The 57671-nt window shown below is 69.5% G+C and carries 50 protein-coding genes and 1 tRNA gene (2 of these 51 running past the window's edge); 33 read left to right on the plus strand and 18 right to left on the minus strand.

Features of this window, described 5'->3' with window-relative positions:
* Nucleotides 1-420, plus strand: partial view of a 5-(carboxyamino)imidazole ribonucleotide mutase gene (gene purE / locus AB0K52_RS05765; protein ID WP_363526660.1) — the 3' portion only. It extends 93 nt beyond the left edge of the window; only the last 420 of its 513 coding nucleotides appear in the window; the start codon falls outside the window, past its left edge; its stop codon occupies nt 418-420.
* Nucleotides 421-468: 48 nt separating this feature from the next.
* Nucleotides 469-858, plus strand: a complete 390-nt coding sequence (locus tag AB0K52_RS05770) for a Rid family hydrolase (protein WP_363526663.1) — start codon at nt 469-471, stop codon at nt 856-858.
* 50 nt (nt 859-908) lie between these two features.
* Here AB0K52_RS05770 and AB0K52_RS05775 read toward each other — a convergent pair whose 3' ends face one another.
* From AB0K52_RS05775 to AB0K52_RS05785, 3 genes are read right to left on the minus strand one after another with little or no spacing between them, the layout of a single operon-like run.
* Nucleotides 909-1349: a nuclear transport factor 2 family protein gene (locus AB0K52_RS05775; protein ID WP_363526665.1), complete on the minus strand. Its 441-nt coding sequence runs from the start codon at nt 1347-1349 to the stop codon at nt 909-911.
* 43 nt (nt 1350-1392) lie between these two features.
* Nucleotides 1393-1914 carry an HPP family protein gene (locus AB0K52_RS05780; protein ID WP_363526668.1) on the minus strand — a complete coding sequence of 174 codons (522 nt, stop codon included), beginning with the start codon at nt 1912-1914 and terminating at the stop codon, nt 1393-1395.
* A 30-nt stretch (nt 1915-1944) separates the two neighbouring features.
* The gene (locus tag AB0K52_RS05785) at nt 1945-2487 is read right to left on the minus strand and encodes a carboxymuconolactone decarboxylase family protein (RefSeq protein WP_363526671.1); all 543 of its coding nucleotides are present in this window, start codon (nt 2485-2487) and stop codon (nt 1945-1947) included.
* A 110-nt stretch (nt 2488-2597) separates the two neighbouring features.
* On the opposite strand from AB0K52_RS05785, the gene AB0K52_RS05790 reads away from it, so the two are divergent.
* Genes AB0K52_RS05790 through AB0K52_RS05805 form a run of 4 tightly spaced genes read left to right on the plus strand, consistent with a single transcriptional unit; the run spans nt 2598 to nt 4156 of the window.
* On the plus strand, nt 2598-3119 hold the full coding sequence (locus AB0K52_RS05790) for a CGNR zinc finger domain-containing protein (protein ID WP_363526674.1): 522 nt from the start codon (nt 2598-2600) through the stop codon (nt 3117-3119).
* A 15-nt stretch (nt 3120-3134) separates the two neighbouring features.
* On the plus strand, nt 3135-3527 hold the full coding sequence (locus AB0K52_RS05795; RefSeq protein ID WP_363526677.1) for a hypothetical protein: 393 nt from the start codon (nt 3135-3137) through the stop codon (nt 3525-3527).
* Nucleotides 3528-3543: 16 nt separating this feature from the next.
* Nucleotides 3544-3825 carry a type II toxin-antitoxin system RelE/ParE family toxin gene (locus AB0K52_RS05800; RefSeq protein WP_363526680.1) on the plus strand — a complete coding sequence of 94 codons (282 nt, stop codon included), beginning with the start codon at nt 3544-3546 and terminating at the stop codon, nt 3823-3825.
* A gap of 34 nt (nt 3826-3859) precedes the next feature.
* A complete protein-coding gene (locus tag AB0K52_RS05805; protein WP_363526682.1) occupies nt 3860-4156 on the plus strand; it encodes a HigA family addiction module antitoxin in 297 nt (98 codons plus the stop codon).
* Here the strand turns inward: AB0K52_RS05805 and AB0K52_RS05810 are convergent.
* A complete protein-coding gene (locus AB0K52_RS05810; protein ID WP_363526685.1) occupies nt 4153-5316 on the minus strand; it encodes a class I SAM-dependent methyltransferase in 1164 nt (387 codons plus the stop codon). The two genes, AB0K52_RS05805 and AB0K52_RS05810, sit on opposite strands and share 4 nt — an antisense overlap.
* A 249-nt stretch (nt 5317-5565) precedes the next feature.
* On the opposite strand from AB0K52_RS05810, the gene groES reads away from it, so the two are divergent.
* Together groES and groL are read left to right on the plus strand one after the other, a co-directional pair.
* Nucleotides 5566-5865 carry a co-chaperone GroES gene (gene groES, locus AB0K52_RS05815; RefSeq protein ID WP_270118789.1) on the plus strand — a complete coding sequence of 100 codons (300 nt, stop codon included), beginning with the start codon at nt 5566-5568 and terminating at the stop codon, nt 5863-5865.
* A 54-nt stretch (nt 5866-5919) separates the two neighbouring features.
* Nucleotides 5920-7557: a chaperonin GroEL gene (gene groL / locus AB0K52_RS05820; RefSeq protein WP_363526688.1), complete on the plus strand. Its 1638-nt coding sequence runs from the start codon at nt 5920-5922 to the stop codon at nt 7555-7557.
* Nucleotides 7558-7859: 302 nt separating this feature from the next.
* Here groL and AB0K52_RS05825 read toward each other — a convergent pair whose 3' ends face one another.
* The gene (locus tag AB0K52_RS05825) at nt 7860-9593 is read right to left on the minus strand and encodes an ABC-ATPase domain-containing protein (protein ID WP_363526691.1); all 1734 of its coding nucleotides are present in this window, start codon (nt 9591-9593) and stop codon (nt 7860-7862) included.
* A gap of 190 nt (nt 9594-9783) precedes the next feature.
* Here AB0K52_RS05825 and AB0K52_RS05830 point away from each other — a divergent pair, with 190 nt between their 5' ends.
* Nucleotides 9784-10404, plus strand: a complete 621-nt coding sequence (locus tag AB0K52_RS05830) for a response regulator transcription factor (protein ID WP_081912923.1) — start codon at nt 9784-9786, stop codon at nt 10402-10404.
* Nucleotides 10405-11227: 823 nt separating this feature from the next.
* Here AB0K52_RS05830 and AB0K52_RS05835 read toward each other — a convergent pair.
* From AB0K52_RS05835 to AB0K52_RS05850, 4 genes are all read right to left on the minus strand, one after another.
* On the minus strand, nt 11228-12355 hold the full coding sequence (locus AB0K52_RS05835) for an amidase (protein ID WP_363526694.1): 1128 nt from the start codon (nt 12353-12355) through the stop codon (nt 11228-11230).
* Nucleotides 12356-12532: 177 nt separating this feature from the next.
* On the minus strand, nt 12533-12940 hold the full coding sequence (locus AB0K52_RS05840; RefSeq protein ID WP_363526697.1) for a hypothetical protein: 408 nt from the start codon (nt 12938-12940) through the stop codon (nt 12533-12535).
* 143 nt (nt 12941-13083) lie between these two features.
* Nucleotides 13084-13554 carry a carboxymuconolactone decarboxylase family protein gene (locus AB0K52_RS05845; protein ID WP_363526700.1) on the minus strand — a complete coding sequence of 157 codons (471 nt, stop codon included), beginning with the start codon at nt 13552-13554 and terminating at the stop codon, nt 13084-13086.
* Between the two features lie 72 nt (nt 13555-13626).
* Nucleotides 13627-14271 carry a dihydrofolate reductase family protein gene (locus AB0K52_RS05850; RefSeq protein ID WP_363526703.1) on the minus strand — a complete coding sequence of 215 codons (645 nt, stop codon included), beginning with the start codon at nt 14269-14271 and terminating at the stop codon, nt 13627-13629.
* Between the two features lie 225 nt (nt 14272-14496).
* Here AB0K52_RS05850 and AB0K52_RS05855 point away from each other — a divergent pair, with 225 nt between their 5' ends.
* Together AB0K52_RS05855 and AB0K52_RS05860 are read left to right on the plus strand one after the other, a co-directional pair.
* Nucleotides 14497-15561 (plus strand): patatin-like phospholipase family protein, encoded by a 1065-nt coding sequence (locus tag AB0K52_RS05855; RefSeq protein WP_363526706.1) that lies wholly within the window; start codon nt 14497-14499, stop codon nt 15559-15561.
* Entirely contained in the window at nt 15542-17878 is a 2337-nt protein-coding gene (locus AB0K52_RS05860; protein ID WP_363526709.1) for a hypothetical protein, read from the plus strand. The genes AB0K52_RS05855 and AB0K52_RS05860 overlap by 20 nt, the downstream gene beginning before the upstream one ends.
* Here AB0K52_RS05860 and AB0K52_RS05865 read toward each other — a convergent pair.
* Nucleotides 17875-18246, minus strand: a complete 372-nt coding sequence (locus AB0K52_RS05865; protein ID WP_208496780.1) for a DUF5319 family protein — start codon at nt 18244-18246, stop codon at nt 17875-17877. The genes AB0K52_RS05860 and AB0K52_RS05865 overlap by 4 nt on opposite strands.
* Nucleotides 18247-18406: 160 nt before the next feature.
* On the opposite strand from AB0K52_RS05865, the gene AB0K52_RS05870 reads away from it, so the two are divergent.
* The 4 genes from AB0K52_RS05870 to AB0K52_RS05885 all read left to right on the plus strand — a co-directional run bounded on the left by AB0K52_RS05870 (nt 18407) and on the right by AB0K52_RS05885 (nt 21944).
* On the plus strand, nt 18407-18598 hold the full coding sequence (locus tag AB0K52_RS05870; protein ID WP_363526712.1) for a hypothetical protein: 192 nt from the start codon (nt 18407-18409) through the stop codon (nt 18596-18598).
* A 229-nt stretch (nt 18599-18827) separates the two neighbouring features.
* Nucleotides 18828-20318 carry an IMP dehydrogenase gene (guaB, locus tag AB0K52_RS05875; protein WP_208496883.1) on the plus strand — a complete coding sequence of 497 codons (1491 nt, stop codon included), beginning with the start codon at nt 18828-18830 and terminating at the stop codon, nt 20316-20318.
* 24 nt (nt 20319-20342) lie between these two features.
* Complete coding sequence (locus AB0K52_RS05880) at nt 20343-21464, plus strand: GuaB3 family IMP dehydrogenase-related protein (RefSeq protein WP_208496778.1); 1122 nt, start codon at nt 20343-20345, stop codon at nt 21462-21464.
* A gap of 75 nt (nt 21465-21539) precedes the next feature.
* The gene (locus AB0K52_RS05885; protein ID WP_363526716.1) at nt 21540-21944 is read left to right on the plus strand and encodes a VOC family protein; all 405 of its coding nucleotides are present in this window, start codon (nt 21540-21542) and stop codon (nt 21942-21944) included.
* 55 nt (nt 21945-21999) lie between these two features.
* Here AB0K52_RS05885 and AB0K52_RS05890 read toward each other — a convergent pair whose 3' ends face one another.
* A complete protein-coding gene (locus tag AB0K52_RS05890; protein WP_363526719.1) occupies nt 22000-23229 on the minus strand; it encodes a DUF4143 domain-containing protein in 1230 nt (409 codons plus the stop codon).
* A gap of 350 nt (nt 23230-23579) precedes the next feature.
* Between AB0K52_RS05890 and AB0K52_RS05895 the strand changes: the two genes are divergently transcribed.
* Both AB0K52_RS05895 and AB0K52_RS05900 read left to right on the plus strand, forming a co-directional pair.
* Complete coding sequence (locus AB0K52_RS05895; protein ID WP_363526722.1) at nt 23580-26957, plus strand: adenylate/guanylate cyclase domain-containing protein; 3378 nt, start codon at nt 23580-23582, stop codon at nt 26955-26957.
* Between the two features lie 465 nt (nt 26958-27422).
* A complete protein-coding gene (locus tag AB0K52_RS05900; protein WP_363526725.1) occupies nt 27423-29285 on the plus strand; it encodes a serine/threonine-protein kinase in 1863 nt (620 codons plus the stop codon).
* Nucleotides 29286-29398: 113 nt separating this feature from the next.
* Here the strand turns inward: AB0K52_RS05900 and AB0K52_RS05905 are convergent, their stop codons facing one another.
* Nucleotides 29399-30394, minus strand: coding sequence for a ribonucleotide-diphosphate reductase subunit beta (locus tag AB0K52_RS05905; RefSeq protein WP_363526728.1), 996 nt, complete (start codon nt 30392-30394; stop codon nt 29399-29401).
* A 126-nt stretch (nt 30395-30520) separates the two neighbouring features.
* Complete coding sequence (locus AB0K52_RS05910) at nt 30521-32890, minus strand: ribonucleoside-diphosphate reductase subunit alpha (RefSeq protein ID WP_363526731.1); 2370 nt, start codon at nt 32888-32890, stop codon at nt 30521-30523.
* 362 nt (nt 32891-33252) lie between these two features.
* Between AB0K52_RS05910 and AB0K52_RS05915 the strand changes: the two genes are divergently transcribed.
* Together AB0K52_RS05915 and AB0K52_RS05920 are read left to right on the plus strand one after the other, a co-directional pair.
* A tRNA-Arg gene (locus AB0K52_RS05915) sits at nt 33253-33325 on the plus strand.
* Nucleotides 33326-33654: 329 nt separating this feature from the next.
* Nucleotides 33655-34632, plus strand: coding sequence for a glycoside hydrolase family 11 protein (locus AB0K52_RS05920; protein ID WP_363526734.1), 978 nt, complete (start codon nt 33655-33657; stop codon nt 34630-34632).
* 54 nt (nt 34633-34686) lie between these two features.
* On the opposite strand, the gene AB0K52_RS05925 is transcribed toward AB0K52_RS05920, so the two are convergent.
* Nucleotides 34687-35004, minus strand: a complete 318-nt coding sequence (locus AB0K52_RS05925) for a DUF3817 domain-containing protein (RefSeq protein WP_363526737.1) — start codon at nt 35002-35004, stop codon at nt 34687-34689.
* A 286-nt stretch (nt 35005-35290) separates the two neighbouring features.
* Between AB0K52_RS05925 and AB0K52_RS05930 the strand changes: the two genes are divergently transcribed.
* From AB0K52_RS05930 to AB0K52_RS05995, 14 genes are all read left to right on the plus strand, one after another.
* A complete protein-coding gene (locus AB0K52_RS05930; protein WP_363526740.1) occupies nt 35291-35947 on the plus strand; it encodes an LppX_LprAFG lipoprotein in 657 nt (218 codons plus the stop codon).
* Nucleotides 35934-37445 (plus strand): MFS transporter, encoded by a 1512-nt coding sequence (locus AB0K52_RS05935; protein ID WP_363526743.1) that lies wholly within the window; start codon nt 35934-35936, stop codon nt 37443-37445. The genes AB0K52_RS05930 and AB0K52_RS05935 overlap by 14 nt, the downstream gene beginning before the upstream one ends.
* A 10-nt stretch (nt 37446-37455) precedes the next feature.
* Nucleotides 37456-37746: a GNAT family N-acetyltransferase gene (locus AB0K52_RS05940; protein ID WP_363526746.1), complete on the plus strand. Its 291-nt coding sequence runs from the start codon at nt 37456-37458 to the stop codon at nt 37744-37746.
* A 154-nt stretch (nt 37747-37900) separates the two neighbouring features.
* Nucleotides 37901-38407 (plus strand): hypothetical protein, encoded by a 507-nt coding sequence (locus AB0K52_RS05945; RefSeq protein ID WP_363526749.1) that lies wholly within the window; start codon nt 37901-37903, stop codon nt 38405-38407.
* Between the two features lie 84 nt (nt 38408-38491).
* Nucleotides 38492-40546 (plus strand): AAA family ATPase, encoded by a 2055-nt coding sequence (locus AB0K52_RS05950; RefSeq protein ID WP_363526752.1) that lies wholly within the window; start codon nt 38492-38494, stop codon nt 40544-40546.
* Nucleotides 40547-40666: 120 nt separating this feature from the next.
* The gene (locus AB0K52_RS05955; RefSeq protein ID WP_363526755.1) at nt 40667-42355 is read left to right on the plus strand and encodes an ABC transporter family substrate-binding protein; all 1689 of its coding nucleotides are present in this window, start codon (nt 40667-40669) and stop codon (nt 42353-42355) included.
* A 246-nt stretch (nt 42356-42601) separates the two neighbouring features.
* The gene (locus AB0K52_RS05960) at nt 42602-44299 is read left to right on the plus strand and encodes an ABC transporter substrate-binding protein (RefSeq protein ID WP_363526758.1); all 1698 of its coding nucleotides are present in this window, start codon (nt 42602-42604) and stop codon (nt 44297-44299) included.
* 327 nt (nt 44300-44626) lie between these two features.
* A complete protein-coding gene (locus AB0K52_RS05965) occupies nt 44627-46327 on the plus strand; it encodes an ABC transporter substrate-binding protein (RefSeq protein ID WP_363526761.1) in 1701 nt (566 codons plus the stop codon).
* Between the two features lie 491 nt (nt 46328-46818).
* Entirely contained in the window at nt 46819-48552 is a 1734-nt protein-coding gene (locus AB0K52_RS05970) for an ABC transporter family substrate-binding protein (RefSeq protein ID WP_363526764.1), read from the plus strand.
* Nucleotides 48553-48738: 186 nt separating this feature from the next.
* Nucleotides 48739-49764, plus strand: coding sequence for an ABC transporter permease (locus AB0K52_RS05975; RefSeq protein ID WP_363526767.1), 1026 nt, complete (start codon nt 48739-48741; stop codon nt 49762-49764).
* Nucleotides 49757-50668, plus strand: a complete 912-nt coding sequence (locus AB0K52_RS05980; protein ID WP_363526770.1) for an ABC transporter permease — start codon at nt 49757-49759, stop codon at nt 50666-50668. Before AB0K52_RS05975 ends, AB0K52_RS05980 begins: the two co-directional genes overlap by 8 nt.
* Nucleotides 50669-50730: 62 nt before the next feature.
* Entirely contained in the window at nt 50731-51813 is a 1083-nt protein-coding gene (locus AB0K52_RS05985) for an ABC transporter ATP-binding protein (RefSeq protein WP_363527223.1), read from the plus strand.
* A 5-nt stretch (nt 51814-51818) separates the two neighbouring features.
* Nucleotides 51819-52853 carry an oligopeptide/dipeptide ABC transporter ATP-binding protein gene (locus AB0K52_RS05990; protein WP_363527226.1) on the plus strand — a complete coding sequence of 345 codons (1035 nt, stop codon included), beginning with the start codon at nt 51819-51821 and terminating at the stop codon, nt 52851-52853.
* Nucleotides 52854-52958: 105 nt separating this feature from the next.
* The gene (locus tag AB0K52_RS05995; RefSeq protein ID WP_363526773.1) at nt 52959-53474 is read left to right on the plus strand and encodes a hypothetical protein; all 516 of its coding nucleotides are present in this window, start codon (nt 52959-52961) and stop codon (nt 53472-53474) included.
* 30 nt (nt 53475-53504) lie between these two features.
* Here AB0K52_RS05995 and AB0K52_RS06000 read toward each other — a convergent pair whose 3' ends face one another.
* The 4 genes from AB0K52_RS06000 to AB0K52_RS06015 all read right to left on the minus strand — a co-directional run.
* Nucleotides 53505-53867 (minus strand): hypothetical protein, encoded by a 363-nt coding sequence (locus tag AB0K52_RS06000; protein ID WP_363526776.1) that lies wholly within the window; start codon nt 53865-53867, stop codon nt 53505-53507.
* 110 nt (nt 53868-53977) lie between these two features.
* Nucleotides 53978-55219 carry an arginine deiminase gene (locus AB0K52_RS06005; RefSeq protein ID WP_363526779.1) on the minus strand — a complete coding sequence of 414 codons (1242 nt, stop codon included), beginning with the start codon at nt 55217-55219 and terminating at the stop codon, nt 53978-53980.
* Nucleotides 55220-55245: 26 nt separating this feature from the next.
* Nucleotides 55246-56700, minus strand: a complete 1455-nt coding sequence (locus AB0K52_RS06010) for a basic amino acid/polyamine antiporter (RefSeq protein ID WP_363526782.1) — start codon at nt 56698-56700, stop codon at nt 55246-55248.
* Between the two features lie 548 nt (nt 56701-57248).
* Nucleotides 57249-57671, minus strand: partial view of a DUF222 domain-containing protein gene (locus AB0K52_RS06015; RefSeq protein WP_363526784.1) — the final stretch only. 1155 nt of this gene lie beyond the right edge of the window; the window shows 423 of its 1578 coding nt (coding positions 1156-1578); its start codon lies off the right edge, out of view; its stop codon occupies nt 57249-57251.

Here is a 57671-nt window from a genome sequence, read left to right on the forward strand (position 1 = left end):
GGCGTCCCCTTCGAGGTCCGGGTCGTCTCCGCCCACCGCACGCCCCACGGCATGCTCAGCTACGCCGACTCCGCCGCCTCCCGCGGCCTCCAGGTCATCATCGCCGGCGCCGGCGGCGCGGCCCACCTGCCCGGCATGGTCGCGTCCGCGACCCCGCTCCCGGTCATCGGCGTGCCCGTCCCGCTCAAATACCTCGACGGCATGGACTCGCTCATGTCCATCGTCCAGATGCCCGCCGGCATCCCCGTCGCCACCGTCTCCATCGCCGGGGCCAAGAACGCCGGCCTCCTCGCCCTGCGCATCCTCGGCGCGAGCGACGAGCCCCTGCGCGACAAGCTCGCCAACTACCAGGTCGACCTCGAGCGCATGGTCACCGAGAAGGACGCGAATCTCCGCTACCGGATCGCGCACCCCGAATAACCTCGAAATCCGTTTTCAGCCGGGCGGCAACGGCCATAGACTCACGGTGTGTCCGACACTGAACTGCACCCCACCGGGGGCTATGAGCACGTGACCGTGGTCGAGGCCGGGCGGCTGGCGATGCTCGCCGGCCAGTGCCCCGTCGACGCCGACCAGCAGGTGGTCGGCATCGGCGACCTCGACGCCCAGATCGACCAGACCGCCGCGAACTGCCTCGCCGCCCTCGCCTCGGTCGGCGCGGCCGTCGACGACGTGGTCCGCTCGGTCGTCTACGTCGTGAGCGCCGACAGCGCCGCGATCGGCGCCGCCTGGCACCGCTTCGCCGAGCAGACCGACCTCGGCCCCGCCTTCAAGGCCGCGAGCACCGTCGTCGGCGTGACCGCCCTGGGCTACCCGGGCCAACTCGTCGAAGTCGACCTCACCGCGCGCCTCCCATAGGAACGGCGAGAGCCGGGCACCGCTCGTGGCGGCGCCCGGCTCCCCCCTTGTCAGCGTTCGCTGTCAGGACGCGGCCCGAAGATCGTCCGGTCCGCCTCCTCGATCGCGACGTCGTTGATGCTCGCCTCCCGGCGCCGCATCAGGCCCTCGGCGGTGAACTCCCACAGCTCGTTGCCGTAGCTGCGCCACCACTGGCCCTCATCGTCGTGCCACTCGTACTGGAACTTCACCGCGATCCGGTCGTCGGTGAACGCCCACAGCTCCTTCCGCAGCGCGTACTCGTGCTCCCGCGCCCACTTCGCGGCCAGGAACCGCTTGATCTCCTCGCGGCCGGTCAAGAACTCGGAGCGGTTGCGCCACACGGAATCCGGTGTGTACGCCAGCGCCACGCGCTCAGGATCGCGGGTGTTCCAGCCGTCCTCGGCGGCCTGCACTTTCGCGGCGGCGGACTCGGCGGTGAACGGGGGCAGGGGAGGTCGGGTCGCAGTCATCGTTGGTTCCTTTCAGGATGGGACTCGCAGGCAGCGGTTCGGTTTACCACCACTTGGCCGGATACCGGTGCGCGGGAAGGACGGTGCCGAGCGCCCAGCCCACGAGGACGGTGGCGGCGCTGGCGAGCAGGATCGGGTCGAGCAGGAACCACCAGGACGGACCGGTCGCGCCGATGAGCGCCGCGGTGGCGGTCGCGGGCGGGTGCGGTGCTTTGAGGAGCATCATCGGCGCGGTCGCGAGCCCCGCGGCGACCGCGGCGGTCCAGATGGACGGCCCGAGCACCGCGACGGCGGCGAGCCCCATGACCCCGGCGCTCACCTGTCCGATCAGCATGGCGCGGGGCTGCACGAACGGCGCCTGCGGCGCGACCGCGATGATGCCCACGGCCGCCACCCACGGCAGCGCGAACAACGCGGCTCCGGTCCCGGCCTGGAGTGCGGCCAGGGCGAGCAGCCCGGCCAGTCCGGCGATCGTCGGCACGAGGACCTTCGCCCAAGCGGGCGTCGCGGTCTGAGCGTTCAGGGGTTGGGTTTTCAGGGGCGGGGTTTTCAGGGGCGCGGTCATGGGGGTTCTCCGTTGTCTTGCTAGGCGGGGCTAGTGGTCGTGCCGGACGACCGGCCAGTCGATGTCGGTGTCGGCGGTCTTGTTGAAGTAGTTGGTGAACACCTGGAGCGCGACGTTGGCGACCACTTCCGCGATCTCCTCGTCGCTGAGCCCGGCTTCGCGGGCGGTCTTCAGCTCGGCGTCCTCGACGCCGCCCTTGCCGCGGAGCACGGCCCGCGCGAACGCCAGGGCCGCAGCGGATTTCGGCTCCTCGGCCTCGCCGCGGCGGGCGGCGGCGATCTCGTCGGCGCCGAGCTTGGCGACGTTCTCGGCGAGGTAGGTGTGGGCCGAGAGGCAGTAGTCGCAGCCGTTCTCCTGCGCCACGAGGAGCGCCAGCCGCTCGCGCAGGTGGGCGGGCAGCACGCCGGCGGCGAGCGCGCCGGAGAAGCCGAGGTAGGCCTTGAGGACGGCGGGGCTGTTGGCCATCGCCTTGGTCATGTTCGGGGTGACGCCGAGGGCCTTCTGGACGCCGTTGAGGAGGGCGGCGGCTTCGCCGGTGGCGGTCTCGGCCTGGAGCAGGGGGAGGCGTGACATGGTCGTGATCCTTCGTGATTAACCGTCTAACTTGATTTAGCCGGTTGATGTCGAGAACACTAGCGCCGCAACTAACCGCCTACAAGAGTTTTATCGGTTATACTTGGGAGATGACCGTCACGCGCCCGCTCACGGGAGAACCCCTGCCGCTCGACCTCCTCGACACCACCTGGATGGAGGACGGCGCCCGCCGCGACATGTTCGACACCCCTGGGGCCCTGCAGGACTGGCTCGCCGACCGCGACTTCCCGACGGACGCCCCCGAAGCCGAAACGCGCACCCACCTCACCGAGGCGAGGGAGGCGATCCGGGCCGTGCTCGAGCACCGCGACGACGGCGAGCCGAGGCTGAACGCGGTCCTCGCCCAAGGGATGCGCCGCCTCCAACTGGTCGACGGCAAGCCCCAGACCTTGGACGTGGTGGACGACCCCGCCGCACTCCCGGGCTGGACCTGCGCCGTAGCGCTCCTTGACCTCCTCGAACGCAAACCCGACCGCATCCGCAAGTGCGCCAACCCGAACTGCATCCTCTGGTACCTCGACACCACCCGCAACGGCAGCCGCCGCTGGCACTCCATGGAGACCTGCGGAAACAGGGCAAAAGCCAAACGCTTCCAAGACCGCCACGCCTGAGAGAATGCTGCGCATATGAGCCGAATACCGGAGCCAACCCGACGACAGCGCCTGCGCGAACTGATCGACGACCACCGCCGGACTCACGGCGATTTCACGGCCGCGGAGCTCACCGAGGCCCGCCAAGCGCTCTACGGTGCTGGAGAAGCGACCGCCGTGAGTTCAAAGGTCGAGGGTGGCGGCGTCGGGTATCCGATAACGGTGACGGCAACGGCGCGGGTGAGTGGCTGGGAGCTGCGCATCGGGGACGTCGGTGTCACTCGAGTCGCAAGCGTTGGAGACGCGGAGGCGGCGGTGCGGGACTACCTCGAACTCGACGGGCTCGACCGCGATGCGCCGCTCGACATCACCTTCAAGTTCCGAGGTCGCCACGCTCCCGAGTGCGAACGCTCGACGTTATTAACGTGATGCGTTACTATTGGTTGTGCTTAGATCATTCGCCGACAAAGAAGCCGAGCGGATCTTTGAGAGGAAGCGATCGAGGAAGTATGACGATGCTACGCAGCGCGCCGCGCTCAAGAAGCTGCTGATTCTCGACGCGGCCGAGACCCTCGAGGACCTTCGGGTGCCGCCCGGCAACCGCCTTGAGAAGCTGAAAGGCGACCGCGAAGGGCAGCACAGCATCCGGGTCAACCAGCAGTGGCGTGTTTGCTTCCGCTGGACGGATGCAGGCCCGGAGGGGGTAGAGATCGTTGACTATCACTAGATTGAGGTTGAAGCGACACGGGAAGGGGAGGCCGATGGAAGCGTTGATGCCACCGATTCATCCGGGGGAGATCCTGGCTGAGGAGTTCCTGGAGCCCTTGGGTATCACGCCTTATCGGCTTGCGAAGGAGCTTGATGTACCCGCCCCGCGGATCGGCGAGATCCTGCATGGCAGGAGGCGCATCACCGCTGACACCGCCCTGCGGCTCGCGCGGTACTTCGGCACCTCGGATCGGTTCTGGATGAACCTCCAGAATCGCTACGACCTCGAGATCGAGCGCGATCGGCTCGGGAACGAGCTACGTCGGATCAAGCCGTTCGCCGCCGCTTAAACCTCTGCGCAGAGGATTGCCGCGTGAGACTCGCCAAGCCGCGTGAGGACTAGTGTCGCTTCGTTGGTTCCCTTGAGCTTCAATTGCTTCCGCAGGGCTGCCGGGTCGATGCCGGTGCCCCGCTGCTTGATCGTGAGGCGGCCGATACCGCGTTCCGCCAGTAGGGCCTTGAGCTTCTTGGGGTGGAGGGGCCAGACCTCCTCCACCTTCCAGGCCCTCGCGAACGGGGTCTCGATCAGGTTGTCGCCGTAGAGGTAGGCGATGGTCTCGTGGGCGGTGTTCGCTTCCAGTCGTTCCGCCAGTTCGGCGACCAACCCCGCCCGGATCACCGCCCCGTCCGGTTCGTACAGGTAGTCCGCGATCTCGCCGACCACTGCCCGCTCCTCGCCGCTGCCCGTCAGCTCGTGCCACTCGCCCGCCTTGCACACGCTGGCGCGCCTCGGCACCTCGGCCGCCTCGCCCAGCCACAGGCACGCCTCGACCACGTCCCGGTCCACCGAGACCCATTCCGCTTCGGCGCCTTCGGGAATCCACCCATGGCTGATTCCCGGGCCGAGTTTCAAAGCGGCGAATCGGGTCTTCGACATGTGCGCGAGCAGGGTATCGAGTGGCGGCGAGTAGTCCGCCGGGTTGAAGTTCCTCGTGCCGCCCGACCGGCGCGCCGGGTCCGCGAAGGCCGATTCGGCGAGCGGGGTCCGCAGCGCGTCCCCGACCGCGACCTCGAACCGCAGCCCCAGCGCCTCGGAGTTCGCTCTCGCGTACGCGGCCGTCTCCTCGCTCATGTCCACGGCCTCGACCCGCATGCCCGCCTCAGCGAACGCCAGGGCCTCCGTGCCGAGCCCGCAGCACAGGTCGGTCACCTCGCCCGCGTGCGCGGCGAACCGCGCCGCCCGCCGCTCCGCGACGACCCACCGCGTGGCCTGCTCGAGACCCGCCCGGGTGAAGAACAGCCGCTCGGCGCGCGCGCCGAACTTGGCCGCGGCGTGCCGGCGGAGGTCGGCGAGGGTAAGGGCGGCGGCGGCGAGGTCCGGTGCGACGCCGGCCTTGCGGAGCGCGAGCGGGGCGCGGTCGCCGTCGCGGACGAGGGCCTCGGCGGCGGTTCGCTGAAGCTCGGGGTCGGCCCGGAGGGCGGCGAGCAGGCTGGGTTCCACGGGTTTCATGATCCCTCACCGGCGGTGCCCGCGGGCGCGGGGCTATGACTTCGAAGACCCCGTGTTGACGCCCCCACCTGGGGGAACTATCTTGACCCTTAGCACTCGCAGACCGAGATTGCTAAGCGCTATGATCGGCTTGGCACTCTCGCCTCGAGAGTGCCAACAGCCACGGGCCGGTGCCTCGGCACCCGCGACGACGAGACCCGTGCCGTCGTGGCGACATCCGTATTGAACACGCAGGTTTGGAGAAACCAAGTGAGCAAGGCTGCCATCAAGCCGCTGGGCGACCGCATCGTGGTCCAGGCGAACGAGGCCGAGACCACCACCGCCTCCGGGCTGGTCATCCCCGACACCGCCAAGGAGAAGCCCCAGGAGGGCACCGTTCTGGCCGTGGGCCCGGGCGCCTTCGACGACAAGGGCAACCGCCTCCCGATCGACGTCAAGGTCGGCGACGTGGTCATCTACTCCAAGTACGGCGGCACCGAGGTCAAGTACAACGGCGAGGAGTACCTGGTCCTGTCCTCGCGCGACGTCCTCGCGGTCGTCGAGAACTAGCACGTTCCGGGCCCTTCACCTGAAGGGCCCGCTCGTGTCTTAGGAAGGGAAACCATGCCGAAGATTCTCAACTTCGCCGAGGACGCGCGGCACAACCTGCTGCACGGCATCGACCACCTCGCCGACACCGTCAAGGTCACGTTGGGCCCCAAGGGCCGCAACGTGGTCCTCCAGCGCTCCTTCGGCGCGCCGCTGATCACCAACGACGGCGTGACCATCGCCAAGGAGATCGAGCTCGCCGACCCGTACGCCAACCTCGGCGCGCAGCTGGTCAAGGAGGTCGCGACCAAGACGAACGACGTCGCGGGCGACGGCACCACCACCGCGACCGTGCTCGCTCAGAAGATGAGCCGCGCGGGCATCAAGGCGGTCACGGCCGGGGCGAACCCGATCGCGATCCGCCGGGGCATCGAGGCCGCCGCGAACGCCGTGTCCGAGGAGCTGCTGGCCCAGGCCATCCAGATCGACTCGCACGAGCACATCGCGCAGGTCGCGGCCGTCTCGGCGCAGGACCCGGAGATCGGCGAGCTCATCGCGAAGGCGATGGACGCGGTCGGCGCCGAGGGCGTCATCTCGGTCGAGGACGGCTCCAGCCTGGAGACCGTGCTCGAGGTCACCGAGGGCATGCAGTTCGACAAGGGCTTCATCTCGCCGAACTTCATCACCGACCAGGATTCGCGCCAGACGGTCTTCGAGGACCCCTACATCCTCATCACCAACGCCAAGGTCGGCTCCATCGAGGAGCTGCTGCCGGTGCTGGAGCGGGTCGTCGAGACCTCGAAGCCGCTGCTGATCATCGCCGAGGACGTCGAGGGCCAGGCCCTCGCGACCCTGACGGTGAACGCCCTGCGCGGCACCCTGCGCGTGTGCGCCGTCAAGGCCCCGGCCTTCGGCGACCGCCGCAAGGCCATCCTGGGCGACATCGCGGCCCTCACGGGCGCCGAGGTCATCTCCTCCGAGGTGGGCCTCGAGCTCAAGGCCGCCGACCTGTCGCACCTGGGCCGGGCCCGCCGCGTCACCGTTTCCAAGGACGCCACCACGATCGTGGACGGCGCCGGGGAGAAGGATGCCGTCGACGCCCGCATCGCGCAGATCAAGCAGCAGGCCTCCACGACCGAGTCGTCCTGGGACCGCGAGAAGCTCGAGGAGCGCCTCGCGAAGCTCTCGGGCGGCGTCGCCGTCATCCAGGTCGGCGCGGCCACCGAGGTCGAGCTGAAGGAGCGCAAGCACCGGATCGAGGACGCGGTCAACGCGACCAAGGCCGCGGTCGAGGAGGGCATCGTCGCCGGCGGCGGCGCGGCCCTGGTGCACGCGATCAGCGTGCTCGAGAAGATCGAGCTCGACGACGAGGAGGCCCGCGTCGGCCTCAAGATCGTCGAAGCGGCGCTGTCGGAGCCCTTGCGCCGCATCGCGGTCAACGCCGGCGAGTCCGGCGACGTGATCGTGAACGCGGTCGAGGGCAAGGGCTGGCGCGAAGGCTGGAACGCCGCCACCGGCGAGTACGAGGACCTGGTCTCGGCCGGCATCCTCGACCCGGTGAAGGTCACCCGCAACGCGCTGCTCAACGCCGGTTCGATCGTCGGCATGCTGCTGACGACCGAGGTGACGATCGTGGACAAGCCCGAGGAAGAGGCGGAGGAGGCCGGTCACGGCCACTCCCACTCCCACGGCGGGCACGGCCACTCGCACTAGCGCCCGGCCGGCTCCGACCGGCAACCGAGCGAACGCAAGGCCGCCGACATCGTCGGCGGCCTTGCCGCGTTTTCCGGCCCCCGGTTTAGCCGCTGGTCGAGCGGGGGGTCGGAACCGCAAGTGTCAACATCCCGACAGTTAGTCGCACTACTGTCGGGAAACCGATAGAGTTCAAGTGCCTTCGCGGCCTTTGGGGATCGGAGCCGCGAAGGCGCTTTTTTGTCTCGAAACAGAGGTTCAGCCGCCTGGAGCCAGGTGTTTCGCGCTCCTCCCGGTCGCCCGGGTCCACCAGGGCCGCAACCTCACTCGCTCTCGCGCACCCGCAGCTCCCGCATCCGGTTGAGCGTCGCCGCCACCTCGTGCCGGCGCGGCACCGCCAGGTCGATGTCCCTGATCCGCAGCAGCTCCTCCTCGCCGCCGGCGTCCAGGGCCTCGTCCAAGCGGTCGAGGACCTCCGCGACGGTCGCCTCGCCGTCGATCCAGCCGTGCCGCGCGGCCGCCTCGATCGCCAGCCCGATCCCGGTGGTCATCGCCGGGTCGGTGATCTGCTCCACCGATCGCACGTCCACATCGGACTCGCCGAACCGCAGCCCGTCCGTGCCCCCGGCCTTGATCTTCTGCTTCCCCCGCGACTCGGACGACACCGACCGCGGGTCGATCACGCGCGCCCGCGGCATCCGGAACCCCTCGGCCTCGACCCGGCGCCCGGTCGGCTTGGCCGCCAACGCCTTCGCCCGCTCGGTCACGTCCTCGGGCCGGTACGCGTCCATGAGGATCACCCGGTCGGCGACGTCCATGTAGTCGCCCGAACCGCCCATGACGAGGATCGTCGCCACCCCGTGGTCGTCGGCCATCGACCGCACCAGGTCCACCAGCGGCGTCAGCGGCTCGCGGTCCTTCGCCACGAGCTCCTGCATCCGCGCGTCGCGGATCATCAGGTTCGTCGCGGCCGTGTCCTCGTCGATCAGCAGCGCCTTCGCGCCCGCCTCCAGCGCCTCGACCACGGCGGCGGCCTGCGAGGTCGAACCGGACGCGTTCTCGGTCGTGAAATGCCGCGTGTCGTCGCCGCTCGGCAGGTGGTCGACGAACGCGTGCACGTCGACGCCCGTCACCGCGCGCCCGTCCTCGGCCCGGATCTTCACCGCCGACCGGTCCGCGACCACCAGGTCCCGGCCGTCCCCCGGGATGTGGTCCCACACCCCGGACTCCAGGGCCCGCAACAGGGTCGACTTCCCGTGGAAGCCGCCGCCGACGATCAGCGTGACTCCCGGCCCGATCCCCATGCCGCGCACCGCGCCCGCGTGCGGCAGCTCGAACTCCACCGCGAGCGAGTCCGGGCTCACGAACGGCACGCCCGACTCCAGCGGCCGCTGGTCCACGCCCGAACGACGCGCGAGCATCGACCCGTCCGCGACGAACGCCACCAGGCCCGCCGCCGCCACGGACTCCCTGAGCGCCTTCACATCGTCCGCGTGGCGCGTCCACACCAGCACGTCCTCCTCAGGCACCGACAGCGCCTCGTCGGCCGCGTCCGGCAGGATCTCGCACAGCAGCCGCGCCGCCTGCCGGCCCGCGATCCGCCGCCCGTGCCCGGGGAACTGCGCGCCGAGCCGGAACACCACCGACCCGTCCGCGCCCACCGTGCACGAGGCCCGCCGCAGGATCTCCTGCCCGCCGCCGTCGATCCTCAAGTCCCTTGTGGGGCAGGCCTTCCTGAACCGCTTGGCGAGCAGCACCGCCAGCGCCCGCCGCCGCTCCGGCGTCGCGTACCAGTCTTCGAGCAGGTCAGCGGCCTCGGCGTCGAACTCGAGGGCGACGCGGCTCGGGGGCGCGTACGGGTCCGACTGGACCCGGGAAATGTCCAGAATCGCCGGACCTGCCCACCATTTGCCACGCAAGGATTTATATCGGCCGTAACTCGTACCTTCCAGGGCCGTTAGTTCGTTAGACAGGTCATGGCGAGGTGGATGTGAACGATGGTCACCAAAATCGCGGGACTCGGCTCGGTACGGTCGTCCGCCTCTTCGCTGTGTCATGCCCCCAGTTTCCCATCCGGGACGAGGAACTCGCGTCAAGCGAGACCGAACACCATGCGTCCACGCCCCGCCCCGGAACCTCGAAAAGTCACTCGAAAAATCCGCGCGAACTCGCGTCATGGCGGCGGACCGCCTGCGTGCTGGTAACAGAGAGACACGCACGGCCTACCGCAGCGAAAGGTAGAACAAAGTGAGAACCGTACTGGTCTGTGTTAAGACTCCTCAAGCCGGACAGAAGATCTCGGCCTGCGCGACCCGCATGGGCCTGGCTCAGGCGGTCAAGTCGGTTGAGGGCTCGCCCGAGCTCTTCCTCGAGCTCGGCCGCCGCCAAGTGGACGTGGTGCTGGTCGACGTGGCCTTGGCCGCGCCCGACCCGGTCAAGTTCGTCAAGACCGTCCGCGCCCGCTCGCCCCGTACCGGGGTCCTCCTGTCCGGCGCGGCCGACCCGCGCACGGCGGCCATGGTGGTCGCCGCGGGCGCCCGGGGTGTCATCCGCACCCCGTCCAACAATTCCGACGACCTGCTGGTCGCGCTGGCGCAGGCGATCATGTTCGCCTCGCCGACGCTCCAGCGCGTCACCGAGACCGTGCCGCGGCAGCGCTCCACGCTGCAGGGCATGAAGCTCACGGAGCGCGAGCTCCAGGTCCTGCGGGGCATGAGCGAAGGGAAGTCGAACGCGGAGATCGGGCGCGACCTGTTCGTCTCCGAGGACACCGTCAAGACCCACGCGCGGCGCATGTTCCGCAAGCTCGGCGCGCGCGACCGGGCCCACGCGGTGGCCGAGGCCTTCCGTTCCGGCCTCGTCTGCTGACCATCCGCTCCGCGTCCCGACTGGCAGGGGAGGACGCGACCGTTCCCCGGATTTCAAGGCGCGCAACAGGTCCGTGATGACCGGCAGGGTCACGCCCGGCGGCGCGCGACGCGGGTCGCACAGCAGCACCCGCCGCTAGGCAGTACAGCTTCACAGCGGTGACAAGACAGGACCGAGGAATCCGCGGGGCGAGGGGGCCCCGCGGCACGGTCCCCCATGACCGCAACGGCCGCTTCACGATCGGGCCGAAACCGGACCGCACGTGACCGCGGGGGACACCCATCGTCCCGAGCGGGCGCGCGACCGTGCTCAGGCCCGCAAGGCCCCGCGCTCCGAAGGGCGGCTCGCTCGTCGCAGCGAGACCGCCCGTGCCGGGCGGACGCCGCGGCGACAGACTCTGGCCCCGCTCCAAACGAGACCGACTCGAGCAGACGCTCGTCGCGCACGCTGGGCGGCGCGCTCCGGTCCAAGCGAGGCCGCCCGCGATGAAGCGCCTCGGCGTGGCCGCGAACGCCGGCCGACCGGACTCAGTTCGGCGCTGCCGCCGGCGGCCGGGCGAATCCGAGCCGACGCTCGTCGTGCACGCTGGGCGGCGCGCTCCGGTCCAAGCGAGGCCGCGGCGATGAACGGCACGGCGTGAGGGCGAACGCCGGCCGACCGGACTCGATTCGGCGCTGCCGCCGGCGGCCGGGCGAATCCGAGCCGACGCTTGTCGTGCACGCTGGGCGGCGCGCTCCGGTCCAAGCGAGGCCGCGGCGATGAACGGCACGGCGTGAGGGCGAACGCCGACCGAGCGGACTCGATTCGAGTCTGCCGCTTGTGGTCAGGCGAGTTCGAGCAGGCGCTCGTCGCCGCCGGGGGCGGCCACGAGCTGGAGGCCGACCGGCAGACCCTCGACGGTCCCGGCCGGTACGGCCAGGCCCGGCGCGCCCGCCAAGCCCGCGATGCATGTCAACCGGACGATCGCCTCGCGGTTCGGCGCGTCGCCGATCGGGAACGCCGGTCCCGGCGCGGCCGGGATCGCCAGGGCGACGCCGTCCCGCAGCCGGTCCCGCACGAGCGCGGTGACGCCGCTGCGGACCCGTTGGGCCGCGGCGATGTCGGCGCTGTCGAGCTTCGCGGCGTTCGCGAACCGCATCGCCACGCCGGGCCCGAACGCCGGTTCGTTCGCCTCGATCCACTCCCCGTGGGCCTGCCACGCCTCCCACGCCTGCAAGGTCGCGTACGCGACCCGCGCGGCCTCCAGTGGATGGTCCCCGGCATCTGCCGTGAAGAACGGTGCGCGGTCGATCGGCAGCCCCATCGCTTCGACCTGCGGCCAGACCGCGGCCGTGGTCGCCTCCGCGATCTCGTCCCAGATGTCCTGCGGCGCGAGCAGTCTCGTGATCGGCCCGGCCTCCGCCGTGCCCTCCAGGAGCACGCCCATCGCCAGCCGCAGCGTCGCGGCGTCCCGCGTGAGCAACCCGGCCGTGTCGAACGACGGCGCGAGCGGCACCGCGCCTTCCAGGCTCACCCGGCCGTGCGTCGGCCGCAGTCCGAACAGACCGCAGTACGACGCGGGCACCCGGATCGACCCGCCGGTGTCCGTTCCGAGCCCGATGTCCGCCCGCCCCAACGCGACCGCGGACGCCGACCCCGACGACGACCCGCCCGGCACCCGCCCTGGCGCGGCCGGGTTGTCCGGGGTCCCGTAGTGCGCGTTCGTCCCGTTCAGGCTCCACGCCAGCTCATCGGTGATCGTCTTCCCGACCACCCGCGCCCCCGCCGCGCGCAGCCGCGCCACCGCGACCGCGTCCTCGCTCGGCACCGCATGCGTCTCGAGCCACCGCGGATTCCCCGCCCCGGTCGGCACTCCTGCCACGTCGAACAGGTCCTTCACCGCCAGCCGCAGACCCGCCAGCGGTCCTTCGCGCCCGGCGTCCTCGAAGCTCCTGATGAACGGATCGGTCACGGCTCGACTCCTTCGGTCCCGGCGGCCCTGTCGTGACCCAGTGTTCACCAGACGCCGCGAACACTCGATACGGCCCGCCGCGCCGGCGCGCCCTTGGGCGAAGCGGGTCGCGCTAACCCCCTGACGTGTTTCGCCGCCGCACCGGGGTCGGTGCGGCGGCGCGGGTGTTCGAGTCTCCTAGGCGTTCAGCGCCTCGTTGATCTTCCGGCTCATCTCGGCCATGACCGGGCTCGGCTCGCCCTTGTTGGCGCGCTCCGCGGCGGCGATCACGACCCGGACGACGGAGCGGAAGTTCTCGGCCTCGGCCGCGTCCGCGGCGGCCAGCAGCCGCACCGACTCGCTGATCGCGGGCAGCACCTGGTCGGCGACGGCCGCGGTCGACTTGCCCGGGAACTTCAGGTCCTTCGCCTTCGCCCCGGCGATCACGTGCCCGACGGCGCCGGTCGCGGCGGCGAGCGCCAGCGACGCGTCCGTGCCGATCCGGTGCGCCGACCCGGCGATCCCCGCCGCCGACATGAGCGTGACGACGCCGTAAGCGGCGGTGCGGATGGTGGTCTCGTCCTGGGGGGTGAGGTTGATGTTCATGGTGGTGCTCCAATTTCGGTTCCGGTGAGGTCGCCCTCGTTGATGAGGCAACTATCGACGCCCCGCCTTGCACCGCCCTGACACCGACCTGACAGCCCTTCTGACACACGCACCGGCCCGCCGAAGCGGGCCGGTGCTCGCGTCTAACCCCAGGTCACCCCGGCCTGTTCGGAGATCGCGCCGTTGATCCGGTTGAACATGTTGGTCACGCAGATCGAGAGGAGGAGCGCGGACATGCCCTCCTCGTCGAAGTGCTTCGTCGCGGCGTCCCACACCTCGTCGGTCACCCCGGGGGCGTTGTCGGCGACTCGGGTCGCGGCTTCGGCCAGCGCCAGAGCCGCCCGCTCCGCCTCGCTGAACAGGTCGGTCTCGCGCCATGCCGAGACCATGAACGCCTTCCTGACCTCGCCGCCGACCTTCTCGATGCGGTCGACGTGGCCGTACACGCATGGGCTGCACCCGTTGATTTGACTGGCGCGCAAGGCCACCAGCTCCAGCAGCTCCTCTGCGACGCCACCCTTCCTGGTGGCCTTCATGATGCTCCCGATCCCCTTCATCGCGTCGCCGAGGACCAACGCGGGGTTCGTCATCCGAGCTTCGTTCTCTCCGGACATCCCCTGCTCCATTCGTTCGGGTCTCCTTGCATCCATGACGAACGGAGCGGCCGCAGTGTGACCGCGGGGCCGCTACTGCTTCCAGAAGAGGTGGTGGGTGACGCCGCTGGGACTGGGGATCGCTTCGTGGTGGAAGCGGTCGTTGAGATCGTCGGGGGAGTTCCAGAAGCGGACGCCGGTGCCGATCTCGACGGGGGCGACGACGATGTGGAGGGTGTCGACGAGGTCGGCGGCGAGGAATTCGCGGATGGTGGTGCCGCCGCCGCCGAGGCGGACGTCTTTGCCTTCGGCGGCCTTCTTCGCCTCTTCGAGGACGGAGGCGGGGTCGGCGTCGGTGAAGTGGAACGTGGTGTCGGAGAGCGAGAACGAGGGCCGGAGGTGGTGGGTCATGACGAAGACCGGGGTGTGGAACGGCGGTTCGTCGCCCCACCAGCCCTGCCAGTCGTAGTTCTCCCAGGGGCCCCGGAACGGGCTGAACTTGTTGGCGCCCATGATCTCCGCGCCGATGTTGTTCTTGAAGTCGCGCGTGAAGTAGTCGTCGAGGCCGCGGGTGCCGCCGGGGTCGGTGCGGTTGGGCCAGCTGGCCGTGGCGCCGGCCCAGGACATGAGCTGCCCGGGGTCGGCGTTGCCGAACGGGTGCTCGAGGCTCTGGCCCACGCCGGCGCCGAAGCCGTCGCTGGTGACGACGAAGTTCTGGACTTTGAGCAGCTGCGTCATGTGAGGGCCCTTCCCTGGTGCCGTCGGTGTCGGTGTTGAGACCGCGCGCGCCTCGCGGATTCATCGGCGCGAGGCGCGCTGTGGTCCGTGTCACCGTATGTTGCTGAGGCGGTTGCGGCAGGGGAATCGCCGCCGGCGTTTTCGGAACTGCGCAATGTGGGCGATCACGGTATCCTGGGGGCAATCCGATTCCGCCGCTCCTTCACACCCCTGAGCGAGGCCGAATTGTCCGATGCCTATGCCCACGACGCCGACCGATACTGGGCCGACGACCACCCGGTCCTGGAGCTCATCCGTGAACGTCAGGCCGCCGGCTCCGCGCCCGGTGCGAGAGCCGACGGCTTCAAGCTGGGCCTCGCCGTCGAAGGCGGCGGGATGCGCGGGGTCGCTTCCGCCGCGATGCTCGTCGCGCTCGACGATCTGGGGCTGCGTCCGGTGTTCGACGCCGTCTACAGCTCCTCGTCGGGGTCGATCAACGCCGCGTACTTCATGGCGGGCGGCGACTGCTGGTACCCGCTCACGATCTACTTCGACGACCTCGCCACCCGCAAGTTCGTCGACATGCGGCAGATGTTCAGCAGCAAGCCCATGCTCAACCTCGACTACGCGTTCGACGAGGTCGTCGAGGTCATCAAGCCCCTCGAGTTCGAGAAGGTCTTGAGCAGCCCCGTCGAATTCCACATCACGATCAGCCTCGTCGACAGCCTCAAGGCCATCGGGCCGCACGAGTTCGACTCCCGCGAGGACCTCAAGTCCGCGCTCAAGGCGAGTTGCTGGATGCCCGTCGCCGTCCCCGGGACCGGCATGTTCCGGGGCGAGCGCGCCCTGGACGGAGGCGTGCTCACCGCGCACCCGCATCTTCTGGCGCTCGAAGACGGTTGCACCCACGTGCTGTCGTTGAGCACCAAGCCGATCAAGGCCCCGCCCACGCGGCTCTCGCCCGGACGCCGGTTCTCCGTCTCGTATCTGGAGCGGCTGCGGCCCGGCCTCGGCAGGGCCTACGTCGCCTCCCAGTTCAAGTACCGCAGCCAGCGGAAGCGGCTGCAGCAGTGGATGACCGAGCCCGGGGACGGCCCGCAGGTGCTCGACCTCGCGCCGCTCCCGTGGATGCGGGAGGTCGGCAACCAGACCCGCGACCGCGACGCGCTCATCACCGCCGCCCGCGAAGCCCACGCCGTCGCGGCCGCCGCTGTCCAAGGCATCCCGGTCGCGGAGATCCGCGACGGCTCCTTCCGCTCCGTGCCCCGCATCGTCACCGTGAGGACCGCCCATGGCAAACGGATCGATTGACCTCTCCGCCGCCTGCGCGCACCTCACCGGGCGGGCCGAGAACCGCGAGGCCATAACGGCACTCGACCTGTGGGAAGCCGAGGACTGGCGCGACGCGCTCCTCGACGTGCCGCTCGACGAGCGCGCCTACGGCGACCGCTTCGGGATCGACCGCGCCGTCGAGGTGGACGACCTGTGGGCCTGGTGGTCGGCCCCGGAGACCGACGAGCGCATCCAGCACGCGACCACCGGCTACCTCGGGTTCTTCCTGCTCACGCTCATCGCCATGCACCGCTCGGACCGGATGCGCTATCACGGCGAGGCCTACGAGACCGGCGAGATCGCCGGCAGGCCGGCGGACGAGATCTGCGGCGAACTCGTCAGGCACCCGCATGTGCGCGCCGCGATCGAGCGCCTCTACGCGCCCGCCGAAGGCGACGACGAGGCGGAGGTCTGGGACTCGATCGAGTTCGCCACCATGGACTTCCACCGCCAGGGCACGACGTCGATCATCATCACGGTCGACTCGAAGGCCCCGAAGGCCGGCTGGGCCACCCACTACGCCCTCAAATGCCTCATCTACCCCTACCTGCGGATCCAGCCGATCGTCGAGGCCACCCGCGGCTACAAGCGCGAGTTCGGCGGCGACGAGCGGCCCGAGGAGTCGCCGCTGGTCACCGTGTGGGCCAGCCACGACAGCTGGGTCCTGATGGAGTTCGTCAAGGGCGTCACCCTCACCGACCACCTCCGCGGGATTGCCGAAAAGCGCAAGGAGCCGAAGTCGGCGATCCTGCGGCCGGTCGACATCGGGCAGCTGCGCGTGCTCGGCACCGCGCTGCTCGACGCGATGGCCGTGCTCGCGGCGAAGGTCGGCCACCACAACGACCTCACCCCGTCGAACATCATCGTCCAGGCCGAGCATCCGAACGCGGTGAAGCTCAAGCTCATCGACCTCGGCGTGAACTTCCTGCACACCAGGACGCTCGTCGGCGCCGAGTCCCGCGAGTCCGTCTACATCGCACCCGAGGTCAAGGCCACCGGCAAAGGCGGCGACCTCGCCGACCTGTACTCGGTCGGCATGGTGCTCATCGCGATCGGCGGGATCCCGCACAGCGCTCCCGGGACGGTCCCCGACCAGTTCTATGTCGCCTCGGTCGGTCTCGCCCGCCTCCTCGAGGACCTCGTCGACGCCGACCCGGAGCAGCGCCTGGCCGTCTCCGACATCGATCCCGGCCGCGGCCGCTTCACCGAGATCCGCGACCTCTTCGTCTGCGAGATCGAAGTGCTGGAGGCGGCCGACAAGGAGCAGCCGAAGACCCGCGTCGAGCGGTTGAAGCACCTCCTGCCCGGGGCGGGCATCGTCAAGCGGCAGCGCGAGATCTGGAAGGTCCGCCGCAGGCAGCTCAAGGCCGTCGACAGGACGACCCATCCGACGCGGGCCCACCACCTGCGCCAGGCCCGGGGCCTCAAGCGCTGGGCCGTCGCGTGCGCGCTGCTGTCGTGGATGACGCTGGCGCTCGTGCTCACCTGGTGGTCGCGGGACCTCGACTTCTTCTGGCAGGCCAAGTGGATCGAGTACGCCAACGGCCTCCTCAACCGCACGGGCTCCCAGAGCATCCCGTTCCTCGACGACATCCGCGCCGACGACTACGTGATCCCGGCCGCCTGGGACAACCTGCCGGTCCGCCTCATCGCGCTCGCCTACGCGATTCCGGGCCTGCGGCTGTACATGAACATCTTCGCGGACATGACGCCGCACTCGGCGATCCGAAGGCGCGGTTGGAAAGGCGCGCGCACGGGCGCGGCGTCGTTCATGATGCGGGCCTCGGCGGTCTACCCGACCGTGTACATCCTGCTGCCGACCCTGGTGCAGAAGCAATGGTGGGTCATCTTCAGCCCCATCGGGATCATCACCGTGGCGACGATGATCTCGGCGTGCCTGTGGTTCGCGCACGACGCGAACGCGCGCGCCCGCGCCTGGAACGGCGGCAAGGGCCTCTCGACCGTGCCCAAGGGCGAGATCACGACCCTGCAGCGCCTCGCCTCCTGGCAGCCCGCCGCGTGGCTCTACGCCCTGCCGGTGGTCATCATCGGGATCTTCCTCTACAACGACCGCCTGCAGGACGAACTCATGTACGCCATCGCGATCGGCCTGATCAACATCGGCATCTGGACGTTCAAGAACACCGGCTCCGACGCCCCTTATGTGCGGGCCGGGCTCACCCGGGCGATCCTCGCGGCCGAACGCCTCGACGTGCTCGAGCAGCGGGCGGCGAAGCGAAACGCGCCGAAGCCCAGGGCCGACGAGCCGGTGCAGGCGGCCGAAGCGGTCGCCTAGACGGCGTCCTCGCCGTGCGTCATGATCCAGCAGTCCGAGAATCCCCGGGCGTAGTCCCAGGTCACGTAGTGGGCCGGGTCGGGATCATAGGCGGGCTCGTGGACCTGCGCGCAGTTGGCCTCCAGCAGGCCGCGCAGGTTCGCCATGAGCAGGCCCCAGGTGAAGTAGTGCGCTTCGTCGCAGTCGGCGCAGTCGACGACGACGCCCCGGTAGCCCTGCGGTTGCAGCACCTTCTCGAACAGCTCCAGTTCGTGGAGATCCTCGAGGAGGTCTGCGCGGTCGTCGTCGTCCAGGTCGGGTTCGAACGGGGCGATCGCCTCCGCGTGGTCGGGATCGTCGGCGAACGGGTCGCGTGGCTCCTCATACACATCTACCAGCCTAACGCTTGGCAACGACGTTGCCGGAAGCCCGCGGTGCGCGGGCGGTGACTCCCGGATGCGTGCCAGCCTCGAAGCCGCGTGCTGACACCGCGCGCGGCGCTGGTTAGGCTGGGCCGCAAGTCAACCCGCTAGCACTGAGGAGACGGCCATGGACGGCTTCGGCGAGAACGTAGAAGAGATCTTCGACGACGTGGTGGACGGCGTCGCGGACGCGGTCACCGACATCGACGCCACCGAGGTCTGGGAGGACGTCAGCGAGACCGCGGGCGACGCCTGGGAGGCCGTGTCGGAGTCCGAGACCTTCGAGACCGCGTCCGAGGAAGTCCAGGACCTTTTCTAGGGCATAACGGTCAACCCGTAACGGGCCTGTCGGCATCGCCGCCGGGCCCGTCCGGTCATCCCCCCAATGCGCGGTGTTTCCGCTGCGAATCACACCTCAAGGGGACGTGTGCGCTGCGGAGCGACGCAGGTTACGGCTCTACGATTGGGACATGGCGTTCTCAGGGGATTTCGGAATTCAGGGGCACGAGGGTGCCGCCGGTGAGCGGGTCGGAGGCACCACGGTGCCGATGGGCGCGGCCAGTGCCATTCCACTCGGCCTCACCTTCGACGACGTACTGCTCCTGCCCGGCGAATCCGACGTGATCCCGGCCAAGGTCGATACGTCTTCGCAGCTCACTCGCAATATCCGTATCTCGGTCCCGCTGCTGACGGCCGCGATGGACACCGTCACCGAGGCCCGCATGGCCATCGCCATGGCCCGTCTCGGCGGCTTCGGCATCCTCCACCGGAACATGTCCGCCGAGGACCAGGCCCAGCACGTGGACCTCGTGAAGCGCTCCGAGTCCGGCATGGTCGCCGACCCGGTCACCTGTTCGCCCGACGACACGCTCGAGCAGGTCGACAAGCTCTGCGGCAAGTACCGCATCTCGGGCCTCCCCGTGACCGACGAGGCCGGGAAGCTCGTCGGCATCATCACCAACCGCGACATGCGCTTCGAGACCGACCACTCGGTCAAGGTCGCCGGCGTCATGACCTCCCGGAACCTCGTCACCGCCCCCGAGGGCGTCTCCAACGAGCAGGCGCTCGAGCTGCTGAAGCGGCACAAGATCGAGAAGCTCCCGATCGTCGACGGCGAAGGGTTCCTCCGCGGCCTCATCACCGTCAAGGACTTCGCCAAGCGCGAGGAGTTCCCGAACGCCTCCAAGGACGACTCCGGGCGCCTGCGCGTCGGCGGCGCGATCGGTGTCGGCGAGGAGCAGTACGCCCGCGCCGGCCAGCTCGTCGAGGCCGGCGTCGACGTCCTCTCCGTCGACTCCTCGCACGGCCACGCGCGCGCCGTGCTCGAGATGATCGCCCTCCTCAACAAGGACTTCGGCGACCGGGTCGACATCATCGGCGGCAACATCGTCACCGCCGCCGCCGCGAACGCCATGATCGACGCGGGCGCCGACAGCATCAAGGTCGGCGTCGGCCCCGGCGCCATCTGCACCACCCGCGTCGTCTCCGGCGTCGGCGCCCCGCAGATCTCCGCGATCATGGACACCGTCCGCGTCGCCCGCGAGCGCGGCGTCCCGGTCATCGCCGACGGCGGCATCCAGTACTCCGGCGACATCGCCAAGGCCATCGTCGCCGGCGCCTCCACCGTCATGATGGGGCAGCTGTTCGCCGGCTGCGCCGAGAGCCCCGGCGAGCTCATCTACATGAACGGCAAGCAGTTCAAGTCCTACCGCGGCATGGGCTCGCTCGGCGCGATGCAGTCGCGCGGCGAGGCCAAGTCCTACTCCAAGGACCGCTACTTCCAGGGCGAGGTCGAGACCAACGACAAGCTCGTCCCCGAAGGCGTCGAGGGCCAAGTGCCCTATCGCGGCACCCTCGCACAGGTGGTCTACCAGCTCGTGGGCGGACTGCGCAGTGCCATGGGCTACACCGGGGCCGGTACGATCGAGGCGATGCATGAGCGCGGCCGTCTGGTCCGGATCACCGCTGCGGGCCTCAAGGAGAGCCACCCGCACGACATCCAGATGACCGTGGAAGCACCCAACTACCACACGCGGTAGTCGGGCCCTGTAGGAGGAGTGACTGTGCGGGAATTGGTCGAGATCGGCCCCGGCAAGATCGTGGCGCGCGGCTGGCGGCTGTCCGAAGTGGCGCTCGTGCCTACCCGGCGTACCCGGGACATCGACGATGTCTCGACCGAATGGCAGCTCGACGCCTACCGGTTCGAGATCCCGGCCGTGGGGCACCCGTCCGACGCGACGATGAGCCCGACGTCGGTGATCGAGATGGGCCGCCTCGGCGGCCTCGGGGTCCTCAACGGCGAAGGGCTGTGGTGTCGCTACGTCGACCCCAACTCGCTGCTCAAGGAACTGGCGGACACGCCGGTTGAAACCGCCATCGAGCGGCTGCAGGAGATCTACGCCGAGCCGGTGAAGCCCGAGCTCATCGCGGAGCGGATCGCCGAGCTGCGCGCCGGGGGGATCACCACCGCGATCCGCTTCAGCCCGCAGCACACCGCCGAACTCGCGCCGCTCGCGGTCGAGGCCGGGGTGGACCTGCTGGTCATCCAGGGCACGATCGTCTCCGCGGAGCACGTCTCCTCCGGCGGCGACGTCCTCAACCTGAAGCAGTTCATCGCCGACCTGGACGTCCCGGTCGTCGTGGGCGGGGCCACCAACTACAAGACCGCGATGCACCTGATGCGCACCGGCGCCGCGGGCGTCATCGTCGGCGTCGGCTCCGACGACTGGTCCACCACGGACACGGTCCTCGGCATCGACGTCCCGATGGCCTCCGCGATCGTCGAAGCCGCGGCCGCGCGCCGCGACTACCTCGACGAGACCGGCGGGCGCTACGTGCACCTCATCGCGGACGGCGAGATGACCAACTCCGGAGCGATCGCCAAGGCCATCGCCTGCGGCGCCGACTCGGTCATGCTCGGCTCGATCCTCGCCGACGCCGCCGAGTCCCCGGCCGCCGGCGCCTGGTGGCACTCCGCCGCCTCGCACCCGAAGCTCCCGCGCGGCCGCTTCCGCCCGGGCGACTCCGGCGACGTCGAGGTCCCCGACCTCGAGGCGATCCTTTACGGCCCCAGCAATTCCTCGGACGGCAGCCAGAACCTCTTCGGGGGCCTGCGCCGCGCCATGGCCAAGACCGGCTACACCACGGTCAAGGAATTCCAGAAGGCCAGCCTGGTCACCGCGTAACAGCGAACGAAAGGCCCGGAGCGCATCGCGTTCCGGGCCTTTCGCATCCGCTCCGCTCTGTGGGACCATCACCCGATGCTGAAACTCACCGATTTCATCATCGACTGCCCCGAGCCCATGACGCTCGCGGCCTTCTACGCCGAGGTCACCGGCGAGCCGGTCAAGCCCGACAGCACCGACACGTGGGCCGGCATCAAGTTCGGCCAGATCGAACTCGCCTTCCAGCGCGTCGACGACTTCCGCCCCTCCTACTGGCCCGACGAGGAGCACCCCAAGCAGTTCCACCTCGACTTCGAAGTCGACGAGTTCGAACCCGAGCACGAACGCCTCACCGCCCTCGGCGCCACCCTCCAGAAGCGCTTCACCAAAGGCGAAGGCTACGGCTGGCACATCTACACCGACCCGGTCGGCCACCCCTTCTGCCTCTGCCGCAACAAAGGCGTCATCTGGCAGGACGGCACCCCGATCTGGCCGTCATAGGCCGGTTTCGTCGACTCCCACGAGGCCGGGCCTGCGTGAGCGAGCCTCGCCGCTTTCAGTCGCTACGCCACAAAGCGGATACGGGCACTGCCCAGATCCGGTCGCCGAGCGAGAGGGCGTTGTCCCCGCCGTAGATGACCAGACCCAGTTTGAACCGGTCCCCGAGCTTGTCCCGCAGCCACATGAGGTGTTTGGCGTGCTTGCGGTTCGGCGTCGAGGACAGCTTGACCTCGATCCCGGCGATCTCGCCCGTGCGGCGCTCCTCCACGATCAGGTCGATCTCTCCGCCGTTTCGATCCCGGTAGTGCCTGACATCGACGCTGTGCTCGCTCCAGACGGTCTGCTTCAACACCTCGGTGATCACGAGGCTTTCGAACAGTGCTCCCGCCAGCGCGGGGTTGCCATTGGGCGTGAACGTCTTCTCGCCCGCACCGCAGAGGTCGGCGGCCAGCCCGGTATCGACGAGCACCGATTTGGGACGCTGTTTCACCGATGACGTGATGTTGGTCGACCAGGCGGGGATGGTGACCACGAGATGCAGCGCTTCCAAGAGGGCCAAGTGCTTCACTACGGTCGACCGCTGCTGCTGGGCGTCACTGGCGATGTCGGAGATCTGCACTTCGGAAGCGGTCCGCGCAGCCATGAGCCGGAACAGCATCCGTAGGTTCTCCTCGCTGCGGATCTGCGCGATGGGCCGCAGCTCCTCGCGGGAGATCACGTCATGGGTGTATGCCTCGAACCAGTCCCGCCGATTCCGACCCGTGAGCCGACTGGTGACGACCTCGGGGAAACCACCCTCCAAGATGAGGTCGGCGATCTCGGCTCGGGAGATCGGCTCGACTCGTGGCGGCCAGGCGTCGGGATTGAACAGTGAGTCGACGAAGGTCTCCCGGACGGAACGTCGTTCGCCGATTGACAGCGGCCACAATGCGATCCGCCCGACGCGTCCGGCCAGCGTCTCGGACACGCCGCGAGCGGCGAGGTAGTTGGCGGATCCGGTGAGCAGGAGCTGTCCACGGTCGCTGCGACGGTCGGCTGCCATCTTGATCGCGAGGATGAGGCCTTGGCCTGCCCGCTGAACCTCATCGATCGCTGCAGGAACCGGAAGCGTGCTGACGAAGCCGACCGGGTCGTTCACGGCCTCGTACAGGATGGCTTCGTTGTCGAGGCTGAACCAGGCGTCATCGGGCAGCGCGAGCAGTTCACGTGCGAGTGTGGTCTTCCCGGTTTGGCGGGCTCCTTCGAGTAGGTGTAATGCGCAAAACGCGGGTGTTCTGGTAATCAAAACGCGGGATTTCAAGTGATCAAAACGCGGGAACTCTCGACCGCCGGCGATGCTTGCTGAGGGTCGGGGCTCGGGTTCGAGGGCGTTGGTCCGGCGGCGTGGTGGGTTCTGCTGGATCGTCCGGTTCGAGGCTGGCGGGGTGGGCCTTTCGGGTGAGGGGCCGGTCCGGCTGTCGGGGGGAGTGGCCTGGTCTGGGCGGGCAAATGAGCTCTTGCACACAGGTATCTGTCAGCTAGGCCACGTATCCTTGCCAGCGTGAAGGCCAAGAACCACCCCATTCCCACAAGGAGTGGGGAACAACACACCCTGCCGACGGCGTTGGTGCTGCTGTGACCTGCCCATTCTGCTCCGTGCCCACCGTCCCTGGCGCGCGCTACTGCCACAACTGCGGAGCGCCCCTCTCCCCGGAGGCGACCGCCCCCCAGACGGAGCGCCGCTATGTCACGGTGCTGTTCGCCGACCTCTCCGACTTCACGACCTGGTCTGAGAGCCTCGACCCGGAGCGGGTCTCGTCCGTCACCGACCGGCTCTTGGCGGAGTGCGTCTCCGCGGTGAACGAGTTCGGCGGGCACGTCGACAAGCTCATGGGCGACGGCCTCATGGCCGTGTTCGGCGCCCCCCTGTCGCACGAGGACGACGCCGAGCGCGCCGTTCGCGCCGCTCAGGCCATGCAGAAACGGGTGCGGCGTCTGCTCAAAGCCGAGTCCGGTGGTGGTCTTCCCATCGGGCTTCGCATTGGCCTCAGGTCCGGTCTCGTGGTCGCCGGCATGCAGGCGAACCTCGAGTACACCGTCATCGGCGACACGGTCAACACCGCGTCGCGCATCTGCGCGATCGCCTCGGTCGGCACCATCTGGGCCGGCGAGGAGACCCAGCGCGCCACCAAGCACGCCGCCGCCTGGCGCCGCCTCACGCCCGTGCGCCTGAAAGGCAAGCGTGAGCCCGTCGAGGTGTTCCAGCTCCTGGGCCTCGAGGACGAGCCCGGCACCCGCGCGAGCCTCGGCGACACCGCGCCCTTCATCGGCCGGGACGCCGAGATCGGCCGTGTCAACGGCCGGCTCGAGGCCGTCATCGACCGCGGTGAGCCGCTGGTGCTCATCCACACCGCCGAAGCGGGCATGGGGAAGACCCGGTTCGCCCGCGAAGTGCGGACGGTCGCCACCGAGCGCGGCGCCCGCGTCCTGACGGTGCGCGTCGCCCCCTACGGCGAAGGGCGGCGGTTCGGGCCGCTCGCCGACCTGGTGCGCAAGGCGGCCGGTCTGCGATTCGACGACGACCGGGCCACCGCCGAGACGAAGCTCCGGCGCATCGCCGACGGGCACGCCGACCACGGCGAGTGCCGCCTGAACATCACGCTCCTGCTCGGGCTCCTCGGGCACGGCCGCCCCGGGGCCACCGACCGCGTCGGCGGGTTCACCGGGCAGCAGTCCGACGCCTACACGATCCCCGAGGCCGTCGCCGAGCTCATCACGCACATGGCCACCCAAGGCCCGCTCGTGCTCAACATCGACGACCTGCACACCGCCTCCGCGGCCGGCATCGACGCGCTCGGCGTCGCCCTGTCGAAGATCCACGGGCCGGTGCTCGTGCTGCTCTACGGGCGTCCCGAACTCACCCGCTCCTCCGGTGTGCTCACGCGCATCTCCGAAGCCGAAGTCCACCCGCTCCCGCCGCTCGCCGGCGCCGACGCGGCGCGGCTGCTGCGCGAGTTCCTCGGCGGCGGGCGCATGCCCAAGCCCGACGAGGACCGCCTGCTCGGCTTCGCGCAGGGCAACCCGTACTACCTCGCCGAGCTCGTCACGCTCCTCACCGAGCAGGGCCTGCTGTCCGGCGACGGCGACCACTGGCGCCTCGCCGCCGGGTCGCTCACCGGACGCGTGCTCTCGCGCGACCTCGCGCAGGTCCTCGGCGCCCGCATCGACGCCCTCACCCCCTCGGCCCGCGCGCTCCTGCGCGCCGCCTCGATCTTCGGCGACGCCGTGCCCCCCGAGGCCGCGCAGCTGCTCGAGAAAGAGGTCCCCGGCGAGTTCGAGGCCGCCCTCCAGGAACTCCTGGACCGCCGCATGCTGCGCCGCCGCTCCTACGGCGGCTACCGCTTCGTCACCCCGCTGCTGCGCCAGGCCGCTTACGCGCCCATCGGGAAAGCCGACGCCGCGCACGCGCACGCCGAGATCGCCCGCTGGGCCGCCGACACCGAACTCGAAGGCCAGAGCGCCGACGACCTCGTGGTCTTCCACGCCGAGCAGGCCGTCACCCTCGCCAAGGAAGTCGAGATCGAAGCGCTCGACGAGGTCTGGAACGTCCTCCCGCTCGCCGTCGAGGCCGTCCGCAAGCAGGCGGCCCGCGCCATGGACGCCTCCGAGCCCGAGCGCGCCGTCGCCCTCCTCAACGGCGTCGAGCGCCTGGCGCCCCTGTCGTTCGACGACCGCCTCCTGCGTGGCCGCGCGCTGACCCGCCTGGGCCGCACCGAGGAGGCGGAAGCCGAGATCGAAGGCCTCGCCATCGACATCGGCCTCATCGTCCCCGCCGACGACGACCACGCCGAGCACGAGGAGCACCCGTCCGGGCGCCTCTTCGGCGACGACTTCCCCGAGGACGAGGCCGAACTCGTGGCCCAGCTGCTGCTCCTGCGCGGCCGCCTGCACCGCTACAGGGGCGAACTCCAGGACGCCCGCACCGCATGGACCGCCGCGCTGGCGCTCTCGCGCCGCGAGGGCCTGGCCGGGCCGCGCTGCGACGCGCAGTGCCGCATCGGCCTGCTCGACTTCCTCGCCGGGCACCTGAGCGAGGCCGAGTCCCGCTTCCTCGACGCCTACGACGTCGCGGTCGGCGTCGGCGACGACAAGCGCCTGGCCTGGGCCCTGCAGCACCGCGCGTGGGTCCTGGTGGCCCGCGGCGACTTCGACGGGGCCGACGACGTGCTCCGCGAGGCCGCGAAAGCCTTTGCGCGCCAAATGGACCTGGTCGGCCGGGCCTGGGTGCGCGGCGTCTCGGCGTTCGCGCTCCTCATGGCCGGGCGGTTCACCGAGGCGAAGCGGCTGTCCGATGTGTTCATGCCGATCGGCGAGCGCTCGGGCGACGTGTTCGCCGTCGGGCTGCTGCGCGCCATCGGCGCCGCCGCCCAAGTGGCCCTGGGCCACCCGGCGGGCGCCGACGCCGCCGCGCGGGCGTCGTTCCGCGACTTCGAGCGCATCGACGACGACTGGGGCCGCGGCTTCGCGAAGTACGTGCGCGCCTTGGCGGCCCGCTCGATCGGCGCGCTCGACCACGCCCTCGACCTCGCCGCAGGCGCGGAGGAGTACGGCGCGAAGACCGGCCACCCGCTCCTGATCTCCTTGGCGCACAACCTCAGAGGCCGCTGCGCCCTCGAACTCGGGGACGCGGCCACCGCCGAGGCCGCCGCCGAGGAGGCGCTCGGCCTGGTCACCGACGACGTGCTCGAGCCGGGCCGCGCGGCCAACACCGCGCTCCTGGCCGACGTGCGCGCCGCCAAGGGCGACCGCGCCGGGGCCCTCGCCATGCTCGAACCCCTTGCGGCGCATCACGACGAGCCCGCGCTGGGTAGTCCGCGCCGGGCGATCGTGGCCCGCTACGCCCGCCTCCTCGACGAGGACGGCCAGGTCGAAGCGGCCCGCCGGTGGGCGGCGACCACGCTGAAGTCGTTCGGGGAGGACCCGGAGGCCACGGCCTGGGCCGAGGGCTACCTCGAAGCCGCCAAGGTCTCGTGAGCTGCGGCCGGATCGCCTGAAAGGGACGCACACCGTGTACGCCGCCACCGCCTTCGACGCTGCGATGCTTGGTGCAGTGGGGGCGACGCAGCGGGTGGACGGGCGGCCCTTTCGGGCCGAGGCCTTGCGGCACGGGGCCCGTTCCAGTCGGACCGCCCGTCCTCCCGCGCGCCACACGGGGGATGCATTCACTATGGGCTACCGGCAGTTCGCCCAGCGGAAGCGACATATCAACCGTTCGGCCAGTTATCGCTGGCTCTTCGTCCAGGGGTATACAGAATCGTGGGCGCGTTGCCGTAACGTTATGCGTCAAAGGTCCCATGACTCGGATCCCCCAGGCCCGAGCGCCGCGACCTAAGGTCCGGAACGTCCCCACGCGCTGATCGCGACGATTGGCGCACCGACCTGCATCAGGCAATGGCGCCAGTCACTCCCGCGCGTCGCCGAGAACGGAGGCTGTACACAGTGGACACCATCTCGTCCTACGGTGCTCCAACCGACCCCCTCGCCCCCTCACCCCTCCGCTCCGAGGCCGACCCGGAATCCCTCTTCCAGGGCATCGAGCGCCTCACCGGCTTCCGCGAGATCGACCGCGGCGCCTTCTCCATCGTCTACAGCGCCACCCGGTACGACGACGGCTCCGAGGTCGCCGTCAAGGTCGAGGCCCGGCCGCTCACCGACGACGCCGCCCGCGAGCGCTTCCGCCGCGAGGTCCAGACCGCCGGGCGCCTCTCCGACCACCCGTGCGTGGTCAAGATGCTCTCCGCCGGCCTCACCCACCAGGCGAACCCGTACGTCGTCATGGAGCGCTGCCGCGGCACCGTGGCCGACCTGCTCGACAAGCACGGCCGGATCCCCCCGCACCGGACCATCGAGATCGGCATCCGCATCGCGGACGCCCTCGCCGCCGCCCACGAGGCCGGCATCGTCCACCGCGACGTCAAGCCCGCGAACCTCCTCGTCGACCACCACGGCCACGCCGTGCTCGGCGACTTCGGCCTCTCCAGCCTCATCGCCGCGCCCCGCCCGGGCGAGCCCGTGTCGACCATGGCCACGCCCGCGTACGCGCCCCTGGAGGTCTTCCAGATGCGCGAGGCCGGCCCCAGCGCCGACGTGTACTCGCTCGCCGCGACGCTCTACACGATGCTGTCCGGCACGCCCCCGCGGTTCCCCGCGGACGGGGTCCTCGACATCAACGACGTGGCGGCCCTGTTCGATCAGCCGATCCCGGCGATCCCCGGTATATCGCCGCTCCTGCTCGAGATGCTGCGCACCGCGCTCATCAACAATCCCGACGGGCGCCCGACCGCGGTCGAGTTCCGCGAGTTCCTCGCGAGCATCCCCGAGGCCTCCACCGGCATCCTGCCCCGCGTCACCGACGACCCGCCGCCGAGTTCCCCCGCGCCCCAAGGCGTCGGCGTCTTCGGCGCGTACTCCTCGCCGCCGCCGGAGTCGGTCCGCTCGGCCTCGCCCCCCGGCTACGCCCAGCTCGACCCGAGCTCGTTCCCCGACGCGCCCTCGACGCTCCGCCTCGCCCCGGGCAAGCGCCGGGGCCGCGAGCCGCAGACGGCCCGGGCGGCCTTCAAGACCGGCCCCGAGGCGCCCTTCTCCTCCCCGGTCGTACCCGACCCCAACGCGCGCATCCCGTCCCCTCCGGTCAGCCCGCCCGTGAGCCCCGCGGCCCCGCCGCGCGACGCCGCCGCCGAGACCACTGCCTGGAAGGCCTTCGCCTCCGGCGGCTCCCGCGACGAGAACGACTCGCGCCTCCCGGTGCCCGTGCCCCGCAACGAGACCGGCCTGACGCGCCGCGAACGCCGCCTCAAAGAGGGCGACACCGGCTCGAGCATCGGCCGCCTCATCGGCATGGGCGCGGGCGCCCTGGTGATCCTCGGCCTCCTCATCGCGGGCGGCATCTGGCTCTTCGACCGGGAGGAAGCCCCCGACCTCGCCGCCCAGTCCAACGCCGGCGACTACGTGGGCGAGTGCACGCTCCAGGCCGACGGCGTCTCCTGCGTCCCGGAGCCCGCCTGCTACGACGCCGCGTTCGCCTCCACCGACTGCGAACTCGCCCACCAGTGGGAGGCCTACGCGACCGGCCGGCTCCCCGAGGGCGTCGCCGACGCCGACGGGGCGAGAGCCGACGCGACGGTCGCGGCCGCCTGCGTCGACGCCCAAGCCGAAGGCGGCCCGCTCTCCCAGCTCATCGGCGGCGACTCCCTCGACTGGACCACGGACGTCTACGTCACCGGCGACGGCACCTTCCAGTGCGTCGCCCAGCTCAAGGACGGCTCCGAGGCCAACGGCTCCACCTTCGCCCGCGAGGGCTGAACCGGCACGTCAGAAGGGCCCGGCACGTCAGTGCCGGGCCCTTCGCCGCGCTGAGCCGAAGGTACGGCTCCGCAAGCGGTCGCCGCGCATGGGAGAGCCTGCGCGGCTTCGGATCAGAACTCCTCGTCGAGGTCGACCTTGCCTTCCACGGCCACTTGGTAGGCGGTCGGGCGACGTTCGAAGAAGTTCGTCAGCTCCTGCACGTCCTGGAGCGCCATGAACGGGAACGGGTTCTCCGAGCCCCACTTCTTGGGCATGCCGAGGCGCACGAGGCGCTGGTCGGCGGCGTACTCCAGGTACGACTTCATGTCCTTGACGGTCATGCCGGGCATGCCCTCGCCGATCAGGTCCTCGGCGAACTGCAGCTCGGCGTCGACCGCCTCCTGCAGCATGTCCGTGACCTCCTGGCGCATCTGCTCGTCGAACAGCTCGGGCTCCTCCTGGCGCACGATGTCGACCACGCTGAACGCGAAGTTCATGTGGCAGGACTCGTCGCGGAACACCCAGTTCGTGCCGGTCGCGAGCCCGTCGAGCAGGCCTCGGCTGCGCAGCCAGTACACGTAGGCGAAGGCGCCGTAGAAGAACAGGCCCTCGATGCACGCGGCGAAGCAGATGAGGTTGAGCAGGAACTTGCGGCGGTGGTCCGCCGTCTTCAGCTCCTGCATGTCGAAGACCTCGTCGATCCACTTGTAGCAGAAGTCGGCCTTCCGCTTGATCGACGGGATGTTGTTGACCGCGTCGAACGCCTTCGCGCGCTCCTCCGGGTCGGGCAGGTACGTGTCGAGCAGCGTCAGATAGAACTGGACGTGCACGGCCTCCTCGAACAGCTGCCGCGACAGGTACAGGCGGCCCTCGGGGGAGTTCACGTGCTGGTACAGGTTGAGCACCAGGTTGTTCGCGACGATCGTGTCGCCGGTGGCGAAGAACGCCACGAGGCGGTGGATGAGGTGCTGCTCCTGGGGCGTGAACCCGGCCAGGTCGGTCAGGTCGGACGCGAGGTCGACCTCCTCCACGGTCCAGGTGTTCTTGATGGCGGCCCGGTACTGGTCGTAGAAGTCCGGGTACTTCATCGGTCGCAGGGTCAGGTTCATGCCCGGGTCGAGCAGCATTCGCGGGTCCTCTCTCGGTTCTGGTGGGCGGGGTGAAGCGGTGGGCGGGGTGAGGAGCGGGGCAGGGCGTCTCAGCCCTGCCCGCTCACGGCGACGCCTGCGAGCCCTGGATCGGCTCAACGGGTCCTACTGGCAGGCTTCGCAGCTCTCCGGGTTCTCCAGCGAGCACGCGATGTCGGCCGGGATCACCTCGAGCTCGGTCGGCTGCGCGGCGGCGGGCTGCGCGCTGACCGTCGTCTGGTTGATGCGCGTGGCCGGGCGGCTGCGCAGGTAGTACGTGGTCTTCAGACCCGACTTCCACGCGTACCGGTACATCGATGAGAGCTTGCCGATGGTCGGCGCGGCCTGGAACAGGTTGAGCGACTGCGACTGGTCGATGAACGGCGTGCGCGCCGCGGCCAGGTCGATGAGCGCCTTCTGCGGCAGCTCCCACGCGGTGCGGTACCGCTCCTGGAGCTCCGCCGGGATCGCGTCGATGCCCTGCACCGAGCCCTCGGCGACCACGATCGCCTGGCGCACCTGCTCGTTCCAGATCCCGCGCTCCTTGAGTTCGGCGATCAGGTGACGGTTCACCTGCAGGAACTCGCCCGAGAGGGTCTCGCGCTTGAAGACGTTCGACACCACCGGCTCGATGCACTCGGCGCAGCCCGCGATCGAGGCGATCGTGGCGGTCGGCGCGATCGCGATCATCAGCGAGTTGCGCAGGCCGTGCTCGCCGATCTGCGCGCGCACCGCGTCCCAGCGCCCGCCCAGCGTCAGGCGCGCGTCCGAGAAGTGGTCGATGTGCAGCACGCCGTCGGCGGCGCGGGTCTCGGCGAAGTTCGGGTGCGCCCCGAGCTCGGCCGCCAGCTTCGACGAGGTCTCGTACGCCACGATCGCGATGCGCTCGGCGATCGCCGTCGAGAGCGCCAGCGCCTCCTCGGAGTCGAACGCGAGCTTCAGCTTGAAGAACACGTCGGCGAGGCCCATGCAGCCCAGGCCGATCGGGCGCCACTTGCGGTTGGCCTTCTCGGCCTCCGCGGTCGGGTAGAAGCCGAGGTCGATGGTGCGGTCGAGGAACTTGACCGCGGTGCGCACGGTCTCCTCGAGACGCTCGAAGTCGAAGCCCTCCGGCGTGGTGTGCTCGGCCAGGTTCACCGAGCCGAGGTTGCACACGGCCGTCTCGGAGTCGTTGGTGACCTCGAGGATCTCGGTGCACAGGTTCGAGAGGTGGATGACGTTCTCTTTGCGCGCGGTCTGGTTCGAGGTCCGGTTCGCGGTGTCGGAGAAGGTCATCCAGCCGTTGCCGGTCTGGGCGAGGGTGCGCATCATGCGCCCGTACAGCTCGCGGGCCGGGACGGTCTTCTTGGCCTTGCCCGCGGCCTCGGCGGCCCGGTACGCCTGGTCGAAGTCGTCGCCCCACAGGTCGACGAGCTCCGGGGTCTCCTTGGGGTCGAACAGGGACCACTGGGCGTCGTCCTCGACCCGGCGCATGAACTCGTCGGGGATCCAGTTGGCGAGGTTCAGGTTGTGGGTGCGGCGCTCGACGTCGCCGGTGTTGTCGCGCAGCTCGAGGAACTCCTCGATGTCCGCGTGCCAGGACGCGAGGTACACGCACGCGGCGCCCTTGCGGCGGCCGCCCTGGTTCACCGCGGCGACGGACGAGTCGAGGGTGCGCAGCCACGGCACGATCCCGTTCGAGTGGCCGTTGGTGCCGCGGATGAGCGAGCCGCGCGAGCGGACGCGCGACCACGCGATGCCGATGCCGCCGGCGTACTTCGAGAGGCGCGCGACCTGGCTGTACCGCTCGTAGATCGAGTCGAGCTCGTCCTTCGGGGAGTCGAGCAGGAAGCACGAGGAGAGCTGCGAGCGGCGGGTGCCGGAGTTGAACAGCGTCGGCGAGGACGGCAGGTACGAGAGGGTCGACAGGAGGCGGTAGAGTTCGGCGGCCTCCTCGACCGACTGGCTCAGCCCGCACGCGACGCGGAGCATGAAGTATTGGGGGCGCTCGAGCACGGTGCGGTGCTCGGGGTGGCGCAGCAGGTAGCGGTCGTAGACCGTGCGCAGCCCGAAGTACTCGAAGCGGTCGTCGGCGGTGTCGTCGATGACGGCGTCCAAGGCCTCGGCGTTGGCGTTCACGAAGGCCACCAGGTCGTCCGCGAGCAGGCCGTTGGCGTTGCTGGCCGCGATGGAGGTCGTGAACGAGGTGACGCCCTCGCCCGCGGTCTCGTCCGCGATGTGCTCGGCGAGGAGCCGCGCCGCGAGCTTGGAGTAGGTGGGCTCGGAGGCGACGGTGGCCGAGGTGATCTCGATGGCCCGCTCGCGCAGGGCCTGCGCGGTGGCGCCGGGCCAGAGGCCGGCCTCGATCTGGGCGATGACCTTCTCGGCGTCCACATCGGGCAGGCCGGCGGCGTGGGTGCGCAGGCGCTCGGCGATGAGGGCGGCGGGACCCGGCTCGGGCTCCCGCTGCTGCGGTGCGGTGGTGGTGGCGGATGGCGTGGTGGCGAGCCCGGTCATCTCTGCATCCCCTCGGTGCTGGGCGATCTGCTGCGGATCGCGCTGGCGGCGCGGCGGCGCCGCCCTCCCCACGCTGTGGGAACGGGGGCTGACAGCACCGACCTGACAGAGCAGAAGCATACATGTAGTGGTCGGCCCTCGGGGTGGCCCCAAGATGTTGCGGTTTTCCGGTGTTTCGGACACCGAACCCCCAGCGTGTCAGCTAAGCTCGAGGGTTTCCGCGGGGTCAGCCTAGACCCGGCTTCCGACATTTCTCCGGGGAAACGGCCGCGCTCACCCGGGTGTGATCCTCACCGGCCAAACCGGGTGCGAGCCCGCGCCGTGCGACTGGTAGCATCGTGGCGGCCTGTTCATCAGGCCATGCCTCCGTAGCTCAGTGGATAGAGCACTGGTTTCCGGGACCAGGTGTCGCAGGTTCGAATCCTGCCGGGGGCACTCGTCCGAAAGCCATCCGCGTTCGCGGGTGGCTTTTTTGTGTTGGCCAAAAGGATACTCCGAAACTTCCGGAAGTTCGTTCGGCGCAGTGGGTCGTGGACGCGCGACTCCGGTGGCGGTTTTCGACGGTTCTCGTTCGGGTGTGGGACTGACCAGTGGCTTTGATAACGCTATCGCGAGATTCTGCGGCGGAAAGTTCCGATAGTTTTCCGGAAGTCATTGACATGTTCCGATGTCCAGTCCACGATGGTCTCTACTGAGAGATAGATGTCTCTCGATGCGGCCCGTGTGCTCCGCGGGCCGTTCGGCACCCTTCCGAGGAGTCAAGGATGGAATTCAACCCTCCCCCCAGCATCTTCAGCCGCCGCAGTCTGCTGCTCGGCGGCGCGGGCGCGCTCGCGCTCGGCACGGCTTCGGCGCTCGCCCTGCCCGGGGCGGCGAACGCGCAGACACTGACGCAGAACGCGACCGGCACGCACGACGGGTACTACTACTCGTTCTGGACGGACACGCAGGGCCGGGCCTCGATGACCCTCGGTGCGGGCGGGAACTACAGCTCCCAGTGGAACGGCGCCAACAACTGGGTCGGCGGCAAGGGCTGGGCGAACGGCGGCCGCCGCGTCGTGGACTACAGCGGCTGGGTCAACCACGGCAGCAACGGCTACCTGGCCCTGTACGGGTGGACGTCGAACCCGCTGGTGGAGTACTACATCGTCGAGTCGCACGGCCCGTACAACCCCAGCAGCGGCGCCACGGGCCGCGGCACCGCCAACATCAACGGCGGCACGTACTGGCTCGGCCAGTCCACGCGCTACAACGCGCCTTCGGTCGAGGGCAACAAGACCTTCCAGCAGTACTGGAGCGTCCGCCAGGGCGCCCGCACCTCCGGCACCATCGACACCGGCGCCCACTTCGACGCGTGGGCCCGCGCCGGGATGAACCTGGGCGCCTTCAGCTACTACATGATCATGGCGACCGAGGGCTACCAGTCCACCGGCAGCTCCAACATCACCGTCGGCTCCACCGGCGGCGGCACCCCCGGCACGGGCGCCTGCACCGCGACGCTCTCGGCCGGGCAGCGCTGGAGCGACCGGTACAACCTGAACGTCTCGGTCTCGGGCAAGAGCGACTGGCGGACGGTGCTGAACATCCCCTCGCCCGCCAAGGTCATCGCCACCTGGAACTGCAACGCCTCGTACCCGACCGCGCAGCAGCTCGTCGCCACGCCGAACGGCAGCGGCAACAACTTCGGGCTCACGATCCAGGCCAACGGCAACTGGAACTGGCCCACGGTCTCCTGCGGCTAGAGCCGAACACCCCGGGGAACGGCGCGGCGGCCTCGGGCCGCCGCGCCGCTTCGCTCACGCCGGCTGGGCGGTGCGCTCGGCCTCCAGGAACTCGTCCTTCTTCACGTGGTGGAAGAAGAACGGCGCCAACGGGACCACGGAGCAGACGAGCGCGACGAGCGTGGTGCCGAGGCCCCAGCCGAGGCGGCGGCGGATCAGGAGGGTCGCGAGGACCAGGAGCACGAACAGCGCGCCGTGCAGCGCCCCGAGGGGCATGACCAGATCGATGTCCGAGATGCGGCTCAGGAGCGAGCCGAAGACGAGGAGCAGCACGAACGACCACCCCTCGGCGAGGGTCAGCATCCGGTAGCGGAACACGGGGTTCGCGAGCACGGCAGGGTCCTTTCGAAGGCTTCCGCGGGGTGTCAGACGGGGTTTCCTGCGGCCGACCTTAACGACGAAGCTCGCGAGTCGTCAATGCGCGCTGCCGACGAAGCTCGCGAGTCGTCAATGCGCGCTGCCGACGAAGCTCGCGAGTCGTCAATGCGCGCTGCCGGTGCCGCTCGGCGATCGTCGATGCGCGCCGCGTGTGAGACCTGAACGCCCGCTGTGATCTTGACCGGCCCGGGTTTCACCTCGAGGTCTCCTCCCGGTGTTCGCGACGGCATAGGATCGGGCCATGCGATCGATTCCCCTCGCGGTCACCGCCGCCCTCGCCGTGTTCGCGGCCGCCGCCTGCTCCGGCGGCGGCGACCTGCCCGCCGCGGACGAGATGGTCCCCGACGCCGCGGCCGCCATGCGCGAGGTCGAGAGCGTCCGCTTCGACCTCGCCGTCGAAGGCGACGTCCCCGGCCTCGACGTCAAGGCCGCGGACGGCGTCGTCACCGCCGACGGCTCCGCGCAGGGCACCGGCACCCTGACCGCGTTCGGCATGGACATCGAAGCCGAGTACGTCATCATCGGCGAGGACGCCTGGGTCAAGGGCCCCACCGGCGGGTTCCAGCAGATCCCCGTCGGCGACGACATGCTGCCCTACGACCCGACCCTCCTCCTCGACCCCGACTCCGGCGTCGCCGCCCTCCTCGAAGCGGTCGACAAGGCCGAACCCGAGGACACCGAGAAGGTCGACGGCACCGAGACCTACCGCTACTCGGTCGAGTTCGACCCCGCCGCGTTCGCCACGCTCATCCCCGCCGACGGCGACTGGAACGCCGCCACCGTCTGGTTCGACCAGGAGACCTCCCGCATCGTCAAAGCCGAGTTCGCCCAAGGCGACGCGACCGTGACCCTGCTCCTCTCGGACTACGACGAAGCGGTGACGATTGCTGAGCCTTAAGCGATCCCCTAAAGGCCGGCGCCGGCTCGCCGTCGGCGCGGCCGGCACCGCCGTCCTGCTCGGCTCGATCGACGCGTACGTGCTCGTCTCCGTGCTCGTCCACATGATCGGCGAGTTCGACATCCCCGTGAACCACCTTGAGCGGGCCACGCCGCTCGTGACCGGCTACCTCCTCGGCTACACCGCCGGGATGCCGCTGCTCGGGCGGCTCTCGGACCGCTTCGGCCGCAAGATCGTCATCCACGCCTGTCTGGCCGCGTTCGCGGTCGGCTCGGTCGTCAGCGCCACCGCCACCGAACTCGTCCCGCTCGTCGCCGGCCGCGCCCTCCAAGGCCTCGCGGGCGGCGCCCTCCTGCCGGTCACGATGGCCCTCGCCGCCGACCTCTTCCCGCCCCGCCGCCGCCCGGCCGTCCTCGGCTGGGTCGGCGCCGCGCAGGAACTCGGCGCCGTCCTCGGCCCGCTCTTCGGCGCGGGCGTCGCCGCCCTCGTCGGCTGGCGCGGCATCTTCTGGATCAACCTGCCGCTCGCCCTGCTCGCCGCGCTCGCGATCCAGTACGCCCTGCCGAAGTCCGAGACGAGGCGCGACGCCGCACGGGTCGACTTCGTCGGCGGCCTGCTCCTCGCGATCGCATTGGGGCTCTTCACCGTCGGTCTCTACAACCCCGACCCGGCCGCCGGCGTCCTCCCGTCCTGGGGCCCGCCCACCGTGATCGCCGGCGCCGCCGTCCTGGCCGCCTTCGGCCTCCACCAGTGGCGTTCCCCCACCCGGCTCCTCGACCCCGCGGGCGTCGCCTGGCGGCCGTTCGCGGCCGGGCTCGCCGCGAGCCTCGCCGCCGGGGCCGTCCTCATGGTCACCCTCGTCGACGTCCAGCTCTACGCCCAGACCCTCCGCGGCCTCGACTCGACCGGCGGCGCGCTCCTCCTGCTCTGGTTCCTCATCGGCCTGCCGGTCGGCGCCCTCCTCGGCGGCTTCACCGCCTCCCGCCTCGGCGAACGCCTCCCCACCTCGATCGGCTTCGCCGCCGCCGCGGCCGCCTACTGGTGGCTCGCCGACCTCATCGCCCGCGACGCCGCGGGCCTCGAACCCGCCCTCGCCCTCGCCGGCGCCGCCCTCGGGGTCACCATCGCCCCCCTCTCCTCCGCCGCCCTGCGCTCCACCCCCGAAGACAGCCACGGCACCGCCTCCGCCGCGGTCGTCGTCGCCCGCATGATGGGCATGCTCGTCGGCGTCGCCGCCCTCACCTCCTGGAGCCTCCACCGCTTCCAGGAGGCCACCGCCGACCTCGACACGCCCCTCCCGTTCGGCATCCCCGAAGCCGAATACCTTGCCCTCCAAGCCGACTACCTCAAGGCCCTGGACGCGGCCCTCGCCACCCAGTACGCCGAAGTCTTCACCGCGGCCGCCGCCATCTGCGCCGCCGCCGCCCTCGTCGCCCTCGCCATTCCCGGACGTGTGCGAGCCCGCACATCCTCGCTGACCGCCGCCCCGCCTGGATAAGGTTGGGCGCATGGCGGATCTTTCTGTGGTCGAGAATGTCGACGAGCACCGGTACGAGCTGCGGGACGACAACGGGGGCGTGCTCGGCTACCTGGAGTACCTCACTCGCGAGGACTTCGTCGTGCTGCCCCACACCGAGGTCGACCGGTCGCTGCGCGGCCAGGGCTGGGGCGACCGGCTCGTCCGGCACGTCCTCGACGACCTGCGGGTCAAAGGCGCCAAGGCCTACCCGACCTGCCCGTTCGTGGACCGCTGGATGCAGCGCCACGAGGAGTACGAGGACCTGCGCTACCAGGTCTGAAGCCCGATGTAGACGGCACCGCCGCGGACTGTTCACCTCCGCTTCAACTTCGGGTTCATCCGCAGTTCACTTAGGGATGAAGCATCTTCAATATGCGTCTCCCGGTTGCCGAGCCCCGGCCCTCGTCCCGCCTCCGCGCGAACGGGGGCCGCTGATGCTTTCCGCGCTCATCCTCCTGCGCCACGTGGCCCTCCCCGCAACCGAACCCGCGCCGCTCACCGACGAGCAGTCCCGGCGCGCCTGGGCGCTCGCCGACTTCCTCCAGCTCTACAACCCCACGACGCTGCTCAGCGGCCCCGGCCGCGCCTGCGCCGACACCCTTGCGCCCCTCGCCTCCCGGCTCGACCTGCGCGTCACCGTCGCCGAGGACCTGAGCGCCGCCGCCCCCCGGCTCCCCGCCGCCGCCCACACCGCGGTCTGGCTGGCCGCCAAGGCGATCCGCGCCCTCCCCGACCCCCGCCGCACCACCGTCGTCTGCGCCGAGGGCATCGTCCTCGCCGCGCTCCTCGTCGCCGTCGCCGCCCGCGACGGCCACGACCTCGCCGGCCACGACCTCACCCTCCCCCTCGACGGCCCCGACACCGCCCCGCCCGGCGCCGGCTGGGTCCTGCACAAAGACGACGGGCGGCTCGTGGACGTCAAACCCCTCGCCGCCCGGTAAATCGATTGCTCCCGCAGGTCAGGCACCAGTAAGCTCGACGGTTCGTCTGCTTCAATCCTGTCCGAATCCACCGGGAGACAAGCTATGCCTGTGGCCAACGCAGCTGAGAACGAACTCCAAGCCGAACTCGACCACCACGAGCACGCCCGCGCCCAGATGGCCGTCATGCGGGACCTCACCGAAGGCATCCACAAGCTCTACGCCGGCGACTTCGACGAGTCCACCCGCAACCTCGGCCTCGGCGACGTCCGATCAGACCACCTCTTCGGCTGGGCCATGGCCAACTACACCGTCCCGCGCCTCGCCGACCTCGCCGACCGCGACATCGCCATCTTCTTCGGCCGCATCTGGATGGACGACGGCGAGGACTTCCACATCGGCCGCCGCCACATCCGCGACGAAGCCGGCGACCCCCTCGTCCTCGACTGGCGCGCCCCCCTCGCCGAGCAGTACTACCGCGCCTCCGCCCACGACCGCCGCGACGTCGCCCGCCGCCGCCGCTTCGGCTTCCAGGGCGCCCGCATCACCGGCTTCGAGGACGAGAACCTCCTCCTCGGCGAAGAGGTCGCCTCCGACATCCTCACCGAGGAGATCGAACGCCCCCGCACCGGCCCGATGCGCGACATCGTCGCCACCATCCAGCCCGAGCAGGACGAGCTCATCCGCCGCGACGCCGCCGTCAACCTCTGCGTCCAAGGCGCCCCCGGCACCGGCAAGACCGCCGTCGGCCTCCACCGCGCCGCCTGGCTCCTCTACAACTACACCGAGAAGCTCGACAAGGCCGGCGTCCTCGTCGTCGGCCCCAACGAAGGCTTCCTCTCCTACATCTCCGGCGTCCTCCCCACCCTCGGCGAATCCTCCGTCTGGCAGGTCACCGTCCACCAGCTCACCGGCGCCCACACCGCCACCGCCGCCGACACCCACGAAGCCGCCCTCGTCAAGCACGACGCCCGCATGGCCCTCGTCTGCGAACGCGCCGTCTGGGGCCACGTCGGCACCGCCGCGGACGGCGGCGTCACCGCCGACGAGGGCCTCCTCATCGCCGACGGCGGCTGGCGCTGGCGCCTGGGCCAGGCCTACCTCGACGAAGCGATCCGCAACGCCCGCAAGCACACCCGCACCTACACCGCGGGCCGCAAAGCCGTCGAGGACGCGATCGTGCAAGGCGCCCGCCGCCAGGCCGAGATCCGCTCCGGCCACTCCCCGGACGGCAAATGGGCCACCAAGCTCAAGCGCACCGAATCCGTACGCGACTTCATGGAAGCGGTCTGGCCCAAGCTCAACACCAAGACCGTCCTGAAAAAGCTCCTCACCGACGCCGCCTTCCGCGCCGACGCCACCCGCGGCATCCTCACCGACGACGAGGCCGCCCTCCTCGCCGGGAAACCCGCCAAGCCCACCCCCGGCGACCTGCTCATCGCCGACGAGATCGAGTCCCACATGAAGCTGCGCGAACCATCGGAGTCCTTCGGCCACATCGTGATCGACGAAGCCCAAGACCTCTCCCCGATGCAGTGCCGCGTCATCGCCCGCCGCTCCGGCAAAGGCTCCGTCACCGTCCTCGGCGACCTCGCCCAGGGCACCACGCCCTGGGCCGCCGCCTCCTGGACCGACCAGATGCGCCACCTCGGCAAGGACAGCGCCGTCGACAAGAGCATTGTCGAGCACACCGAGCTCACCACCGGCTTCCGCGTGCCCGCCGTCATCATCGCCCTCGCCAACCGGGTCCTGCCGCACCTCAACGTCGACGTCGCCCCCGCCCGCTCCATCCGCTCCGACGGCTCCTACGACCTGATCGACGCCCCCGACCTCGACGCGGGCGTCCAGGACGCGGTCGCGAAGGCCCTCGCCGAAGAGGGCCTCGTCGGCGTCATCGCCGCCGACGACCGCGCTGCGGGACTCGCGACCCTCCTCGCAGGCACCGAACGAGTGGAGGTCGTGGCCGCGAGCCTCGCCAAAGGCCTCGAATACGACCACGTCGTGGTCGTCGAACCCGCCGAGATCGTCACCGCCCCGGCCACCGGAGGCGCGACCATCGAAGGGGTCGGCCTCCGCCACCTCTATGTCGCCCTGACCCGCGCGGTCTCGCGCCTCACCGTCGTCCACTCGCGACCGCTGCCCCGCGAGATGGAGGCCTGACACCCCGAACGCGCGGCCGTTTGCCCGAAACTTCCCGAAACCAGCCCTTCCAGGTGTAACGATGATCCAATTGCGGGCTGCAGCGGCCCACAGTGGATTCACACACGGGGGAGTGGTCATATGCGACCTGCACAAGCGAGGGCCTTCGCCCTCGCCGGGACGGCGGCGCTGGCCGCCGCGGCGCTCGGCGCGTGCGGCGGCGGGAGCGATTCGGGCAGCGGCGACACCGACGTCACGTGGGGCGTGAGCTCGGGCTGGGAGTCGTGGAACGAGAACACCGCCGACGGCAACAACTCGTACATCCACCAGGCCCTGTCCCCGAGTGCGACCGCCCTCGGCGACTTCAACCAGGACGGGGACTGGGTCTTCAACGACGCGCTCCTCGCCAGCGCCCCCGAGCTCGCCGCCGAGTCGCCGCTGACGGTGAACTACACGCTCAACCCGGACGCCCAGTGGTCGGACGGGGAGCCGTTCGACGTCGACGACTTCACCTACATCTGGCACCAGATGTCGGGCAAGGCCGAGCACTGCGACCAGACCCAGTGCGTGCCCGCCTCCACCGACTGGGGCGCGAACGTCGCCTCGATCACGCAGGAGGGCGACGTCGTCACCATGACCTATGTGGACGGCTACCTCGACCCGGAGTGGCAGTACTTCCAGACGCCGATGTACCCGGCCCACATCGCCGCGGCCAACGGCTTCCCCGACTGGGCCACCGACCCCGCGCAGATGGGCGGCAGCGCCACCTGGTTCACCCAGAACCCGCCCACCTGGGGCACCGGGCCGTACAAGCCGGTCGACGCGGCCGCGGGCGACTACGTCACGTTCGAGCCCAACGAGAACTACCAGGGCTCGGTGGAGCCGGCCCTCGAGAAGCTGACGATGAAGGTCGTCGAGGGCACCGAGTCGATCATCACCGAGCTGCGGCAGGGCTCGATCGACGGCTCCTGGCCCTCCGAGTTCAGCCAGGAGGAGCTGGACAAGGTCGCCGACGACGACGCGGTCACCACCGAGGTCTACGAGGGCTCGATCTGGCTGCACATCGACACGAACACGCGCAACGAGTTCCTGGGCGACGAGGTGCTGCGCCGGGCGGTGTTCACCGCGATCGACAACGCGGACATCATCGCCAAGGCCTACCCGGACACCGAGGTCACGGCCCGCAAGAACCACTTCTTCAACGAGCAGTCGGACTTCTTCGAGGACGCGCTCGGCGCCTCGGACCCGGTGCAGGGCTCGGGCGACGCCGAAGCGGCGAACGCGCTGCTCGAGGGCGCCGGCTACACCACCGGCGACACGCTCATGACGCCCGACGGCAAGCCCGTGACGCTGCAGTTCCGCTACGGCGAGGGCGACGCGACCCGCACGCTCGCCGGTGAACTCGTGCAGTCCTATCTGGGCGAGATCGGCATCGACGTGACGCTCGAGGCCATCCCGGACGGCCAGCTCGGCGCGGTCCTCTCCGAAGGCGAGTTCGACCTGGTCATCTTCGGCTGGTCGGGCACGCCCGCGTTCACGACCGCGCCGCAGCAGTACTTCGGCTCCGAATCGTCCTCGAACTTCGGCGGCTTCACGCTCGACGGCCTGGACGAGGCGATCGCCAAGGTCCGCTCGACCACGGACATCGCCGAGTCCGCGCAGTTCGCGAACGCGGTGGAGGACATGGTCGTCCCGGCCGCGTTCACGCTGCCGATCTTCGACGAGCCGCAGTCGGTGGTGTACCTCAACGGCAGCCTCGACGGGATCGTCCCGAACGGCAACAGCCAGGCCGGACCGATGTGGAACATCCAGGAATGGAAGCCCGCGTAGGGCATGCGAGCACGGCAGGGGGCGGCCCGGTTCGGGCCGCCCCCTCTTGCGTATCGGTCGGGTAACAATGATCCGCCAACTTCGTACCGATCCGTTCCCTTAACTCCTGTGACGTGGCACTGTGTGACACAGCACTTGCCGAGCGGCCGCCTGGCCCCTCCGCGACCCCCGCGACGGCGACGAAGCCCCAGCGGCGCATCGGGCGAACCCCCTCGGCCGGAACACCCTATGGAGGAGACAAAGCACATGGCTTTGACACGTAGAGCATTCGGCGGCATGACCATCGGCGGTTCCTCCGCCCTCATGCTGGCGGCCTGCGGCGGCAACGAAGACGGCGGCAGCGAGACCGGCGGCGAGCTCGTCTGGGCGGTCTCGTCGGGCTGGTCGGCCTGGAACCAGAACACCGGCACCGGCAACGCCTCCGCCACCAACATCGCCACCACCCCGATGAACCCGGTCGGCCAGGTCGGCTTCGACTGGGACCCCGAGAGCAACGTCTTCTACGACGAGGCCATCTTCGAGGGCGTGCCGGAGCTCCTCAGCGAAGCGCCGATGCAGGTCCAGGTCACCCTGAAAGAGGGCGCCCAGTGGTCGGACGGCAAGCCCGTCCGCCTGGAGGACTTCATCTTCCAGTGGTACTCCACCTCCGGCGACCCGGCCCACGCCAACCAGGAGAAGGCCCTGCCCGCGGGCACCGCCGGCGCGAACATCGCCAGCATCGAGGAGCCCGAGCCGGGCAAGATCGTCTTCACGTTCAAGGAAGGCACCACCGACCCCGAGTGGATCTTCACCGGCGGCGTCTACCTGCCGAGCCACGTGGCCGAGGAGAACGGCTTCGCGACCTGGGCGACCGACCCGGAGATCATGGGCGACGCCATCAACTTCTTCAACGACGACCTGTGGACCGTCGTGATCGGCCCGTACAAGCCGACCGAGTGGAAGGTCGGCGAGTACGTCATCTACGAGCCCAACGACAAGTACCAGGGCAAGAACAAGGCCGCCTACGACAAGCTCACGATGAAGGCCATCGAAGGCATCGAGGCCCAGGTCACCGAGCTCCGCCAGCAGACCATCGCGGGCTGCTGGCCGAACGACTTCAGCCTCGAGGAGCTGCAGAAGCTCGACGACGGGCCCGACTTCAAGTACGAGACGTACGCGGGCGCGACCTGGTCGCACTTCGACATGAACGTCAACAACGCGTTCCTCAAGGACGTCGCGCTGCGCCAGGCGGTCTTCACCGCCATCGACATCGAGGAGATCAAGGCCCGCGCCTTCCCCGGGACCGAGGCCCCGTGGCTCGGCAACCACTTCTTCACCGAGGCGAGCCCGTACTACGTCGACTACACGGGCCCGGCGAACTACGGCAAGGGCGACCTGGAGGCGGCCAAGACCATCCTCACCGGCGCCGGCTACACCACCAACGGCGACGGCAAGCTCCTGAACGCCGAGGGCGAGCAGGTGCTGTTCAACTTCCGCTTCGCCTCCTCCAACGAGATCCGCAAGCTCACCGGCGAGATCATCCAGGCCCAGCTCGTCGAGTTGGGCATCGACCTGGAGCTCAAGGGCTTCGGCGACGACGAGCTCTCCACGACCCTCTCCGAGGGCGACTTCGACCTGGTCGTCTACTCGTGGGTCGCGAACCCGTCGTTCTCCACCTCGCCCGACCAGTACTTCTCGCCGGACTCGGACTCCAACCACGGCAACTACGACGACCCGGTCATCAACGAGCTGCTGCCGCAGGTCCGCGCCACCCTCGACCTCGACGAGGCGGCCGACATCGCGAACCAGATCAGCGCCCAGGCCGTCGCGCAGGCGTACACCCTGCCGCTCTACAACAGCCCGATGGCGATCTTCTGGAACAGCGCGATGGTCGAAGGCGTCGAGGTGAACGGGAACAGCCAGGCCTCGGCACTGTGGAACGTCCGCGAGTGGAAGCGCCCGTAACACCGGGATCCGGTATGGACGGCCGCTCGAAGCCGTATCGGATTCGACACCATCCGTCCTGATAATTCAGTGAATTCCCCCGTGGGGCCGATGCCGCATCGGCCCCACGGTCCATGTCCCGCACCGGCTTCACGGCGCAAAGTCACGAATACATCACGAATAAACTCCAGTTGAGGACTCGGCCATGTCAATCCCCTCACGTCTGTGCAAGTGTTTGTCACAACACCGCCGAGGGCACCTGACGCCTTCCCCCACCCGCGATGCGGGCGCGAGGCATCGGCGCCTTCGCGAAGGCCCCTCGGCATCGACACCTGGAGGAGAACACTCATGGCTCTGACCCGTAGAGCTCTCGGCGGCCTGACCATCGGCGGTACGGCCGCCTTCACCCTCGCCGCGTGCGGCGGCAACGAAGGCAACGGCGGCTCCGGCGCCACCGAGCTCACCTGGGCGATCCCCTCGGCGTGGGAGTCCTGGAACGAGAACACCCAGGCCGGCAACAACTCGTACGGTCACCAGGCCATGTACCCCATGCGCTACGGCCTCGACGGCAACACCACCGGCGACTGGGACGAGAACGGCGAGTTCCACCTCAACGACGCCGTCTTCGCGTCCTCGGAGATCATCTCCGAGGCCCCGCTCCAGGTCCAGTACACCCTGCAGGAGAACGCGCAGTGGTCGGACGGCCAGCCCGTCCGCGTCGAGGACTTCATCTTCCAGTGGTACAGCATCTCGGGCCTCCCGGAGCACGCCGACCAGACCAAGGCGCTCCCGGCCTCGACCAGCTACGGCCCCAACGTCGCCTCCATCGAGTCCCCTGAAGAGGGCAAGATCGTGGTGACCTTCATCGACGGCTACCTCGACCCCGAGTGGCAGTTCAGCCCCACCATCTACCTGCCCTCGCACGTCGCCGAGGCCGAGGGCTTCGCCACCTGGCAGACCGACCCGGCCGTCATGGGCCAGGCCATCGAGTGGTTCGAGAAGAACCTCTCCGACGTCGTGACCGGCCCCTACAAGCCCGTCGACTTCAAGATGGGCGAGTACATCACCTACGAGCTCAACGACAAGTGGAACGGCTCGGTCAAGCCCACCGTCAAGAAGCTCACCATGAAGGTCGTCGAGGGCACCGAGGCGGTCGTCACCGAGCTGCGCCAGCAGACCATCGCCGGCGCGTGGCCGAGCGAGTTCTCCCAGGAGGAGTTCGACAAGGCCGCTGAGGACCAGGCCCTCGCCCAGGAGATCTACGAGGGCGGCGTCTGGCTCCACATCGACACCAACCTGAACTCCGAGCCGCTCAAGGACGTGGCCCTGCGCCAGGCGATCTTCACCGCGATCAACGTCGCGGACGCCATCGGCCGCGTCTTCCCCTCGACCGAGGTCTCGCAGCGCCTCAACCACTTCTTCGGGCAGAAGAGCGAGTTCTTCCAGGACCTCCTCACCCCGACCGGCCAGGGCTCGGGCGACACCGCCAAGGCCGCCCAGATCCTCACCGAGGCCGGCTACACCGGCGCGGCCGAGGGCCAGAAGCTCGCCAAGGACGGCGCCGAGGTCCCGAACCTCGTCTTCCGCTTCGGCGAGGGCGACGCCACCCGCACCACGATCGCCGAGCTCGCCCAGGCCCAGCTGGCGCTCATCGGCATCACCGTCGACCTCAAGGCGATCCCGGACGGCCAGCTCGGCACCGTGCTCACCGAGAGCGACTTCGACCTGGTCATCTTCGGCTGGTCCGGCAGCCCCACCTTCGTGGCGGCCCCCAACCAGTACTTCAAGACCGGCGTCAACTACGGGAACTACTCCTTCCCCGAGCTCGACGCGGCCATCGACAAGCTCAAGACCACGGCGGACCAGGCCGAGGCCGCGGCCTTCGCCAACGAGGTCGAGGCGATCGCCGTGCCGCTCGCCCTGACCCTCCCGCTGTTCGACGAGCCGCAGGGCATCCTGTGGAACAAGAACCTGATCGAGGGCGTCGTCGGCAACGGCAACAGCCAGGGCGGCCCGATCTTCAACTGCGCGGAGTGGAAGACCGTCTAAGAGCTCAGTGAGCTGAGCGGCGGGGCCTCCCTTGGCCCCGCCGCTTCGGTGCTTCATGAGCCGAGGTTTCGGGGGCGTCGCAGGGATGTGAACGCCCGCCGGCCACCCCCTCGCCCTACCCCTCTCCGCCTCCGGCCGCATCGTCGCGGCCGACCGGACCGGCCCGCGGCCCCATCCCGCGACCGGACCGGCGAGGGCGGACGCCCTGCGGCGGCGATGCCCGCGGAACGAGAGTTCTCGCTGGCAGACGGTGAATTTTCCGTTTATCGCCGCCATTCAGGGAATGAACATCACGGGAGCATAACGAACGAAACTCATCTCGTGTTCGGTTGTCCGAAACCCGGGATTCCCGTGGAAGGCTGTACCTCGCGTCACCTGACCCGCCGCCGTTCCCGCGCTCTCGAGCGCCCGCCCGGCGGCACGGGCCGGAGCGTCGACCCCACCTCGACGCCTCCCGCCATGGTCGGCGGCGCAAACCTTCGAGAGGAACCATGAAGCGACACCACACGGCGGCCGTCGCCGCCCTCGCCTGCACCGCCCTGGTGCTGACGGGCTGCGGGCAGGGCGACGACACCGGCTCGTCCGGCCTCGAGGCGTGCCTGACCGACCCGGCCGGCTGCAACTCCGGCGCGCGGGCCGACGGCGGCGAGATCACCTGGGCCCTCGACGGCTCGTGGGGCACCTGGAACCAGAACACCTCCGAAGGCAACAACGCGTACGTGTCCATGGCGCTCGTGGGCCTGTGGCCCTACACGGGCCAGTTCGACCCCGAGGGCGAGTTCATCGTCAACGAGGGCGTCTTCGCCGCCGCCCCGGAACTCGTCAAAGAGGACCCGGTGACCGTCGAGTACACGCTCAAGAACGGCGCGAACTGGGGCGACGGCACCGACATCACCGTCGACGACTTCATCTACCACTGGTACGCGACCTCCGGCGACTCCTCGCTCTGCGACGGCTGCGACGCCGCGAACATCACCCGCGGCTCCCAGGTCGAGTCCATCACCGGCGACGGCGCGGCGATCACGGTGACCTACAAGGACAGCTACCACTCCGCGGAATGGGCCTACGAGGAAGTGCTCTCCGAGCCCGCCCACGTGGCCGAGGCGCAGGGCTTCGACTGGCAGAACGACCCGAAGGACATGGCCGCCGCCGAGCAGTACTTCGCGGAGACCGTGCCCACCTGGTCGACCGGGCCGTTCAAGATCCAGGACGCGAAGGTCGGCGAGCACGTCATCTATGTGCCCAACGAGGACTGGGCCGGCGACACCGAGGTGACCCTCGACAAGGTCACCTTCCGCGTCATCGACGGCCTCGAGAACATCGTCACCGCCCTGCGCAACGGCGAGATCGACGGAGCCTCCCCGTTCTCCGTCACCGCCGAGACGATCACGCAGCTCCAGGGCGCCGAAGGCCTCGAGTACGCCGTCGCGGGCGGGCCGTCGTGGGAGCACATCGACCTGAACACGAAGAACGAGTTCCTCTCCGACCCGGTGCTGCGCCAGGCCGTGTTCACCGCGATCGACATCGAGAACGTCATCGCGCGCACCTACGCGTACGTGCAGTCCGACATCGAGCGCAAGGGCAACCACCTCTTCCGCAACGGCTCGGAGTACTACCGGGACCACCTCTCGGCGACCGGCCAGGGCACCGGCGACGTCGAGCTCGCCCTCTCCATGCTCCAAGAGGCGGGGTACGAGCTCAAGGACGGCGTCCTGCGCGACCCCGACGGCGAGGCGGTCGAACTCGACTTCCGCTACTCCGAGTCCAAGGAGAACCGCCGCATCACCGGCGAGCTCGTCCAGGCGAACCTCGCCGACCTCGGCATCGAGGTCGAGCTGCGGTCCATCCCCGACGCCGACCTCGGCAGCGTCCTCGGCGAGGGCGAGTTCGACATGATCGACTTCGGCTGGAGCTCCGACCCGGTGTTCGTCGCCGCCGCGTCCCAGTACTGGGAGACCGGCTCGGGCTCGAACTTCGGCAGCCTCTCCGACCCCGAGCTCGACGCGCTCATCGCCGAGGTCAACGGCACCCTCGACCTCGACGAGGCGGCCGTCCGCGCCAACGCCGCGGTCCAGCAGGTCGTCCAGGACGCCTATTCCCTGCCTATCGTGGACACACCGGTCGCGGTGATGGTCTCCGATAGGTTGGTGAACGTCCGGGACAATTGGGCGTCGCAGCAGCGATCCGCCTACAACATCGCCGAATGGGGGGTCGCGGCTGAGTGATCCGGAACGAGGCGATGATTTTGGCAGTGCTTTTGACAGTGCCCTTGGAAGTCGAAGTGCCAGGGGCTCACGGACCCGGCCGCAGAATGGGGAGTCAGTGAGCCGTAGGAGAAGCCGCGTCGCGACGCGGCCGGACCGGTCGGCAGGCGCACCGGTCCACACCAGAGAAACCGTTAACGAGGCATTATGGTTGTATTCATAATCCGGCGCACCCTGCTGATGATCCCGGTGCTGCTGGGAGCCACTATCTTGTGCTTTGTGCTGGTCGACGTCGTGAACGACCCCGTCCAGGACATGGTCTTCGAGATCCAGCAGTCCACCGGCGAGCCCGTGCCGCAGTCGACCGTCGACGCGCTCGAGGAGTCGCTCTACTACGACCGGTCCATCCCCGAGCGCTACTGGATCTGGCTCACCGGTATGGGCGACACCAACGGCGACATCGGCCTCCTCAAAGGCCAGTGGGGTCCCTCCATCGAGGGCTCGGCCATGGACATCGGCTACGAGATCTCCACCCGCTTCTGGATCACGCTCCGGCTGGTGCTGTTCGCGACGCTCGCCTCCATCGGCATCGCCATTCTCGCCGGTGTCGTCAGCGCGGTCAAGCAGTATTCGCGCACCGACTACACGCTGACCTTCCTGGGCTTCCTGTTCCTGGCCATGCCCGTGTTCTGGCTCGGCTCGCTGTTCAAGGAAGGCGCGGTGCAGCTCAACAAGATCCTCGGCTCCACCGTCTTCCAGACGTACGGCTCGGGCTCGACCGGCTTCCAGGGGAACGGCTGGGAGGTCTTCGTCGACTCCCTGCCCTACTTGATCGTGCCGACCCTGGTGCTCATGCTCGGCGGCTACGCCGCGATCTCGCGGTACCAGCGCGCCTCCATGCTCGAGGTCATGAACTCCGACTACGTGCGCCTGGCCCGCGCGAAGGGCGTGCGCAACCGCACCGTCATGCGCCGCCACGCCCTGCGCACCGCGCTCATCCCGGTCGCGACCTTCGCGCCCCTCGCCCTCTCCGGGGCCATGGGCGGCGCGATGGTCACCGAGAGCATCTTCGGCTGGCGCGGCCTGGGCGTCTACTCCCTGGACGCGATCCGCGCCGGCGACACGTTCGTCGTCATGGCCTACGTGCTCATCTCAGGTCTCGTCGTCCTCATCGGCGTCCTGATCTCCGACATCCTGTACGGCGTGCTCGACCCGAGGATCCGCTATGAGTAACACCGCTTCGCCCCGCCTCGACGCCGAGGCCATCACCACCAAGGAGCGCGGGCAGTGGGAGATGGTGGCACGCCGCTTCTTCCGCCACCGCGCCGCCGTGATCAGCCTCGTGGTCTTCGTGCTCATCGTGCTGTTCGCCTACCTCGGTCCGTTCATGTGGAAATGGGACTACAAGATCCACTCGGAGATCCCCTCGTGGGCCGCCCCGAGCCTGGACCACCCGTTCGGCACCGACAAGGCCGGGCGCGACATGCTCGGCGCGATGATGCAGGCGACCAAGCAGTCGCTGAACGTCTCGCTCGTCGTGGCCATCGGCTCCACGGTCATCGGCGCGCTCTACGGCGCCGTCGCGGGCTTCTACCGCGGCTGGGTCGACTCGCTCATGATGCGCTTCCTCGACATCATGTTCGTGATCCCGTTCCTGGTCATCACCGGTGCCATCGCCGGCGCCATCGACTCCAGCGTCCGCTGGTACCACATGGCCTTCATCCTCGCGATCTTCGGCTGGACCTCGATCGCCCGCGCCGTGCGCGCCGAGGTGCTATCCCTGAGGGAGAAGGAGTTCATCGAAGCCGCGCGGTCCGCGGGCGGCTCGGACTGGCACATCATCGTGAAGCACCTGATCCCGAACACGATGAGCGTCATCATCGTCTCGGTGACGCTGCAGATCGCGTTCGCCATCCTGTCGGAGACGACCCTGTCCTTCCTCGGTCTGGGCATCCAGAGCCCCGACACCTCGCTCGGCCTCCTCATCGAGGCCGCGGGCGCGTCGGCGTTCAACGAGCACTGGTACCTGTTCTACATCCCGGGTCTCATGATCATCCTCATCGCGCTCACCATCAACTTCATCGGTGACGGCCTGCGCGACGCGATGGACCCGCGCCAGACGATGGTGAGGCGATAGCGTTGTCCAACATCTCAGTCAGCACCAACGGCGCCCCGCGCGCCGCGGGCACCAAGGGCGACATGGTCCTCGAGGTCAACGACCTCAACGTGTCGTTCCCGACCGACGACGGGCTCGTCCACGCCGTCCGCGGCGTCTCCTACGAGCTGCGCCGCGGCCAGAGCCTCGGCATCGTCGGCGAGTCCGGCTCCGGCAAATCGGTGACCTCCATGGCGATCATGGGCCTGCTGCCCAAGACCGCCCAGATCACCGGCTCCGCCAAGCTCGAGGGCGAAGAGCTCCTGGGCCTCGGCGACGCCGAGCTCTCCCGCATCCGCGGCAAGAAGATCTCCATGATCTTCCAGGACCCGCTCACCAGCCTCAACCCGGTCTACACGGTCGGCTTCCAGCTGGCCGAGGCCATCCGCGTCCACTACCCGGACGTGAACAAGGCCGAGGCCCGCAAGCGCTGCATCGACCTGCTCGACTCGGTCGGCATCCCGAACCCGCAGCAGCGGGTCGACGCCTACCCGCACGAGCTCTCCGGCGGCATGCGCCAGCGCGTGGTCATCGCCATCGCCATGGCGAACAACCCGGACGTCATCATCGCCGACGAGCCCACCACGGCCCTCGACGTGACCGTCCAGGCCCAGGTCCTCGAGGCCCTGGAGAAGGCCCGCGAAGAGGTCAACGCCGCGCTGATCCTCATCACGCACGACCTCGGCGTCATCGCCGGGCACACCGACGACGTCCTCGTCATGTACGCGGGCAAGCCGGTCGAACAGGGCACGGTCGACGAGATCTTCTACGAGCCGCGCATGCCCTACACGCTGGGCCTGATCGGGTCGCTGCCGCGCATGGACGAGTCGCGGGGCCACCGTCTCACGCCCGTCCACGGCACGCCGCCGTCGATGCTGAACCTGCCGCCGGGCTGCCCGTTCCGCCCCCGCTGCCCGATGCACCAGGACATCTGCGCGGAGGTCGAGCCGGCGCTCATGCCGATCGGCCCCTCCGGGCACGTCTCGGCCTGCCACTTCGCGGACCAGCTCGAGGGCAAGGCCCCCGACGACGTCTTCGCGCCCGTGGCCACCGACCTCTCGGTCGAGGCCGAGGTCGAAGCCGCCGAGGCCGAGGCCGCCGCTCTCCACCAGGAGGAGGACAAGTGAACGCCATGCTCGACACGCCGCAGACCGCGGCGAGCCCGGTCATCCAGGGCAAGAACCTGGTCAAGGAGTTCCCCGTGCGCTCCAAGGGGATCCTCCGGCGCAAGGTCGGCGCGGTGCACGCCGTCTCGGGCGTGAGCCTGGAGATCGGCCAGACCGAGACCCTGGCGCTCGTCGGCGAGTCCGGCTGCGGCAAGTCCACGACCGCGCGGCTGATGATGAACCTCATCGAGCCGACCTCGGGCGAGATCCTCTACGAGGGCCGTGACCTGACGAAGCTCTCGCGCAACCAGATGCGGCCGATCCGCCGGGACCTGCAGCTGGTGTTCCAAGACCCGATGGCGTCGCTCGACCCGCGCATGACGGTCTTCGAGATCATCGCCGAGCCGCTGCGGGTGCACAACCTGTTCAAGAACGGCGGCCGCGACCGGGTCAACAGCCTGATCGAGATCGTCGGCCTCAACCCGGAGCACCGCAACCGCTACCCGCACGAGTTCTCGGGCGGCCAGCGCCAGCGCATCGGCATCGCCCGCGCGCTGGCCCTGCAGCCGCGCGTGCTCATGCTGGACGAGCCGGTGTCGGCGCTCGACGTGTCGATCCAGGCGGGCGTCATCAACCTGCTGGAGGACCTGCAGGACGAGCTGGGTCTGTCGTACCTGTTCGTCTCGCACGACCTCTCGGTGGTGCGGCACATCGCGGACAAGGTCGCGGTGATGTACCTCGGCAAGATCGTCGAGGAGGGGACGACGGACCAGCTGTTCGCGGGTCCGGCGCACCCGTACACGCAGGCGCTCATGTCGGCGATCCCGCTGCCGGACCCGCGCAAGGAGCGCTCGCGCGAGCGCATCGTCCTGCAGGGCGACGTGCCGAGCCCGTCGAACCCGCCGTCGGGCTGCCGCTTCCGCACCCGCTGCCCGCTGTTCAAGGAGCTGGGCGAGTCGGAGCAGGCCAAGTGCATCGAGGTGGAGCCGCTGCTCCGCTCCGACCACGCGGGCCAGACCCGCGCGGCCTGCCACTACGCGGAGCCGAAGCAGCTCGTCTAGCGCGCACTGACGTGCCGGGCCGTTCCGTCCTTCGGGGCGGGGCGGCCCGTCTCGTTTCGCGCGGTCGGTTCGCCTGCCGGGCCCGGCCAGTGCGAGACTGCGGGCATGAGTGCATCGAAAGCCGAATCGGCCGTGACCGCCCTGCTCGACGAGCTCGGCGACCGGTGGGAGACCCGCGAGAAGATCGCCGCCGCGCGCGAGCGCCTCATCGCGGACCTCCCCGGCTGGAAGGACCCGGCCGCGTACGGGCTGGGGATCTACGACGTGTCGGGGGAGCTGGTGTTCGGCGTCAAGAACGTCGGGGAGCATCCGCTCCCGGCGGTCGTGATGGCGACGGTCCTGCGCCACTCGGGCGGTTCGAAGTCGTACCCGGTGCATGCGGCGGTGCTGGAGCAGGCGATCCGGCTGCTGCGTCCGGCCGAGGCCTGCCGGGCCTACGACCACCCGAACCTCGCTGAGTGGCGGAAGGTCCTGCGGCTGCTCAAGGGGAAGGGCCAGGTGGAGGCGAAGATGGTGTTCGTGGCCGACTTCGACGACTGGCGCGAGGACGACGACGTGGACGACCTGTGCGAGGCGGTCTACTACGACTCGAGGCGGAACGGGCGACCGGGCCGCGGCTGAGAGTCCCGCGGCCCGGTCGAGCTCACCGGGTCAGTCGACGTGGTACGACTGCAGGCAGCCGACGTGCGCGAAGCCCCACGTGTCGGCCCAGTCCACGACGACCCACACCATCGACCAGGACCCGCAGGTCGTGTGCTTGCCGCCGTCGGTGAACGGCGCGCACCAGGACCCGGAGACCCACTCGCCCGCCGGGATCTTCGGGCCGATCTGTCCGGCGCTCGCGTTCGGGTACTCGCGCACGACGGTGTCGACGCTGAACGCGGCGCTGCAGTACACGCTCTCGCTGTCCGCTTGGACCACCGGCTCTGCGGCGATCGGGTCCGCGGCCGCGGGCGCGGCCCCGACCGCGCCGATCGCCAGGGCTGCGGCCGCACTGGCCAGGATTCGTCGCATTTGACCACCTCACTGTGAGACGACGATGACGATTCATGCTCGCAGCGGCAGCCCCCTCGGGCGGCCCGAATCGGGCCTCTGTCGGAAAGCCGATATCAGGGCCCCGATTTTCAGAAATCGACCGCGTCCCGCTCCAACGGGCAGGTCATGCAGTGCCCGCCGCCCCGGCCGCGGCCGAGTTCGGCGCCGACGATGGTGATCACCTCGATGCCGGCCTTGCGCAGGAGCGTGTTCGTCTGGGTGTTGCGGTCGTACGTCATGACCACGCCCGGCTCGAGCGCCACCGCGTTGTTGCCCGAGTCCCATTGCTGCCGTTCGGAGGCGTACACGTCGCCGCCGGTCTCGATGACCCGCAGCTCCGGCAGCCCGAGCGCTTCGGCGACCACGTCGGTGAACGCCCTGCCGCCGTGGTCGGTGATCTCCATGCCCGGCTGGCGGTCGGCGGGGTACAGGGAGAACGTGTGCACCGCGTCCATGATCTTCGGGTACAGGGTCACCACATCCCTGTCCGCGAAGGTGAACACGGTGTCCAGGTGCATCGCCGAACGCAGCTTCGGCATGGCCGCCACGATGACCCGCGTCGCCGCGCCGTGCTCGAAGAGCGACTTCGCGACCTGGGTTATGGCCTGGCGGGAGGTGCGTTCGGACATGCCCATGAGCACCACGCCGTTCCCCACCGGCATGATGTCACCGCCCTCGAACGTCGCCTGCCCCCAAGGCAGGTCGGGGTCGCCCCACCAGACGGTCGAGCCCGTGAAGTCCGGGTGGAACGTGTACACCGCCTTCATCAGCAGCGTCTCGTCATGGCGCGCAGGCCAATAGAGAGGGTTGAGCGTCAGCCCGCCATACAGCCAGCAGGTGGTGTCCCTGGTGTACAGGGTGTTCGGCAGCGGCGGCATCAGGTACTCCCGCACCCCCGTCGACTCCCGCGCCAGCGTGATGTACGGCCCCCGCAGGTCGTCCGGGAGCTCGAGTGTGGACAGACCGCCGATGAGGTGCTCCGCGAGCTCCGCCGGACCCAGCGACTCCAGGTACGCCCGAGTCGGCTCGATCAGCCCCAGCCCCACCTCGTTCGCCGTGATCTTCCGGTCGAGCAGCCACGAACGCGCCGCCGGATCGGCCATCGTCGCACTCAGCAGGTCGTGCAACTCCACGACCTGGACGCCCCTGGCCTCCATCTTGCCCACGAAGTCCAGGTGGTCGCGCTGCGCGTTCTCCACCCACATCACATCGTCGAACAGCAGCCCCTCCGCGTTCGTCGGCGTCAACCGCCGATGCGCCAGCCCCGGACGGCACACCAGCACCTTCCGCAGCCTGCCGACCTCCGAATAGACCCCGTAACCGTTGCTCATCGCATTCCTCCCTGTCCCCCAACGGGTCAGATGCTGATCCAGTTCATCCCGAGCGCGAGCACCCCCAGCGCCGCCGCCAGCACCGCGACGCCCAGCAAGACCGACTCCCCGGCGCTGAACCACCGCCGCCCCTGCTCGCGGCGGGACATCACGAACAGGATCGTCGCCGGCGCGTACACGATGAACGACACCAGCACGAACTTCGGACCGGCCGCGAACAGCAGGAACGCCGTGTACACCGTCGCCAGCACCGCCACCGCGATCTCCGCCCCGCCGCCGCGGCTCCCCGCGCCCCGGTCCCAGCCGAACGCCACTTTCACCGCGAAGAGCGCCGCGAGGAGGAACGGGATCAGCGTCAGCGCACTCGTCATGTCCAGCGCGAAATTGAACGCGTCCTCGGAGAAGTAGGTGACCACCAGGACCACTTGGGAGAGCGCGGTCGACAGCGCGAGGGCGGGGACCGGGACGTCCGCCGCCGTCGCCTTGGAGAGGAACCGGGGCATGTCCTTGTCCTTCGCGGCCACGAACAGCACTTCCGCCGCCATCAGCGTCCACGCCAGATACGCGCCCAGCACCGAGACCACCAGGCCGACCGACACGAACACCATGCCCCAGGTGCCCACCGCGCGCTCCAGGACGCCGGCCATCGACGGCTGCCGCAGCTCCGCGATCTCGTCCATCGGCATGATCCCGTACGACACGATCGTCACCGACGCGAACACCGCGAAGACCGACAGGAAACCCGTGATCGTCGCCCGCCCCACGTCCTCGCGGCGGCGCGCGTGCCTCGAGTACACGCTCGCGCCCTCGACGCCGAGGAACACGAACACCGTCGCCAGCATCGTGCCCTTCACCTGGGAGAACAGCGATCCCGCGTAATCCGCCCCGGCCCAGTTCTCCGCGAAGGCGCCCGGATCGAAGAAGAACAGCGCCAGGACCACGAACACGCCGATCGGGATCAGCTTGGCGACCGTCACGATCCGGTTGATCGCCGCCGCCTCCTTCACGCCCTGCTTGATCAGCAGGAAGAACCCCCACAGGCCCGCTGAGGAGAGCACGATCGCCAGGACCGTGTCGCCTTCGCCGAGCGCGGGGACGAGCGCTCCCGCGGTGGACATGATGAGGACCCAGTACGTCACATTGCCCACGCAGGCGCTGGCCCAGTAGCCGATCGCCGAGAAGAACCCGGGGTACTCGCCGAATCCTGCTTTGGCGTACGCGTACACCCCGGCATCGAGGTCGGGGCGGCGCATGGCCAGGCGCTGGAACACGAACGCCAGCATCAGCATGCCCGTTCCCGCGATCGCCCACGAGATGAGTGCCCCGGCGACCCCGGTCTGCTGCGCGAACCGCGCCGGGAGGGAGAACACCCCTGCGCCGACCATCGAGCCCACCACCATCGAGGTGAGCGTCCAGAACGCGAGCTTCGCGGTGGGACTGGTGGCCTCGGCGGTGCTGGTGGGCGGTGCGGGTTGCGCCATCGATCGCATCCTCGCTGGTCGGGCAGGCAATACAGGCAATGAGACCTGAATATAACTCCGGCGGGAGGGCCGAAAAGCCACTTCGGGCCGATGGCACCAGAGGGCCGATGGCACCAGAGGGAGGTGGCACGTCCGGATTCAGCAGGTGGCGACGGAGAGGTGGGGGAGGGGGCGGGCTGGGGTGGCGGACTCGGGCGGGGTGGGTTCCCTGTTCAACCTGGCAGCGATAGAGAGGTGGGGGAGGGGCGGGCTGTGGTGGCGGACTCGGGCGGGGTGGGTTCCCTGTTCAACCTGGCAGCGATAGAGAGGTGGCAGAAGGGCGGGCTGTGGTGGCGGGCTCGGGCACGGCGGGCTCCCTGTTCAACCAGGCAGCGACAGAGAGGTGGGAGAAGAGCGGGCTGGACTGGCGGACTCGGGTGGGACGGGCTCCCTGTTCAACCAGGCAGCGACAGAGGGATAGGAGAGGGCGGGGCTCGGACGGCGGTCTCCCGGTCTGTGCTGGTCCTGGTTTAGGCGGGCAGCGACGAAGAGGTCTCCTCCTTCCCCGGTCAGAACGCGGCCGACGGCGGACTGCTCCCGAATGGCGTCCTGAGGGCTCCCATCCGACCCCGGACATGCTGAGGGGCCCGGTCCTCTCTGGGAATCGGGCTGCGCTGGCATCGACCTGCGCTCCCCTCAGCAGTCGCCCGCTGAGGGCAGGTTAAGAACGGAGGATCGCCCGGATCTTCCCGAAGGACCACCGGCGCGGTCTCCTTCTTCCGGAACTTCTCCCGGGTCTTGGCGACCGTCAGCTCCATGCTCTTCTGGGCGTACCAGGCGGCATAGTCGGTCAGCTCCCGCCGATAGGCGGGCGACCATTCCGAAGAGTCATGCCCGTTGGGCAGATCCTTCAAGAGGTCGGCTTCCCATTCCTCATCGGTCAATCCCGTGCGCTGGTGCCGAATCTCGGCCGTACCGGGACCGGTCTTTGT

The sequence above is a fragment of the Glycomyces sp. NPDC049804 genome (assembly GCF_040674615.1).
Classification (GTDB): domain Bacteria; phylum Actinomycetota; class Actinomycetes; order Mycobacteriales; family Micromonosporaceae; genus Glycomyces; species Glycomyces niveus.

Excerpts from the sequence above, each read along its gene's own strand:
- AB0K52_RS05775 (WP_363526665.1), bottom strand. The coding sequence starts at position 1,349 with ATGACTGCGACCCGACCTCCCCTGCCCCCGTTCACCGCCGAGTCCGCC.
- AB0K52_RS05780 (WP_363526668.1), bottom strand. The coding sequence starts at position 1,914 with ATGACCGCGCCCCTGAAAACCCCGCCCCTGAAAACCCAACCCCTGAAC.
- AB0K52_RS05785 (WP_363526671.1), bottom strand. The coding sequence starts at position 2,487 with ATGTCACGCCTCCCCCTGCTCCAGGCCGAGACCGCCACCGGCGAAGCC.
- AB0K52_RS05790 (WP_363526674.1), top strand. The coding sequence starts at position 2,598 with ATGACCGTCACGCGCCCGCTCACGGGAGAACCCCTGCCGCTCGACCTC.
- AB0K52_RS05795 (WP_363526677.1), top strand. The coding sequence starts at position 3,135 with ATGAGCCGAATACCGGAGCCAACCCGACGACAGCGCCTGCGCGAACTG.
- AB0K52_RS05805 (WP_363526682.1), top strand. The coding sequence starts at position 3,860 with ATGGAAGCGTTGATGCCACCGATTCATCCGGGGGAGATCCTGGCTGAG.
- AB0K52_RS05810 (WP_363526685.1), bottom strand. The coding sequence starts at position 5,316 with ATGAAACCCGTGGAACCCAGCCTGCTCGCCGCCCTCCGGGCCGACCCC.
- groL (WP_363526688.1), top strand. The coding sequence starts at position 5,920 with ATGCCGAAGATTCTCAACTTCGCCGAGGACGCGCGGCACAACCTGCTG.
- AB0K52_RS05825 (WP_363526691.1), bottom strand. The coding sequence starts at position 9,593 with ATGACACAGCGAAGAGGCGGACGACCGTACCGAGCCGAGTCCCGCGAT.
- AB0K52_RS05840 (WP_363526697.1), bottom strand. The coding sequence starts at position 12,940 with ATGAACATCAACCTCACCCCCCAGGACGAGACCACCATCCGCACCGCC.
- AB0K52_RS05845 (WP_363526700.1), bottom strand. The coding sequence starts at position 13,554 with ATGTCCGGAGAGAACGAAGCTCGGATGACGAACCCCGCGTTGGTCCTC.
- AB0K52_RS05850 (WP_363526703.1), bottom strand. The coding sequence starts at position 14,271 with ATGACGCAGCTGCTCAAAGTCCAGAACTTCGTCGTCACCAGCGACGGC.
- AB0K52_RS05860 (WP_363526709.1), top strand. The coding sequence starts at position 15,542 with ATGGCAAACGGATCGATTGACCTCTCCGCCGCCTGCGCGCACCTCACC.
- AB0K52_RS05870 (WP_363526712.1), top strand. The coding sequence starts at position 18,407 with ATGGACGGCTTCGGCGAGAACGTAGAAGAGATCTTCGACGACGTGGTG.
- guaB (WP_208496883.1), top strand. The coding sequence starts at position 18,828 with ATGGGCGCGGCCAGTGCCATTCCACTCGGCCTCACCTTCGACGACGTA.
- AB0K52_RS05885 (WP_363526716.1), top strand. The coding sequence starts at position 21,540 with ATGCTGAAACTCACCGATTTCATCATCGACTGCCCCGAGCCCATGACG.
- AB0K52_RS05905 (WP_363526728.1), bottom strand. The coding sequence starts at position 30,394 with ATGCTGCTCGACCCGGGCATGAACCTGACCCTGCGACCGATGAAGTAC.
- AB0K52_RS05910 (WP_363526731.1), bottom strand. The coding sequence starts at position 32,890 with ATGACCGGGCTCGCCACCACGCCATCCGCCACCACCACCGCACCGCAG.
- AB0K52_RS05920 (WP_363526734.1), top strand. The coding sequence starts at position 33,655 with ATGGAATTCAACCCTCCCCCCAGCATCTTCAGCCGCCGCAGTCTGCTG.
- AB0K52_RS05930 (WP_363526740.1), top strand. The coding sequence starts at position 35,291 with ATGCGATCGATTCCCCTCGCGGTCACCGCCGCCCTCGCCGTGTTCGCG.
- AB0K52_RS05940 (WP_363526746.1), top strand. The coding sequence starts at position 37,456 with ATGGCGGATCTTTCTGTGGTCGAGAATGTCGACGAGCACCGGTACGAG.
- AB0K52_RS05945 (WP_363526749.1), top strand. The coding sequence starts at position 37,901 with ATGCTTTCCGCGCTCATCCTCCTGCGCCACGTGGCCCTCCCCGCAACC.
- AB0K52_RS05950 (WP_363526752.1), top strand. The coding sequence starts at position 38,492 with ATGCCTGTGGCCAACGCAGCTGAGAACGAACTCCAAGCCGAACTCGAC.
- AB0K52_RS05955 (WP_363526755.1), top strand. The coding sequence starts at position 40,667 with ATGCGACCTGCACAAGCGAGGGCCTTCGCCCTCGCCGGGACGGCGGCG.
- AB0K52_RS05960 (WP_363526758.1), top strand. The coding sequence starts at position 42,602 with ATGGCTTTGACACGTAGAGCATTCGGCGGCATGACCATCGGCGGTTCC.
- AB0K52_RS05965 (WP_363526761.1), top strand. The coding sequence starts at position 44,627 with ATGGCTCTGACCCGTAGAGCTCTCGGCGGCCTGACCATCGGCGGTACG.
- AB0K52_RS05970 (WP_363526764.1), top strand. The coding sequence starts at position 46,819 with ATGAAGCGACACCACACGGCGGCCGTCGCCGCCCTCGCCTGCACCGCC.
- AB0K52_RS05975 (WP_363526767.1), top strand. The coding sequence starts at position 48,739 with ATGGTTGTATTCATAATCCGGCGCACCCTGCTGATGATCCCGGTGCTG.
- AB0K52_RS05980 (WP_363526770.1), top strand. The coding sequence starts at position 49,757 with ATGAGTAACACCGCTTCGCCCCGCCTCGACGCCGAGGCCATCACCACC.
- AB0K52_RS05985 (WP_363527223.1), top strand. The coding sequence starts at position 50,731 with ATGGTCCTCGAGGTCAACGACCTCAACGTGTCGTTCCCGACCGACGAC.
- AB0K52_RS05990 (WP_363527226.1), top strand. The coding sequence starts at position 51,819 with ATGCTCGACACGCCGCAGACCGCGGCGAGCCCGGTCATCCAGGGCAAG.
- AB0K52_RS05995 (WP_363526773.1), top strand. The coding sequence starts at position 52,959 with ATGAGTGCATCGAAAGCCGAATCGGCCGTGACCGCCCTGCTCGACGAG.
- AB0K52_RS06000 (WP_363526776.1), bottom strand. The coding sequence starts at position 53,867 with ATGCGACGAATCCTGGCCAGTGCGGCCGCAGCCCTGGCGATCGGCGCG.
- AB0K52_RS06005 (WP_363526779.1), bottom strand. The coding sequence starts at position 55,219 with ATGAGCAACGGTTACGGGGTCTATTCGGAGGTCGGCAGGCTGCGGAAG.
- AB0K52_RS06010 (WP_363526782.1), bottom strand. The coding sequence starts at position 56,700 with ATGGCGCAACCCGCACCGCCCACCAGCACCGCCGAGGCCACCAGTCCC.